Raw genomic sequence first — 57,671 nt, 5'->3', positions numbered from 1 at the left:
AGGCCAGTGAAATCTGCCTGTGTACACAGTGTTGGCGAGAGGATATCAGCGGAAAAAGTCCAATCGACGCCATTAACCGCAGCCTTTGAAAAAAGGTGCAGCATCCTCCCATCGCTGAAAGGGACGGACGTTGCGGGCAAACCGCAGTCCGCTCCCCAGCATGGGCTGCATAGACTTAACTTGAGAGTTAAGTCAGTGGGTTACGTCAAATGTAGACAGACTAATCCTGAGTCCTCTGCCACAGGCAGAGCTTTGTCGCTATTCATTGGCTAATTAGCCGCGCAAAGTTCTAACTCGGATAAAGTCCACCACACGTAACCCTCCGTTCCATTTCTTGAATTGAATACAGTGTAGCATAGCTCTGGAAATCAAGCAAACGTTAGACTTGCTGTCCCATGATTTTTGAATCCTTCGGAAGGAAGAGCGCGAATAGGCCAAGCAAAGGCAGGAATGCACAAACTTTGACCATCAAGCCAACGCTATGCGTATCCATCAGCCAGCCCATGACGACGGAGCCAAGTCCGGCGAGACCGAAGGAAAGGCCGAAGAACAATCCGGCAATTGTACCAACATGCCCTGGCAGCAGCTCTTGCGCATAGACGATGATGACCGAGAAGCCGGACATGAGAATCAGGCCGATGGCGATGCACAGGAAGATGGCGCCTGTAGGTCCAGCGTAAGGCAGCAGCAGAGAGAACGGTGCCGTGCCCAGGATGGAAAACCAGATAATTTTTTGTCTGCCGAAGCGGTCTGCCAGCGGCCCGCCCAGGAAGGTTCCGACCATTCCGGCGAATTGCAGGGCGAACAATACAATTTGAGCGCGGTCAAGCGGCAAGTTATAGCTTTCCATATAATAAAAAGCATAATAGCCTGTCATGCTGGCCAAATAAACGAATTTGGAAAACAGCATCAGAATGAGAATGCCCAGTACGAAACCGATGAACGGTTTACTGAAACGTTTGGCGGCAGGAGCGGAGGAGACCTTCGCTGCTTTTTTGGCAGCGGCAGCTATCCGGTATTGCTCCTTGTACCATTTGCTAATCCGGTATTGAATTAGAATACCCGCGATGGCTAGCAGCGTGAACCATAGGAAGCCTAACTGTCCTCTTGGACTAATAATAAAGGCAACCATCAGCGGAGCGAGTGCCTGGCCGGCATTGCCTCCTACCTGAAAGACGGATTGGGCGAAGCCTTTGCCCTTGCCTGCTGCCAGATGGGCAACACGCGACGATTCAGGATGAAGGACAGAGGAGCCTACACCGATTAATGCGGCTGCCAAAAGCAGGATGGCATAAGACGGAGCCAGCGCGAGTCCGATCATTCCGAGCAGCGTGAACACCATGCCTAGGGGAAGCAGGATCGGGAGCGGCTTGCGGTCCGTATAGAGACCGATGAGCGGCTGAAGAATGGAGGCGGTAATGTTCAACGTGAAGGCCACCCATCCGATTTGAACAAAGCTCAGTTGCAGCTGCTGCTGGAAAATGGGAAAAACAGCAGGTACAACGGATTGCATCGCATCATTGAGCAGATGCGCCGCGCTGACGCCGAGCAAAATCGTCATCGCGGTTTGATTGGCCTTTCCGGCCACTACAGCTTGCGACATGCATATCAACTTCCTATCTTGTAGATTTAAAACTTATCTTAGCCGATATTGGAAGGGTTATCGACGCGAAAATTGCTTTCTATTCGCGCAATATTTGCTATAATTACGCCAGGGTGAGTGCCATGCAAATGCAGATGCAAATTATTTTGCCGGAATTAGAGCTGCATAAAATAGAGAATGAATTTTACAATTCGCCGCATTCCCATGACAACAGGTATCAGATTACGGTGCCGGTCAAAGGGAGCTGCGATTTCAATTACGAGAACCGGGATATGGCGCTGGGCACGGGAGAAGGGCTTATTCTTAGTCCCGCAGACCGTCATTCCTTTCATATGGGGAGCGATTCCAGTATCATCATCGTCATCGCGAAGGATGACCGGATTGGACGTGCATTCGAGAGCACCCCGGCGAAGCTGAGACCGTTCGATCCCGCAGATATGCTGGGTTATTTCCACCGCTGGGCGTCGAATATACTGGCGCTGGAGCATATGGACCCGCTTGCCGTGCAGGAGACACAGTCGCTTGCTCTAGAGGATCTTCAGAGCATGCTGACGGCTGGCGGCCATCGCCGCGAGGAACCGGCTGCGCTAGCAGAACGGCTATCTGACCGGAACGCGCTGCAGGTGCTGGACTATATCCGCGCACATTATACGGAGCAGCTTGATATTGACCAGCTTGCTGCTATCGCGCTGCAAAGCCGGTATCATTTTATCCGCTCCTTCAAGCTGGCAGTAGGCGTAACTCCTTATCAATATGTGCTGCAGCTGCGGGTCGAAGAGGCGAAAAGGCAGCTGCGGATGAGCGAGCATACGGTGACGGATATTAGCTATAACGTCGGATTTTCAAGTCCAAGCCAATTTTACCGGGTATTTATGAAGTTTTCGGGTGTAACGCCTGAGAGTTACCGGGGAATGTAGCGGAGATTTGGGAATATCTCGGCGTATCGGGGAGCATCCGGGTGTATCTTTCCGAATCTTTCCTCCTCAGGCGCTATACTCCTGTTATCGTGCGAATTATCAAAAATCTCGCGCCGTTATGCGGTTTTCCATGTTTTTTCATCTCCGATATAATAGATAGGGAATGAAAAAGGATGGTGAATGGACATGACTTACATGACTTACAAAGACGTGTTGGGACGCAGAAGCGAGATCTTGAAGCGCAACATCGACCAGATGATTCTGAAGGACAACAGGCAAGGACTCAGTCTATACGAGAGCAATGTCTATCAATCGATGCTGAAGAAGCTTCACCATAACGAGAGCGCACTTCAAGAGGCTAGAAAACAGGACGAAACGTAGCCCGTTTCATTCAACTCAATTCATTTCTTGCAACCTATTGTGCTAAGCCCTGGTTGCATTCACGCGTATTCAAGCGCGTGAGTGCAGCCAGGGTTATTTTGTTTGGGACGGGATGGTAGAATGGAAGATGAATAGAGAGACAGGAGTGTTGGACCGGATGGATGAGAGGCAGCTTGGTTATTTTTTCGACGTGGATGACACGCTATACGATCATTTAACGCCATTCCGCAAGGCGGTCGAGGCAGTGGCGGGAGTGAATGAAGCTTTCCCTTACGAAGCGGCTTATCATCGGATGCGCTATTACAGTGATTTGTTGTCTTTGGAGCTTGGCGGAGCGGGCGCAATGGGGACGGGCAGCCCGATGGAAGAGATGCGGCGGAGCCGGTTCCAGCTGGCGCTTGCGGAGTTTGATATTGAGCTGAGCATGGAGCAGGCGGCAGCTATGCAAGCAGCCTACATCGGCTGCCAGTATGAGATTGAGATGTTCGCAGGCGCACGCGAGCTTATAGCGGAGCTGGTCCGTGCAGGTCATGTGGTAGGGCTTATTACGAACGGCACAGGAGAGCATCAGATGAATAAAATCCGGGCGATGGAGCTGGACGGGCTGATCCCGCCTGCCTATCAGTTTGTCTCGGGTGTGGTCGGATGGGACAAGCCGGACGGACGGATTTTCGCCCATGTCAACGAAGTGACGGGCACATTGCCCGCGAACAGCTACTATGTCGGCGATTCTTGGCGCAACGATGTGGTTGGGGCGGTGGAGGCAGGCTGGACGGTCGTATGGTTCAATCACCGCGGAACGGCGCCGGAGTCGGAGCATCAGCCGCATTATACGGTGAAGAGCTATGCGGAGATTGCGGAGCTGCTTTTGTAGTGTTTAAGGTGCCAAGTCAGTATAATGACTCGACAGTCTTCGCTGTGATACGTTCAAGTACTGTACGGCTAGTACGCTAACGTTTTACAGCAGCAAAACGAGCTCTAATGCGAGTGGATTAGGGTTCTTTCTGCTGCTATAAAGCGAACGAAGCTGCTTCGTTATTTAACGAAGCTAAGTTCGCTGTTTGACGGGGAATGTTCCATTTTTACTCTATAGCGAACTAATTTTCGTTATCCGAGAACCTAGGTTCACCACTAGCGAAGCTAGCTTCGCTGTAGTTCACTGCATCTATCCTGAACAGTCGCGCAGCGAACTTTACTTCGTAATTTAGCGAAGCTGCTTCGCTGAGATAGCCACGTCCACTTTAAACAGCTCAAGCAGATCTTATAGCGAATTTTGTTGCGCAGTTAGCGAAATTCGCTTCGCTGTAAACTTCAAGGCTTTTAGCTTAGTACGGTTCTCGCACATGCCGCAGCCAGCAGCGCTTGTGTGGCGTAGTATAACGATGAATAACAACAGTCTTTGCGCCAAAGCTCGGTAGCATGAGGTTCCGGCTGCAAAGTCAATTACAGTTGGATGGCTGCATCACTTTTAGAAATCGATTTCAAAAATAAATATATTCTAATTTAGAAAGGAATAACGCTATATTACCTTTGTATCACTCACTTTATTAACCCCATAAATAATAAAGCGTTTTCAAATAATTATTGAAATCGATTTCAAAAGGTGATATTATCCACTCAGACAATCCTTCAAGAGAAGACATCGGAGATAGGCCTGCCTGAGCGGAGGTGCGAGGCACGGAAATGAAGCTCGCAAAACTAGCGGTTAGAATCGATTTATGGAGAGGGGTACAAACAGTCATGAAAGCAGGAAAACTGCAAAAATTCACAGTCAACACGTTGGTACTGGGTTTGTTGTTTACCGGTTTTGGCGGCGCAGCCGCTCCGAGAGTTTCAGCGGCAGGGGAAACTCCTGTTGGTGTATGGATGACGACAGGTGATAAATCCAATTTGTTGACGCAACAGCCAGACGTTGCTTTCGGAGCCGACAGCGGCCGCGAAGTGGAAGCAATTACGGTAAATGTCGATGAGCAAACTACCTATCAAAGCATAGACGGTTTCGGGGGCTCCTTGACCGATTCCTCGGCATGGCTCATTCATGGGATGGAGGATGAAGCCAGAAGCGTCCTGATGAACAAGCTCTTCGGCCGGACCGATGAGGGCATTGGCATGAGCTATGTCCGGCTGCCGATGGGAGCCAGCGATTTTGCCAGAAGCATTTATACGTACAATGATATTCCGGCAGGAGAAACGGATTTGAATTTGGAGCGTTTTTCAATTGAACATGACAGCGCATACATTATTCCGGTTCTGAAGGAAGCGTTGGCGATCAACCCGCAGCTCAAAATTATGGCTTCGCCATGGAGCGCACCTGCTTGGATGAAGGACAACGGCTCCTTGATCATGGGCAAGCTGAAGCTAGAATATTACGGTGTGTATGCGGATTACTTTGTGAAGTTCATTCAAGCTTATGAGGCTGAGGGCATTCCGATTGATGCGATTACGCTTCAGAATGAGCCGCATCATGAGGCTGCCAACTATCCTGGCATGCGAATGGAGCCTGAGGATCAGGCGGAGCTCGTGAAGCATCTTGGCCCTGCATTTGAAGCGGCGGGCATCACGACCAAAATTTTGGTCTGGGACCACAACTGGGATGAACCGGATTACCCGATCGAGATCTTAAACGACCCGGAAGCGAAAAAGTACATTGCCGGATCTGCGTTCCACGGGTACGCGGGCAAGGTGGAGAATCAGGCGCAGGTACATGATCTTCATCCCGATAAAGACATCTATTTCACGGAAAGCTCGGGCGGTGAATTTGCGCCGGACTTCGGCTCCAACGTGGCGTGGGATGTGCAGAATTTAATTATTGGAGCTACCCGAAACTGGGCTAAAACGTCTCTGAAATGGAATATCGCGCTCAATAATGAGCACGGCCCAAGAGTAGGCGGCTGCGCGGATTGCCGCGGTATCGTCACGATTGACGAGGGAACAGGCTCCGTGAAATACAATGAAGAGTATTACGCATATGGACAGGCTAGCAAGTTCGTACTGCCAGGTGCAGTTCGGATCAAATCGAATACGTATGGCGCCGGAAGCATCGAGGATGTGGCGTATCGCAACCCGGACGGCTCCAAAGTGCTGCTGGTGCTCAACTCAGCCAAGCAGTCCAAAACCTTCAAGGCAAGATGGGGAACGCAGAGCTTTACCTATACGCTTCCCGCAGGCGCGGTAGCAACCTTCGTCTGGAATGGCGAGCAATCCGGTATTGGAGCGATAAGTCCGTATTCCAGAACGGAAGCCGAAGAGTTTAACCAATCGAGTCAGATTGTCACGGGCATTGCTGCGGATGATGGCGGCGGACAATATACGGCTCCGACAGGTGATGGCGGCTATATCGTTTTCGACCAAGTTGAGTTTGTTAATGGTACGGCAAGTTTGCGCGTAAGGGCAGCAGCTGAAGGTGACGGACGAATCGAATTCAGGCTCGATAGCCCGGCAGGCGCTTATGCAGGCGGAGTTGACCTTTCCGATACAGGAGGTCTTCAAGCGTGGAAGACAAAAACGGTGCAAGTAGACGGCATCGCAGGAACGCATAAGCTGTACGCCGTATTTACCGGCAATGTGCGTTTGAACTGGTTCCAGTTCTCTTCTGACTTTGCACAGGACGGCAACAATTACTTGAGCATCGGCGGAGGCTTTGAGGAAGCCGGACTGGCGGGATGGAACAGCTGGAGTCCGGAAGGGCAGCCATCGGCGCAAAAGGCTGACGGTGAAAAACCGCGTACCGGCAACTACAAGCTGACGCATTATGCCAATGAGGCTTATCAGCAAACGACCTACCGCACGGTGAAAGTGCCGAACGGCATGTATAAGGCTTCTGTATGGTATCAGAAAGGCGGCAGCACAAACGTCAGTCTGGAAGCTAAAAACTACGGCGGACCCGACCTCAGTGTATCGGCCGGAACAACGGGTTATGTAGGGGACTGGACGCAGATCATCATTCCGGCTATCCCTGTGACGAACGGGCAATTGGAGATCGGCATTCATTCCAATAACGCAGCTAATGAATGGGCGGCATTCGATGATGTAGAGCTGGTGCGCATTACGACTAAGGCACCTGCCTCAGCACAAGGCGATGGAGCGCCGGAGACGCCGCAGAACGTAGCCGCAACGCTGCAAGGCGGTCACAATATTAAGCTGGACTGGAGTGCTGTTGAAGGTGCTGCTGGATATAAAATTTTCCGCTCCGGCATGGATTCTGATTCGGTATCCGATTCGGTTTATGCGGACTATCGTCTCGTCAGCGTCGTTTCGAGCGCGACAGGTACTTATACGGACCAAGGCCTGCGAGGCAGCACTTCTTATTCCTACCGGATAACGGCTTATAATGCCACAGGCGAGTCTGCTGCCTCCGCTTCGGCGACCGCAACGACAGAGCAAGGCGCGGATACGATAGCTCCGGCGGCGCCAATTGGCTTGACCGCAGAGCCCGGCGTGGAACGGGTCATGCTGGTCTGGGAAGCGAATACGGACAGCGACTTCCTGAAATACAATGTTTACGTCAATGGCGTAAAACGGGCTTCGGTAGATCCCGCGACAGAATCCCGCTATACCGTTGCTGGTCTTAAAGCTGGGCAGCGCTATGAGTTTTCCGTAACGGCCGTTGACCAAGCCGGGAATGAATCGGCAAGAAGTGAAGCGGTGTCGGCAACCCCGACGGCGGCAGGCGTGCTTGTGCCGTTCCCGAATTTGGATTTTGAAGCGGGAACGCTTGAGCCATGGCAGGAATGGCATCCGGAAGATCAAGCTTTGGCTGCTTTCGTTGACAGCGATTCCCCGCGTGGTCAATATAAATTGACGCACTGGGGCGGATCGGCGTATAAACAATCTACGTACCGGACGCTTGAAGTGCCTAACGGCAATTATAAGGTACAGGTATGGGTACGGACCGGAGGCGGTCAGAACACGTTCCAGCTGGAAGTGAAAAACTACGGCGGCGACTTGCGGACGAGAGATTTGCGCAGCGCGAGCGGCGGCACCTGGACCTTATTCGCAATTGATCAAATTGCGGTAACCGAAGGCAAGATGGAGATTAGCGTATTCTCCGATGCGAAAGCGGGCAACTGGGCGGCTATCGATGATTTTGAAATTTACAGCTACCCGTCAAACGGAACGCCACCTACGGAGCCGGGTGGTTCTGATGGTTCCGGTTCAGGCGGCTCAGGCGGTGGCGGAACCGTCGTGACTGGTCCAACCGTGACAAGAGAAGGAAGCACGTCGGTGATTTCCGGCTTGCAGCCTAAGCAGGAAACAGGGGCGGACAATCAGCAAGCGGCTGTATTCCGTATCGATGCTTCGCTGCTTGAGAAGGCCGTGCAAGGAGACGGTGTGCAGGTCATAGAGATTAATGTCAGGGAAGCAGCAAAAGGCCAGCGCAACGTTCAAGTAACATTGCCTGCTTCTGCATTGCATGCACTGGCTGAGAAGAATGATAAGCTTAGAATCATCGTTGCGGGGGAATACGGCTCCTACGAGCTGCCTCTGCTGGCGGTAGACTCTGAGTTGAGCAATAGCGGTGCTGAAGCGCAGTTGCGGATTGCCATCCGCAGTCTGGATGGTGAAGAGAAGCTCGCGAAGGAAGCAGCGATTCAGAAGCAAGGCGGGCAATTGCTCGGCCAGCCGGTTGCTTTTACCGTATGGATCGGTGCAGGAAACACTTGGAAGGAAGTAAAGAGCTTTGGTTCCTACTTCCCGACACGCACGCTCCCGCTGGGGACAATCGGTCAGCCGGCATCGGCCACTGGAGTTATGATAGATGAAGCTGGCGGTTTGCATCCAGTGCTGACTGCATTCAATACGGGGAAAGACGGGCAGTTGCAGGCTGTAATCCGTACGAACCACAACAGTGTCTATGCAGTAGCATCAGTAAGTAAAAGCTTCGCTGATACGAAGGGACATTGGGCGGAGAAGCAAATTCAATCCTTGTCCTCCCGGTTCATATTGAACGGGGTGCTCGAGGACCGGTTTGCACCGGAACGTCAAGTCACTCGCGCCGAATGGGCGGCGATGCTGACTAGAGCGCTTGGTCTTGCGCCAAGCTCAAGTGAACAGCCGGCTGGTTTCAGCGACGTATCGGCTGAGCGCTGGTATGGGAATCCGATTGCTGCTGCTGCCGCAGCCGGTCTCATGCAAGGCTTGCCGGGCGGCAAGTTTGAGCCGGAAGCCAAGGTAACGAGACAAGAAATGGCGGCTTCACTGGCCCGTGCACTCTCCTATATGGGGCATGCTCCGGTAGCCGGCCAAGGCGCGCAGAAGCTTGAGTCGTTCAAAGACCGCGCGGATATGGCGGCATGGGCTTTACCGGCGATGACGCAGGCGCTTGATGCCGGCCTCATCACCGGTAAAGCGAACGGTTACTATTATCCGAACCAAGCTGCTACTCGTGCAGAGGCTGCTGCTGTTCTGTACCGATTGATTGAAGCGATTCAATCGAAGTAAAAGGCTAGCCCGGGCAGTCGCAGTCGACTTTCCGGGCTTTTCATGAAATCGATTTAATCATATAATGAAAGGAAAATATAGCTTTTATGATAAAGGTTGATCCAAGTCATGGACATGAAGATTGTAGATGTCGCCAAACGGGCCGGCGTTTCCCCGGCAACCGTATCGCGTGTATTAAATGACAGCTCTCTGGTAAAGGAACGAACGAAGGCCAAGGTGCTTGCCGCTATTAAGGAGATGGATTATCATCCGAATTCGGCCGCCAAACATCTGCGTTCTCAGAGGACGATGATGCTTGGCGTCATTGTACCGGATATCAACGTCTCCTACTTTGCGGAGATTATTAAAGGCATTGAGAATATGGCATACGCCCGGAAATACAAAGTCATCATTTGCGATTCCGACAACAAGGCCGAGAAGGAACAGGAGTATTTGGCACTGCTTCCGAATCGGGCAGTCGATGCGATGATTCTCGTAACGCCTCTGATAGACAATGCTATATTGTACGAATATGCGGACAAAGGGCATACGATCGGCATTATCGGCAAGACGGTTACTCATGAGCGGATTCCGAGCTGCAAGACGGACAACGTAAAGTTTTCCTATCAAGTGGTGGATCATCTTATTGAACAAGGGCATGAGCAGATTGCTTATATCGGCGGTTATCCTGATTCCGTCGAAACCTATGAGCGGCTGGAAGGCTATATGAAGGCGCTCAAAGAGCATCATATTCCGTTTCGTCCGGGTCTGATCGACAACGGGGATTTCGAGGAGGAGGGCGGTTATGCCGCGCTGCTTCGCCTTTTGGACGCAAAAACGCCGATTACAGCGGTCTATGTAGCGAATGACGAGATGGCTCTCGGCGTCTATAAAGCTTGCAGGGAGAAGGGGATTCGCATCCCGGAAGATCTGGCTGTCGTAGGCGTAGACAATAACCGGATTACGAAATATTTGCTTCCGCCGCTTAGCACGGTGGAGCAGCCGAAATACACGATGGGCGCCATTATGGCGGAAAAGTTAATCGATCGCTTGACCGATAATGAATTCGAGGATAAGCATCATTTTGTGATCGACTCGGAGGTCATTATCCGCGAGTCTTCCGTCCGGAAAGCGTAGGGAAGCTGGGAGATAGAAGTCTGGACAAAGCAGCGGTAGAAAGGGCAGCTTGGGCAAATCGAGAAACGAGCCTGCGGCACATGGGATTAGACTGACCCATGAGCTGCAGGCTCCTTTTTCAGCTGTTTCTTGAGAGAAGATGACCGCCTTCCGGCGAATGAAATGCAAAAGTGCAGTTTGATCGGCTGAAAAAGGCCGTTTGTAGGCCTCAAAATGCAAAAGTGCAGTTTGTTGGCCCCATTTTGCTCCAAATGGGCGGTTATCGCCCGTTCAAAATGCACTTTTGCATTTTGAACGGTATTTCAGGTGCTCAGCGGCCAAAACAAAATGCACTTTTACATTTTGAGATACATGTGGTCGGACAACATCAATGTACGGCCACACTGTGCTTTGTGAGCTGCGCGATATGAAAGAAAGTTCAAGAATAACGATCTGCATGCCCTAGGGAGCACCCGGCAACAGAGTTGGGAAATGGTGCCCAAGCCCATGCAGCAACAGAAACAAAAGTTAGTTTGTATACTTGGACGCACGAAGCAGAGGAGGAATTAACGCGTTCTTCCATGCACAAAGCGCACCATAAATTCACCTCATGTAATCGTTTTTATTGTAAAAGGTACTAAATCGCTACTTTTATCCTATAATTTATTGTAATCGATTTCACTTCTGTTCTATAATGATGTATCGACCTATGGAAAGTGTGATCGCGAATGAAAGAAAGCAAGATGACCGATGTTGCTCAATTGGCTAAAGTGTCGGTAGCGACGGTGTCCCGGGTGTTGAACGGGGGCAGCCTCGTCGGTGCTGAGACGCGAGAGAAGGTGCTGAGCGCCGTCCAGCAATTGAACTATACGCCCAATGCGATGGGCAAGCAGCTCCGCTCGCGGAAGACGATGACACTCGCTGTCGTCATCTCCGATATTCGCGTGTTCTATTATGCGGAAATTATTCAAGGCATCGAGAACATGGCCAATTCGCTAGGCTACAAAATATTAATCTGTGACGCTCAGAATCAGCTGGCTAAGGAGAAGGAATTTCTGTCGCTGCTTGTCAATCATACGGTGGATGGGCTCATTCTTATTACGCCAAAACTGTCCGACAAGGAGATTGTCGCAGTCGCCGATAAAGGCTATTCGATCGGACTTATCGGCAGGAACATCGATCATCCCAAGCTGCCTTGCTCTTACACCGACAACGCGAAGTTCGGCCGTCAGGTCATTGAGCATCTGGTGGAACGGGGGCATCGCAAAATTGCCTTCATTAGCGGATATGCCGACGCGACGGACAGCTTCGGAAGGCTCGAAGGCTACATGAAAGGGCTGCGTGATGCCCGGCTGCCGTTCGTCCCGGAATTAATCGAGAACGGAGACTTCAACGAGGATGAAGGGTATGCGGCTTTTATGCGTCTGCGGGCGAGGAACAAGGATTTCACAGCTGTGTTTGCCGCCAACGACGAAATGGCGCTGGGCGTCTACAAGGCTTGTGCAGAGCTTGAACTGACGATTCCGGATCAGATGGCCGTTGTAGGCGTAGACAACGTCAGATTAACGAATTACGTCAAGCCGCCGATTACTTCTGTGCAGCAGCCTCTGTATACGATGGGCGCTTTGCTGACGGAGAAGCTTATTGATCAAATGAACGACAACGTATGGGCCGATAAGCGGCAATTGAAAGTCGATTCCAGTCTGGTTATTAAAGGTTCATCTTAATAGGAGGGGAAGCAGGTGGACAAGGATAATCGGTATTACGGAAAAATACTAGTGTTCACGACGGTGTCCATTTTTTTAACGATAACGATTCTTTCCAGCATCCTTTATTTCAGCTTCGAGCGTATCGCCCTCGACCAGTCGTATGATCAGACGATGGACAGCTTAGAGCAGACGACGCAGGAAGCGTCGGTCATGGCTGTGACAGCTGCTACTTTCGCGAAGCAAATCTACAGCGATCAGCATATCGCCAATCTGCTCAATTTTCCCGACATCGGGGCGGTTGATATTGATACGGCCGTCAAGCAAATGACCAACTATCGCGAATCATCACCGTTTATCGATTCCATCTATGTATATAACGCGATCTCTCGGACTTTTTTCGTCAGCTCGGACATGAGTGTGCCGACGGTGTTCGCGGAAAGCGAGTTTTACGACAATGAGATGAAGGATATGGTGGGCCACCTCAATGATTACGAGACGCTGATGCCGATCCCGCGCCGGCTCTTGATCGATGGACTCGTCGGCAATATTGCGGAAAAGGAGCGGGATACCTATACGTTCCTCCTTTATGATACGCTGACGCAAAACACCCGTAAAAATGTCGTGGTCGTCAACATTAAGGAAACGCAGCTCCATAAGCATATAGACGGCTCGCTAGCGAATGATGCCAGCAATACATTTCTCATTGACAGGGAAGGCCGGCTGGTGTCGAATAGCTGGACGCATCCTATGCTGATGGATATGAAGGGCACCTCGTATATCGACCGCGTGGTCAACGACCGGGACGAATCAGGCTATTTCTCGGAGCAAGTGGACGGCGTGAAGTCGCTCGTTACGTATACAGCTCCCGATTACTTGGGCTGGCGTTATATCCGTATCATTCCGTACGCTACGATTACAGAAAGCATCGACAGTATGCGTTTGAAGACGATACTGACAGGGGGCTCGATTCTGCTGGCAGGTCTGGCGCTCTCCTATATTGCTTCTCGAAGGCTGTTTCATGGTTTGAACAAGAAGCTTCTGAGGCTTGGCAATCTGGAAGAGGAATGGCGCGACAGCTTTCAAAAGATGCGCACCGACTATTTGCGGGGGCTGCTGTCCGGTGATAGTCACAGCGATGCGGAGCAGGCTCGCAAAATTTTCGACCGCTACGGTATCGGTCTGAATCCATCCGGTCCACTGCGCGTGATATTGTTCACGATCGACGATTACCGTCATTTTACATCCGAATATTCGGCCCAAGACCGGAAGCTGCTCCGCTATGGCATTCTGAATATCGGGCAGGAGCTGCTGCATGCGGGCGGTTATGTAACCGCTGCCGTTGATCTGGGTGATGACCGGGTGGCCATACTGGCCCAGTGCAGCCGCGAGGAGGATGGGGATTGCTCATCCGTTCGTAAGGATGCAGGAGAAATTCAGACTGCGGTGTCTCTGTACTTAAAGCTGTCGGTAACGATCTCGGCCAGCATGACGGGCAATGGCGTAGAGTCGGTGCACCGGCTATGTCAGCAAGCAATCGAGGCTTCCTTCAACCGCCTGTTCAACGGCCCGGGCAGTTTTGTTGATGCAGAGTCGGTCGAGCGTATGAAGGAACGGCCTTATGAGTATCCGCTTCACAAAGAAAAGCAGCTCATTGATGAATTGATGCTGGGCCGAATAACGGAGGTTAAGCGGCTGTTCCATGAGATTATCGGAGAAACCGCCGAATATTCCTATATGTCGTTCCAACTAGCGATTACGCATGTATCCCATGCGCTGCAAAATGCGATTCGGGTGATCGGCCAGCATTCCTCCAAAGCGGGAGAGCCGGATGTGCCGCTGCTGAACCTCTATATGCATGAACGGATGGAGTCGCTGGCAGAGCTGAATGAGCGTTTTATGGCGCTGTTCGACCGGCTGGAGAAGCATATGGAGGAGAAGAAAAAGACGCGGCAGGACGATATGCCTGGCCGAATTAAACGAATGGTGGACGAACGGTATGCCGATCCGAATCTGTCGCTCGATATGATTGCAGAAGAGCTCGGGATGTCGGCTACTTATATCGGGCGGATTTTCAAGCAGCATACGTTCCAGACAATTCTGGGCTACATTCACGAGGTAAGGATGAACCGGGTGCGGGAGCTGCTCATTGCGACCGACGATTCCATCGGCGATATCGCCGAGCAGGCTGGTTTTGCCAACAATCCTTATTTCTATAAAGCGTTCAAAAAACATAACGGCGTGACGCCGGCCGAGTTCCGCAAAGCCGGAAGGCTTCAACAGGACGAGGAGCAGCGCGGCGAAGCCGGCAATAACGGCGAGGATGAGTTTTGGAAGCTGCGAAAAGAAGGCTGAGGGCGCTGTTCCCGGCCTTCTTTTTTTTCACTTATGAAGCTGGAAACCGTTGATACGACTGGGCTGTGACGGAAAAAGATAGCGTGTTCGAAAAAGGTTAGTCGCCGTTTGGAGCAAAAAGTGAGTCATGTCGCGGATGGTTAGTTGCCGGTTTTTCCCCTCTCCTCTACCATAGGTTTTGCAGCCGGCGTGATCGTCCGGAAGCAGCACATCAGCTACTGCACATAAAGAGGAGAGCAAGAGGGAGGCCGAAAAATGATCAAAGAAATAATGCGGAACAAAGTGATGTTCCTCATGATTGCTCCGACACTGCTGTTTTTTGTTTTATTCAGCTACATTCCGATGGTTGGCGTGTACTACGCGTTCACCAAATTCGATTTTGACGGCGGATTGTTCGGAAGCGAGTTTGTCGGGATGCAAAACTTTGCCTTTCTGTACAAGTCGGGCATACTGTGGAATTTAACGAAAAATACGGTGCTGTACAATATCGCTTTTATTATTGTGGGCAATGTGATGCAGATTGTTTGCGCAGTGTTTCTGGCGCAGCTGTCGAGCAAGTTTTTCAAAAAGACGGCACAATCCATTATGTTCTTACCGTATTTCCTGTCTTGGGTATTGGTCGGGGCGTTCGTCTTCAACCTGTTCTCGGATCTTGGCGTCGTCAATACGGTGCTGAAGCAAATCGGCTTGCAGCCGTATGACTTTTATATCGAGACCACGCCTTGGAAATATATTATCGTCTTCTTTCATATTTGGAAGGGTATCGGCTACGGCACTGTCATTTATCTGGCGGCGATCATGAGCATCAGCGACGAATATTACGAGGCGGCGAAAATCGACGGGGCGAATATTTTTCAGCAAATCCGCAGCATAACGCTGCCGCTGCTGATGCCAACGTTCATCCTGCTCATTCTGTTCAGCCTTGGCGGCATTTTAAAAGGACAATTCGATCTGTTCTATCAAATTATCGGCAACAACGGCATGCTGTACGAGGCAACGGATATTATCGACACGTACGTATTCCGGTCGCTAACGATTAACTTCGATATCGGCATGGGTACTGCGGCGGGCCTTTATCAATCCTTCTTCGGCTTCGTTCTTATTATGACCGTCAACTATATCATCCGAAAAACGCGCGAAGAGTACGCGTTGTTCTAAGGGGGGAATTCAATGAGCTCTAATCGCCAAACCATGCCGCAGCAGTCTTCTCCTTCTTATAAAGTAACGAGGATAAAAGCGGATAACGCAACCATCGCTTTCAACGTCATCGGCTATTCGATGCTGACTGTTCTGTCGCTGATCTGTCTCATTCCATTCTGGCTGATTGTGGCCGGTTCGTTCACGGACGAACTCGAAATTATCGCGGAAGGCTTCAAGCTGTTCCCGAACGCCTTATCGTTCGAGGCTTATAAATCGGTATTTTCCAATCCGGAGCAGATTTACCGGGCTTATGGCGTGACGATTGGCGTCACAGTTGCCGGTTCGCTGCTGGGACTGCTGCTGACCTCTATGGCCGGTTATGTACTATCCCGCAAGGACTTCGTCTACCGGAACCAGCTTTCATTCTTCATCTATTTCACGACACTGTTCAGCGGGGGCCTGATCCCTTGGTACATCATGATGACCAAGCATCTGGGGCTGAAAGACAGCTATTGGGCGCTCATTCTGCCGCCGCTCGTCAGCGCATGGAATATTATTCTGATGCGCAGCTTCATGAAATCAATTCCGGATTCCATCGTGGAATCGGCAAAGATCGATGGCGCTGGCGACTTCCGCATTTACTGGAAGCTGATCATGCCGCTCTCGACGCCGGGCCTCGCGACCATCGGGCTGTTCCTGGCACTGGGCTACTGGAACGACTGGTTCAACGCCAACGTGTTCATTACTTCCGGAGACAAATATCCGCTCCAGTTTCTGCTTTACAAGATACTGTCCAGCGCGGCCGTACTACAGACGAATAATGGCGCTTACCTGGCAGCCAATATCGTCCCGCCGACCGAGACGCTGAAGATGGCGGTGGCCGTCGTGGCGACGGGCCCGGTCATTCTATTCTATCCTTTCGTTCAGCGGTATTTTGTGAAAGGGCTTACGATTGGTGCGGTTAAGGGTTAATGAATAACGGTTAGAACCGGGCAACCGGCTAACATAGATGATGGCAATTATAAATAAGGAGGAGTCGAATTTGAAAAAGAGAGTGAAATGGGTATCGCTTGTTCTTCTTCTGTCGCTTGTTCTCTCGCTGCTTGCAGCATGCGGAAGCAATAACAACAATAGCGGTAAGCCTAGTACAAACGGTGAGAAAAACGGAGAACCGGCAGCAACGAACAGCGGCAAAGAGGCCGAAGGCGAGAAATTGAAAAAAGTGAAGCTGACTTGGTATCTGGTTGGCGACGCGCACAAAAACCAGGATAAAATCGTTGCGGAATGGAACAAAATGCTGGAGAAAGACCTGAACACGACGGTCGATCTGAAGTTTACGACGTGGAATGACTGGCAGACGAAATACAACCTGCTGCTGACGTCCGGCGAGAAGATCGATATGATCTTCGCATCGAACTGGGCCGAATTTTACAAGCTGTCCAAACAAGGCGCATTTCTTGATCTGAAAGACCTGCTGCCGAAATACGCGCCAACGACTTGGGGCAACGTGCCGGAGCAGGATTGGGAGTCGGTAAAGGTTGGCGGCGGTATCTATGCAGTGCCGAACACGAACGCGGAATATACGCCGATTGGCTACGTGTACCGCGAAGACTGGCGCAAAGAGCTGAACCTGCCGGAGTTCACGGACGTGAATTCGATTGAGGCGTATATGGATGCAGTGAAGACGCAGAAAAAAGTAACGCCGATCAATGGCGCCGCTTACGAGAACATCGCAACGCTGTTCCGTGCTTCGGTGGACTTCCAGCAGATTACGGGTGAGGTTATCGGTTCGATGTCCTATGCAACGCCTCGCGACATTCAAGTTCTGCCGTTCACGGACGAGTATGAGGCTTGGGTCAAGAAGATGAAAGTATGGGAAAGCAAAGGCTACTGGAACAAAAACTCGCTGTCTTCCAAACAGGAAGCAGGCGATTTCATCAAGACGGGCCAAGGCGCGCTTTATTGGCGTAACCCGTCCAGCGCAGGCGGTTTTATCAATGAAGTGAAAGCAAAAGGATTGAACATGGAAATCGGCTACTTCCCGTTCAGCCGCTTCCACAACTATGTCATTCCGACGATTCCAATCGCAAACGGCATGGCGATTCCGAAAGCTTCGACGAATCCAGAGCGTTCCTTGATGGTGCTGGACAAATTGCGTAACGATCCGGCCTACTTCAATCTGATGACCTACGGTATCGAAGGCACGCACTGGGCAAAAGGCGAGGACGACAAAACGATCGTCATCCCGGCTCCTGGCGTGGACTTGAACGAAACGCCACGCTACGACATCGCAAGCTGGGGCTGGCGTTATGAGCCGAACATGAAGAAGGAGAAAGGCGGCTGGGAAGGTCTGGACGTGCTGAAGGAAGAGTTCAAGCCAATCAGCAAACCGGATATTTTCGGACCAATCTCCCTGGACTACGAGCCGGTTAAAGCGGAGCTTGCAGCCGTAAACCAAGTGTTTGAGCAATACGGCAAGCCGCTGATGCTGGGTCTGACCAGCGATGTAGACGCTTCTTTGAAAACGTACCGCGATAAATTGAAAGCAGCGGGCGTCGATAAGGTTCTGGCGTACGTACAGGGCGAAGCCAATAAATATTTTGACGAAAAAGGCATTCAATAATATAGCGGGATAGCATGGCGCGGCTAAGCTGAATTTGGCTTAGCCGCGGTGCTGTCTTCGCTTTTATTGCATTTTTGCAGGCAGAGCAGATAAGAGATAGAGAGGGAAAAGGAGAGAGCAATATGAACAAGATGAATCAATCCGTTTTAAGTTCAGATGCAAGACGTAATTCTGAAGTAGAGGTATGGTACAGCACTTCGCTGGCGCCCGGCGGCAGCCAATGGTTCTCTGGGCCGCATGAGACGGAGCACCGGCTGAGCCAGCAGCCGGGGCTGTCCTGGACAGCGCCTGAGGCTGCTCAGTCGCCTGCGCTGTTAGTCTCACCAGAGCACCGTTATCAGGAAATGCTGGGCATCGGCACTTCCATTGAAGAGACGACTATTCACAATTTGGCGAAAATGTCTCCGGATAAGCGGGAACAGGTGCTGCGCCAGCTGGTTGATTCGGAGGCGGGAATCGGACTGAACCTGATTCGCATAGCGATTGGCACGTCGGATTTTACGGCAGAGCCGTTTTATACGTATAACGATTTGCCGGAAGGCGAGACGGACTTTGAACTGGAACGTTTCACAATTGAGAAGGACATTGAGCTGTCGATTATAGCGACGATTCAGCAGCTGATTGCAATTGCCCCGGATGTACGGATTTTTGCGTCGCCCTGGAGTCCTCCTGCATGGATGAAGACGAATGGCGATTTAAAGCGGGGCATGCTGAAGGAAGGGCAGGCCTATACCGATGCGCTGGCAAAGTATTACCGGAAGTCGATTCAAGCCTATGCGCAGCATGGTATTCCGGTATACGCAATGACGATGCAAAATGAGCCGCTGCTGGAGACCGATTATCCGAGCTGCTATATGCCGCCGGAGAGACAGAAGGAACTGGCTGTCGCACTCAAGCGCGAGTTTGCGGCACATGGGCTGACGACAAAATTATGGATCTTCGATCATAACTTTATCGATGCAATGGGATATGTGACGCCGATTTTGAATGATCCGGAAGGCTTTGCCGCGACAGACGGCATTGCTCTCCATGATTATGAAGGATCACCGGAGGCGATGAGTGAGCTTCATGCCGCATACCCGGATAAGCCAATCTACTTGACCGAACGCTCCGTGTGGGGTGCGGAGGGGGCGGACCGGATTGCACAATATTTCCGCAACTATGCTTGCAGCTATAATGCTTGGGTTACGATGCTGGACAGCCGAATCGGCACGCATCAATGGATGGGGACCCCCGGTCCAACTCTATTCATCCAGGATGCTGATCAAGCCGATAACAGCTGGGTGACACCGGAGTATTACCTACTCGGCCAGTTCTCGAAGTTTATCCGGCGGGGAGCAGTAAGAGTCGGCAGTACGTACGGTTCTGCGGAGACCGTTACGAATGTAGTCTTCCTGAATCCGGATGGGGAATTCGTTGCGATTGTCATTAATCAGAGTGAAACGGCGCAGCCTTTCCGGGTGTTATGTCAGGGCCGGCAGTTTGCGGACAGCCTGCCAGCCAAAACGGTAGCTACTTATTGCTGGAAATAACGAATGAAACGATAAAGACAACTTCCTGTTAAGCGCGAGATACGCGTTTTTGGGAAGTTGTCTTTTTCTATCCATACAGAAAAATAAGTAATAAAAGCAGGAAAAAGCGCGAAAAAAATAGAATTATAATGCACAGATCATTATATTACGACATATTAGAGGTATTTAATGGAAAATATGAATTTTCAGGTAAATTTACAGGGAATTATCGATTTGCTGTCCAATCATCTTTATTCGGATCCGGGTGTTTTTATCCGCGAGCTGCTGCAAAACGGTGTAGACGCGATAACCGCCAGAAGAAAGCTTGGTCATCAGTATGAGGAGAGAGTGACGGTGGAGCTGTTCCCGTCCTCGCATACGTTGTCCCTTCAAGACAATGGAGCAGGCCTTACGCTGCAGGAAATTGAACAATTTCTCGCGCGTATAGGCAGTACGACGAAGAAGGGCGATCTGGATGCAGCTGAGGCGTTTATCGGTCAGTTTGGCGTAGGACTGCTTGCTTGTTTCGTTGTTAGCGATGAGATCGTACTGATTACACGTTCTGCAGCGGATGGCGATTCCTTGGAATGGCGGGGCAAACCGGACGGTACTTATGCGATCAAAAAGCTGAACAATCAGGCTCCGATCGGGACGACGGTCTATTTGAAGGCTAAGCCGGAGTATGAGGATTATTTCGAATATGACCGGGTCAGTGATTTGTTGACCCGTTACGGGCAGTTTTTGCCGACGCCGATCTATTTGACGGAGGGAGGCAACGAAGAACGAATTAACGAATCGCTGCCGCCTTGGAAGCTTGATCGGGCGGGCGCGCTGGATTATATCGAGCATTCGGCCTACTACAAGCCTATGGATGCCATCCCGCTTCATTCCGCCATTGGCGGCGTGGAGGGTGTGGCGTATATTTTACCCTATGCCGTAAGCCTCCAGGATGAGAAGCGTCATCAGGTCTATTTGAAGAACATGCTGCTCTCCGATAAAATGGCTACAATTTTGCCGCCTTGGGCTTTTTTCGTCAACGGCATCATGAATACGGACAGCTTGCGGCCTACGGCTTCCCGCGAGGCGTTTCAGGAAAATGATTTGTTTTTCCTGGTTAGAGACGAGCTGGGGAACTGCATCAAGCAGCACTTGATTGGACTCTCAGAGCAGGACCCGGAGCTGTTGAAGCGAATTATCTTAATCCATTACGCTTCGCTGAAAGCAATGGCGGTTGAGGACGAGGAGCTCTATGAGCTCATTATTCGTTATCTCAATTTCGAAACGTCCTACGGGGATATGTCGATGTCGGATATTCTCTCCAGCTATCCGGAGATTTTAGTGACGACTACGCTGGACGAGTTTCGGCAGATTGCCCGCGTAGCAAGATCGCAGGGATTGATGGTCATCAATGGCGGTTATGTGCATGATTTCGAGCTGGTTCGTAAGCTTCCGAGCGTGTCGGAGGATGTGGACGTCTCCATTCTTGATATCTTGGCTATTGCAAACCGCTTTGAACGTCTAGCTGGCGAAGAACGGAAGGCGCTGGAGCCGTTTCGGGATTTAGCCGATGCATTGCTGGAGCGGTTTCAATGCCGCTGCTCGATCCGATGGTTTGAACCGGCCGATATTCCGGCGCTGTATACGACGAATGAAGAGGTTAACCTGTTCAAACTGGCAGATGACAGTGAACGGGAGGCTAATGCGTTGTTTGCCAGCATCGTGCAAGTCATCCGGCAGGAGCTGTACGACGAGCCTTTTGCCCGGCTTTGCTTCAATTACAATAATCCGATCGTCCGCAAAGCGGCTGCTTCCGGAGATATAGAACTGCAAAAGGTGTGTATCGAGTTGTTCTATACACAGGCGCTTCTTATGGGCAATCATTCAATGAACGCAGAGGAGCTGCGTCTTATGAATGAATCGTTGCTGCATTTTATGAATAGGGGCTTAGACGAGGCCGTCGGAGGGGCACGATGAAGCAGCGCTATTACGGACTGCGCAGAGAGTTTTGGTCGATGCCCGATGGCAAGCGGAAGCTCGTTGTACTAGAGGAAGCGATCCGGATTGCCGACCAGTATATGACTGAGAGTGACGCCTACGATGCGAGAATGGATTATTCATCGGCGACGCTCGAATGCGGCTGTCCGGAGCGTTTGTTCATTTCGTTCTCCTGGTGCCTCGCGAAATTCGAGAATAACCCGGGTGTGTACTCCAGCTTCAGCATTATGTGGCACTACAAATGGGTGCTGAACCAGATTTGGCGGCTGCCGCAGTTCAGCCTGGAGCAAATCGAGGCGGTATTCGCCGATTTTGAACGGAAGTGCAAGCAGTATGGCTATACGCTGCGGGCTTATTATCAGCAAAAGGTCAATTTTTTGCTGTCGCAAGGTCATTTGGAGGCGGCGGCAGCTTATCACAAGCTGTGGAAGGAAACGCCGCGTGATTCGCTATCCGATTGTCTGGCATGCGAGCAAAATCTGTTTGGCGAATACTACTTCCGCATCAACCATTTGAAGCGGGGGATGCAGACGATTAAGCCGATCCTCGATGGCCGAATGAGCTGCCGTTCCGTTCCTCAGACGACATACAGCAATATGATCGTTCCGCTGTTGAAGCTCGGCGAATTTGACCGGGCTATTGATATCGCGAAGAAGGCGTTTCGATCGATCGAAGGTCCTTCTTACTTGCCCGAATATGGCGTGTTTATGGAGTTTTTCACCGTAACGGACATGCCCAAGGCGGTCAAGCTGTATGAGCGAACGATTCAGCTTGGCTTGGAGAGCAAGATGCCGTGGGACCGGTTCCAGTATTTGCTCTCCGTGCGATTGTTCCTCCAGCAGTGGTCGAAGGTGAAACGCCGCAAAAAGCTGGCCGAATCCGAGCAGGTTACGCTCGCTTGGCTGGATGAGGAGATTGGCACGCTAGCGCAAGCCTTTAACGATAGAAACGGCAACGACTATATGCACCGTTTCATCGCCGAGAAGGAGCAGAACATCAGCCGCTTGGTGAAGAAAATCAGCGGCGGCTGATTGGATGAGGCTTTGCGGTGGCTGCTTGCGCTAGTGAGAGATAGCGAACCGCCTTCGCAATATAGCGAAGGCACATTCGCTAAAGAGGTGCAGCGAGATCGTCGACTCTGCTGCAGCGAACTAAATTTCGCTATCCGTGAACCTAGGTTCATGAGTAGCGAAGCTAGATTCGCTATCGTACCGGTCGAAGGCGGACTGACCCTCTCGAGCGAAGTTAGCTTCGCTAAATAGCGAGCCGGTTCGTTGGAGAACAGCCCAAGAAAGGAAATCCCCTAGCCAAAACAGGCTGGGGGATTTCCTTTTTTGCCTATCATTTATTTCAGCAGCTTTTTGACCCATTTCAGCCTGTCGTTATAGGGTGGGAATAGGATGGTGATGTCCAGCAGCGTACTTTTTTTCAGGATGCTTTTCTGATGGGAAAATTGGTCGAAGCCATGCTTGCCATGGTAAGCGCCAATACCCGCATTGCCGATACCTCCGAAGGGCAGATAGGGATTGATAATGTGGGAGATCGTATCGTTGACGCAGCCTCCCCCGAACGAAATGCGGCTCAGCACCTCCTGCTCGACGGCGCGGTTTTCCGTGAACACGTAAAGGGCAAGCGGCTTAGGCCGCGCATTGACGCCGGCAATCGCATCGTCCAGGTCCTGATATTCCATAATGGGCAAAATCGGACCGAAAATTTCTTCCGCCATAGCAGCGTCTTTCCAGCATGCTGTATCCAGGAGCGTAGGCTCAATATAGAGATCGTCCCGATCTACTGTGCCTCCATAGCGTATACCAGCCCGATCCTGCTCGAGTATAGCCGCCAGCTGATCAAATCTTCTCGTATTGACGATGCGGCCGTAATCACGGCTAGTGGCGGCATCCGTTCCGTAGAAGCTCGAAATCGTCTCTTTCAGCTTAGCAATCAACTGCTCCTTAATGTCGGCATGCGCCAAAATATAATCCGGGGCAATGCAGGTCTGGCCCGTATTCATAAATTTACCCCAAGCGATCCGCTTGGCCGCCAGATCCAGATTTGCGGAGGCGTCGACGATAACCGGACTTTTTCCGCCCAGCTCCAGAATGACGGGCACGAGGTTCTTTGCGGCAGCCGTCATGACGATTTTGCCGACAGCGGTGCTTCCGGTAAAAAAGATCAGATCAAAAGGCGCATGGATGAGGAGGGAGGTGACCTCCTTCTCGCCTTCCACGACGCGAATATAAGCGGGATCGAAAGTTTCTCCGATCAAACGGGCGATAACTGCGGAGACATTCGGCGTCAATTCCGACGGCTTCAGCAGCGCACAGTTGCCTGCGGCAATTGCGCCAATCAACGGCTCCATGCAAAGCTGGAAGGGATAATTAAAAGGGCTAATAATTAAGACCGTGCCGTAAGGCTCCGAGCGGATAGAGCTGGTTGAAGGCATCAGTACAAGCGGCGTTTTAACCCTGCGGGGACGCGCCCAGCGCTTCAGTTGTTTAGCAGTGTGCCGAATGCTGTCCAGCGCAAAACCAATTTCAGTCGCATAGGCTTCAAAATCACCTTTACGCAAGTCCTGGTAAAGCGCTTTCGTAAGCTGCGGCTCAAATTTCCGGATAGCATCACGAAGCTTATGCAGTTGTGCAATCCGAAATTTCACATCTTGTGTTGCCCCGGCGGCAAAATAACGCTTATGCTCCTCTAGCGCTTGCCCAACACTATCCGCGTCTATCGTTGCGGTGGCGGTCATTAGCAGCCCTCCTTGTCATTATTTTCTAATTTTATTTTGAGCGAAAAGGGACACTTTTACAAGTAGTATGCGTTATTTGCGGCAGCAATTGTATAGAGAAGGGATTACCTGCCCAAAAAGCAAACAGCACTCCGCTTGTTAGTTGTGTCTAACTAGTGGAGTGCTGTTCATTGGCGAGCCCGGAAACTCCCGCCTTCTTATTAGGGATGAAGGCTAACTTACAGCCACAATACACAAACTAGGGCGATTAGCGCAGGCAAGCCTTGGACGAGCAAAATCGATTTTTTAGCAGTCAATCCGCCAAACAGAGCGGCAACCAGCACGCAGGCCAGAAAAAAAATCTCGATATGTCTGCCGATATCCGCGTTCGGATACAGCAAACCCCAGATCAAACCGGCAGCAAGAAAACCGTTGTACAGGCCTTGATTGGCAGCCAGCGATTTGGACATTTCCGCTTGCTCGGCGGTAAGCCCAAACGTGCGGAGCGTACGCGGAGCCGTCCAGCGGAACATTTCGAGATATAGAATGTACAGATGCTCAATCGCAACAATGGCTACTAAAATAATTGGCAGCAATGAAATCCCTCTTTTCAAAATTGTAATGGATCGTTAATTTAACGGCGTTGCTATTTAATGGACCTTGCATTATGCTTAATCTTCTTAAGGGTCAATAAGGAGGCGATTCAGCCATGGAAATAACGGAACAGCAGATTGCCGAATGGATGGTAGAAGAAATCAGATCGAAGGGAAATCTCCATCAGAGCGAAGCTATCGACTACGTCAAAGCTCATTTCGGAGAATCGTTCGTCTTCGTCAACGAGAAGGGCAACCCCTCTCTGTCGAAGGAAGTGAAGAAGGCGTTCCGCAAGCTGCATAAAGGAAGAATAGCTTGGGATCGGGACGGCTTTTTCTGGGCATGGACATAATAAGGATGAAGGATCGGTACACGGCTAGCAGCCTTGGAACCGGTCCTTTTCACTTTTATAATAGCGAACGGGCAACCACTCTGGCAACCGAAGAATCAGCATCGATATGGAGCGGAAGCGCGATGACTTCAAACGGGCCGGCGTCCAGCAATTTTTCCGCATTGGCTAAATTTTCGATCAGGAAAATCTGCTCCCGGAACAAAATTTGATGCACCTCGAACGGATAGTGGTCGGGAGAAGGCGTGTCTAGACCAACCATCTTCACTTGTTTGCGCACCATAAGCTCGGCGAAGCTCTCCGTCAGAACCGGATAGTGGTCAAAATAACCGGGGCTCCCGTACTGCTTGCCATGTCCGGTAAGAACGATAACAATATCATCGGGCTGAATCATCGCTTCGTATTCCGGCTTCGCATCAACGACGCTTTGTCCGCGCGCATCCAGCAGACAACCCGGGCCTATAAATCGGTCGACCGGAAACTCGTTGATTCGTGTATCGGTGTCGAGCAAGTGCATCGGGCCGTCGATATGAGTGCCGGCATGCATGTTGATCGTCAACAGATGATTATTGTAGCCGTCCTTTTTGAATTGCTTGGCATGCTCCAGCTTCGTTTCGGTATCACCCGGATAGACGGGCATGGCGGTTCGAATAGGATGAGACAAATCGATTAGCATGTATGGATATCCACCTAGCTCTCCTGCAGCTCATGATTAAGCCACTTAATGAATAATTGTGATGCCGCTGGCAGCATGGATTCGTTTGAACTGATCCATCCCAGCTGAAAGGGTTGATTGCCCGGCATGTCTAGCTGCAAGAGGATGATCTCCGAGTCTTGCGACTGCGTATTAAAGGAGAAGTCCAAGCCAACTGTCACTGCCAGGTTATCGGCAACCGATTTTTGAATAGCAACGAGGTTGTTCGTATGGAAAATGATTTGAAACGGTCCATAGTCCTGTTCCATCTGCTCGATGAAAAACTTTAAATAATCGTCCTTGTACAGCACAATCGGAAGCTGCATTAATTGTTGAGGCGTAATCGATTTGCGCAGCGCAAGCGGCGATTGTTTGCTCACTCCGACGACCATCCGTCCTTCCAGCAGCTTGCCGAAGGAGAGGCTGCCATGCTTACTGAGCATGTCCTCGTATAAAATAATGAGGCCAATATCAGCCCGATGATGCAGCACATCATCCATGATTTCACGAGTGCTCTTCTCAGTCATGACCATCTCAATATGGGGATAATCCCGCTTGAAACGGATGATGGTATGAATAAGCAGCGACAGCGGACCCGGAATAGCAGCCATGCGCAGCTCGCCCCGTTGAATGCCGGTGAATAGCTGAGCCTCTTGCTTCAACTCTTGCAGTTTTTGCAGCACTTCGACCGCTTTATCTACGATGGCTTGCCCTTCCACAGTAGCTGTTGCTCCATTGCGGGATCGGGCAAACAGCGTGACGCCGAGCTCCGCTTCGAGATTGGAGAGAGACTGGCTGACGGCGGATAACGTGACATGGCAGTTTTTTGCGGCCTGGGTAAGCGAGCCCGTCTTCGCAACTTCGACGATGAACTCCAACTGCTCCAAATGAATAATTCTCACGTCCCTTAGTTCAGTTTCGCTTAAGTTACACCTAATTAAGTATAAATATACTTAATATTAAGGCGGGATTACAATAGGGATGTAAATATTTTTCTTCATTTCAGAGGAGGTTCTTATAGATGGAAACAAAACGGGTTGCAGTCATTACAGGCGGAGCAAGCGGCATTGGCAGAGAGGCTAGCTTGGTATTCGCAAGCAAAGGTGATCGTGTCATCGTTGCCGATTTTAACGAAGCGGGCGGACAAGAAACGGTTGAGCGGATTCGCGAGGCGGGCGGCGAAGCCACGTTCATACAGGTTGACGTCTCGGATCAGGCGGCTGTTGAGTCGCTAGTGGAGCGTACGGTTGAAGTCTACGGACGTATTGACGTTATGTTCAACAATGCAGGCATTGGCGGAGCGGGCCCTGTACTGGGTCAGAACATGGACTTGTATCATAAAACGATCGCCATTAACCAGCATGGCGTTGCCTACGGTATTATTGCAGCGGGTCGTAAAATGAAGGAGCTCGGCATCAACGGCGTCATCATTAATACGGCATCCGTATTTGGCTTCTTGGCATCGCCGGGAACGTTTGCTTACCACGCTACGAAAGGCGCAGTCATTATGATGAGCAAATCAGCGGCTCTGGAGCTTGCGCCGCATGGGATTCGTGTCGTAGCGGTTGCACCGGGCGCAGTGGATACACCAATCATCCAGGGCTACAAGAACAACGGCATGCTAGACAGCATGCGGGCGAAAGTGATGGGCGGAGAGCTGACAAAGCCGGAAGCGGTAGCCAAATCAGTCTATCTCGTATCTCTTCCGGAAGCGGAGGCTATTACAGGCAGCGTCGTAATGGTCGATCAAGGCTATGCTTCATTTAAATAATAGGGCAATAGCTATAGCAGGACATTTCGGGTGGAGACGTTTCTCCTCCCGGGATGTCCTCTTGTTTTTGACCGCCGATTTATTCCTGTGGTAAACTGAACGGACGGAAAACATTTAAAACAAAATGTTTTCCGTGGTTTTATAGAGGCAGAGAGGTGCATAGGGATGAAAGAGCGAATTATGGAAGCCGTTCAGCATGAGGTTTCGCAGCGCGGTTTGAAATTTTCCATACGAGAGGTTGCAGCTAGAGCTGGCATCAGCACAAAGACGTTGTATCAGAACTTTTCCTCCAAGGAACAAATTGTCGCCAGGCTGGTTGAGGCATCGATCGAGGATATGCGAGCGCTTGAAGCTTCGTTCATACAGGATCAAACGCTGACAACATGGGAAAAGCTGCAGCATACGCTAGTTATTTTGCCTACCGGTTATGCGTTCTACGATATGCGCTCTATGCAGGATTTGCGAAATCTGTACCCGGAGCAATGGGTGGCGCTGGATCGTTTTCTCAAGGAAGGCTGGGATCAAATTCGGCTGCTTATTGCGCAGGGCATGGAAGAAGGTATTTTGCGAAAATTCGATGTTGATTTGTTTATCGATATGTACGTGGGCACTTTTTATTACTTTATGGAAACGAAAGGCGGTCTGACGCTGGATCTTGCCTTGAAGCAGACCGTCGATATATTAATGCATGGGATTGGGAAGGAAGAAGGGGAGGACGCATGAAGGCATACTTATTTCTAGCGCTCGCGATTGCCAGTGAAATTGCGGCAACATCGATGCTGAAGGCGTCAAACGGCTTTACGAAGCTTTATCCGAGTATTGGAACCGCAATCGGATTTGCGATCGCCTTTTATTCGCTGTCGCTGTCACTGCAGCAAATTCCGCTTGGCGTTGCTTATGCGATCTGGTCGGGTGTCGGTACGGCTATTACGGCGGTCATTGGCATCGTGATCTGGAAAGAGACGGCGAGCTTGTCGACGGCGATTGGTATTGTATTGATTATTGCAGGCGTAGTTGTATTGAACATGAAGGGCGCAGCCCATTAATTTGGATGAGAGCAAGCGAAGTCAGAATGGCTGCGACTGCTCTTTTTTCATGCCGCCCGCACGATTTTGGCATAGGGGGAATAGTTTGGAGGGGGAGCCATATGATATTGTAAGCGCTATCAATCGGAGGTGTTATCATGGGAACTCGTTTGTGGATGGAGCATGTCATCAAGCAGCGTTTTCCGCATGTTCGGTATATACGTATTCATAGTACGGGCAGCCATAAAGCGGTTATTTACGCTTGGGATGAGCATTTATGTTTGTCGGAAAAAGATACAGCTGATCTGTTTCGGTTTGCTTCGGATCATCTCCCGCAGGACGTCTGCTTTACGGTGAAGCCTTATGCGTCTGCGGTAGAGGATGGTGTCGCTCCGATTGAAGTGCCCGATCGGTTAAGAAGGGCGGCTATGAACGGCAGTCTGGATCAGGCTGGTGTGTTTGCCGAGTTGAATAGTTTGTTTACAGGTGTGGTAGTCGCCTATAAGCGTTACGATCTTCGTACAGGTACTGTTCATTTGGACGCTTACAGCTATGCTTCTATTGAGGAGCAGGCCAGAAGTGTCATTCAATCGCATGTCAATGAATTGATGCCGGTCGGCTCCACGGCAAGGGTCGTTTTTTATGGAACGTAATTTGCGGTTGTTCGTGACCATCAGTCATGCGAGACGCTGCCGCCTTCATCGTCAACGACCAGCGGACCGGCTGGCGAAGCCGGAAGCCTCGCTCGAAGAGAGTTCTTTATCTGCTTCCGACTTGCCGAAGGGCAGCATTCGGCTGCCGCAGGAATCGGGGGAGCAACGGGAAAGCGAATAGAGCTTATATTAGGTCTGGAAGCAAGGTCAAACGTGCAGCAGCAGCCCGTCTTTGCGGTTGTTGCTGCCGTTAGGGGGATAGCTTCATATAGCGGGAATGACTTATTGTCTTGACTTGTATACAAGAATACAAGTACAGTAGAGATAGAAAAATTCGAATAGGGGGCGTAAGGCGATGTCAACGAATAAGCCATCCCTTCCAACCATGCCGTCCTTGCCGCAGCAGGAGCAGCGCAAGTCGCTCGGCGATCAGATCTTTGAATCGATTCGTGAGCAGATCGTGACGATGAAGCTGGTGCCGGGCAGCATGATTTACGAGAATGAGCTTGCCGAAGCGCTTGGCGTCAGCCGAACGCCGGTGCGGGAGGCAATCCGCCTGCTCGTCAGTGAGCAGCTGCTGGATGTATTGCCGCAGCGGGGGACACGTATTGCGCTCATATCGGAGCGCAAAGTGAGCGAGGCGCGATTCATTCGCGAGCAATTAGAGCTAGGGGCGTTTCGACTAGCTGCTGTTAAATGGCGCGATATTGAAGCGGTCAGGGGAGCGGATGCCGCACTGGCCAAGCTGCTGGAAGAGCAGAGAGAGGCTGCAGCAGCAGGAGACGCCGCTTTGTTTTTCCAGCTCGACGAGACGTTTCATCGCATCGTGCTGGAGAGGGCGGGCAATGCCACGCTGCTGCAGATGGTATACCAAATGCGCGCGCATTTGAACCGCGCCCGTTACTTGGCGATTGAGCAGTTCGGGGATATGGGCCGGGTATTGGAGGAGCATGCGCTGCTGCTTGATGCGCTGCGCCAGGGCGATCCCGAATTGGCGGCATCGCGGCTGCAGCCGCATATCGGCAAGATCGACAACGAGCTGCCGGAGCTGCGCGACAGGTACCCGCATTATTTTAAAACCTAGCTACTAACTAACGCAGAGGAGGATATACAAGATGAAAATGGTGTTTCGCTGGTACGGGGAAGGCAATGATTCGGTGACGCTGAAGCAGATTAAGCAAATACCGGGCGTTGAGGGGCTTGTATGGTCGCTGCATGACGTTCCTGCCGGAGAAGAATGGCCGATGGACAAAATTTTGGACTATAAGCGTTTGGCTGACGAGCACGGCTTTCATCTAAAGGTCGTTGAGAGCGTTAACGTACACGAAGATATTAAGCTGGGACTGCCCTCACGCGATAAGTATATCGAGAACTACAAGCGGACGATCGAGAAGCTGGCTAAGGTGGGCGTGAAAGTGATTTGCTACAATTTCATGCCGATATTCGACTGGATTCGGACCGATCTGTTCAAAGAAATGGAGGACGGCTCGACGGCGCTATTTTTCGATAAAGCTAAGATTGAAAGCATGGCGGCCGAGGATCTCGTACGCAATATTAATGAGAATTCCGCCTTCACGATGCCGGGCTGGGAGCCCGAGCGTTTGCAGCGTATCGCACCTTTGTTTGAGGCGTATAAAAATGTCAGCGAGGAAGACTTGTTCAACCATTTGCAATACTTCTTGGAGCAAATCATACCGGTAGCCGAAGCTCATGATATCAAGATGGCTATTCACCCGGATGATCCTCCCTACTCGGTATTTGGACTTCCTCGGATCGTCACGAACCGCGACAATATTCAGCGCTTGCTGGGTCTTGTGGACAGCCCTTACAACGGCATTACGCTATGCAGCGGCTCGCTGGGTGCCAATCCAGGCAATGACGTGGCTGCAATGGTCCGCGAGTTTGCCGGCCGGATTCCGTTCGCCCATATTCGCAATGTGAAGGTGTACGAGAACGGTGATTTCATCGAAACCTCGCATCGTTCCAGCGATGGAACGGTCGATATTGCCGATGTTGTACGGGCTTATCATGAGAATGGCTATACGGGCTTCGCACGTCCGGATCATGGGCGTCATATTTGGGACGAGCAATGCCGGCCGGGCTATGGGCTGTATGACCGAGCGCTTGGCATTATGTATTTGTGGGGCGTATGGGATGCGCTTGAACGTGTAAAAGAAGGACGAGGTTAAGGATTGCATTCCTATTCAAGACAGGAGCTGCCAGCCGTTTATGACCGATTCGGGCGCAGATACGGCTGGCGCATCTATCAAAATGCTTACTTGCCGCCAGCGGCTTCCAGCGCGGCGATCATCGTCTTATAGCCGCGTTTCTTCGCGTGCTGTAACGGCGTCGTCCCGTCGTTATCGGCGAGATTAACGTTGGCGCCATTGTCGAGCAGCAGCTGTACAATTTCGGTGTGACGCTGGCCTCCATCGCCAAGAATGACCGCCTCCAGCAGCGCTGTCCAGCCTAAGTTGTTGACATGGTTAATCGCAACGCCGGAGTCTGCCAGCAGCGTCCGAACGATCTCCACATGTCCGCGATCCGCCGCCGGAATGAGCGCCGTACCGCCGAACCGGTTCGTAATCGTAGTATCTGCTCCAGCTTCGATCAGAATCGCCAATATTTCCGCAAGACCTTCTGCTCCTGCATATAGAAAAGGATTGTCCAAGCGATTGTCCTGCAGATTGATATCCGCTCCGGCTTCGATTAAGGCTCGGACTGTCTCTGGTTTGTTGCCGTGCACAGCCGCCATGATTGGCGTCCGTCCCCTGGAATCTTGTCCGTTGAGATCTGCGCCTCGATCCAATTCACGAAGCACCTCGGCGGTCCGGCCTGCTTCGGCCGCTCTAAACAGGTTGTTCATCTGAGCATCCTCCGTTTCTCCTGTAACAGCTATGCTGGTTCCGTCGTTCGGCTTATGCGAGGAAAGCTCGCTTTGGCAGCCATTCAGCAACATCATGCTCATTAAAAACAGCCCCATTCGTCCACGCATCCGTCCGTTCTCCTTTCCCGTGCCTGTACTACCGCCATAATAACATGAACCTTTCATCGTCGGAAAATATGGATTTCATCGGTTATCCATACGATATACATATCGCTTCGTTATCGTAACTATATATGAATGAAGAGGTTCAACGGAGCGGGGAGGCTGATACATGTATGAATTTTGGCGCAGCCAATGCATTTAATGTTTTTTTGTTCGGTGATCATACGCAGGTAAATGCCGCCGCTCAAGGGAGGGTAGCGGCAGGAGGGAACGTTAACTATCGGGACTATTCGGTTGGCACCGCCTTGCCAGTCTCAACGACGGATGCACAATTGATAATAGATGGAAATGTCCAGATTATTCGGGGAACGAATAACGGCAATACGATTGCTGCACCGGCCTCGGTTGTGACTCAATATACAATGAACAACCGGAATGGAGTAGCCGGTCAGCCGCTTGTGGACGAAAGGATTGATTTTGCCGAAGTGCAGGCTTTTCTGGAATGCTCTTCTGCAGGGTGGGCAGGGCTGCCCGTCAATGGCACGGCAATGACTCAATTCGGTGGTCTGGTTCTTACGGGGAAGGACCCTGTGCTGAACGTATTTACTTTTGACGCTGGCGATATCGATGGAAGCGGGCTGTCGCTTGCGGGAGCGAACAACGTTACGATTAACATGCCAAGCGGCTCGTTTGCGCTGATCAATTTACTCGGCAATGATATCGGTTTTGGCAGCTATGGTATCTCGTTGCCGGACGCTGGCGATCCCGTTGCGCCTGGCAGCCGTATCCTTTGGAATGTGCCGGAGGCTACCGCTTTTTTTCACCACAGCTTAATTATCGTCGGTTCCGTGCTGGCGCCATTTGCAGTTGTGACGGCGATGGGCTCGGGCCAGTTGAACGGTCAACTGATCGCCTTGTCTTATGACGGCAATACGAACAGTCTGATGGAAGCTTCGTATCCTTATCTGGGGTGCTTGCCCGATATTTGTGGTCTGCCCTCTATATCGGTAACAAAAACCGCGCAAGGTGCCGCTCAGTTTGCAGGGGTGCCAGGTACTCCGTTCGTTTATCAGGTTGTGATTCGCAATACCGGGGTTGTTCCCCTAACGAATATAACCATTACCGACAGCTTGCTGGGCGTAATGCAGCTTGTGGCAACACTGGCTCCAGGCCAGCTATATGTCAGTAAATTCAATGCTGTCGTAAGAGAGGGAAGGGCGGGAGAGCATTATGATAACATCGTCACGGTAAAAAGCGACCAAACGGCGGAGCAAGCGGCTTCGTCACGGATTGTGATTGAAGCGTTGCCCATCGACGTATCCTTTGTCGAAACCGTCAACAAGAAGACAGCGCTTCCTGGGGAGGAAGTCATATTTAGTTATTTTCTAGTCAATAACGGAAATGCTCCTTTAACCGATGCGACAGTCACTGATAATTCATTGCGTATATCCAAAACGCTAGGGACTGTTTTCTCGGGAGAGCTGTTAACACAGACATACGTTATACCTAAGAATACGCCGCCGGGCACGGTCATTACGAGTACGGGAAGGCTGATGGCGGCCAACCTTCTTTTCCCCGGCTATCTCCAAGCTACCGCAGCAGTGCTCGTGACGGAAACCCCTATAGTCAGCTTGAGTAAGCGGAGCAGCATGAATGAGGCATTCCCTGGGGATGTCATCACGTATGCGATTCGGATTTCCAATGATTCTGTTATTACGACGGCAAACAATTTGCAGATTATCGACGGCCTGCTTGGGTTGAATAAATCGATTGACACGCTGCCCCCAGACTCTGTCGTCACTTATACGCAGTTGCTTAAGGTTCCTGCTGAGGCGCCGGCAGGGAGTACGATCGACAACACCGCAACCTTGCGATCGGCATTTGGCGTGGAGCAAGCGTCCAATACAGTTCGGGTAGGGAGCAGCCCCGGACTGCTCATTGCCAAAGACGTGGATAAGGAGTTTGCCAGTCCAGGCGATACGATTCAATACACCATAACTTTGATTAATACGGGCAATACGGTACTGACCGATATTACGCTAACGGACTCACTGGTTGGACTTAACCGGACGGTTCCGCCGATTCAAATTGGTGAAAAAGCGGTTATTACGGCAAGCTATGTCATTCCAAAAGGAACGCTACCTGATACGATTGTCAGCAATACCGTCGTTGCGCAGAGTCCTACTCTTGGCACGATAACGGATGATGCGTCAGTCATTGTTACGACAGTGTCTGTACCAGAGCCAATTCCTGCTCCAGAGCCGCAGCCGGAACCAGAGCCGGTCCCATCGCCGCAGCCGGTTCCTGCGCAACAAGCCATGTTAAGTGTAACCGGATTTGCCAATCGCTCGTTAGTGGCTCCCAATGAATCCGTCGTTTTTACCGCTATCCTAACCAATAAATCCGGCGTAACCGTCAGGAATATTCAATTGCAATCTCCGCTATTTCAATATAATGGACTGCTGCAGCAGCTGCTGCCGGGTCAGAGCTATCGCTTGGAGGGCGTATTTAACGTGCTGCCGGGGACGGCGCCAGGAACGGTCATTAATGGGTCGCTGTTGGTGAACAGTACACAGACGGAAGCGATGAAAGTATCCGCCGATGTTGTGGTGCTGGCAGCGCCGAATGCAAGCTTGGAGTTGTCTGTGTCGCCTATCGAAGTGATTCCAGGAGAAGCCGTAAATTATGTCGTGATGGTACGCAATACGGGGAATATCGATTTGACCAACGTCTTTATCCGGGACTCGCTGCTGCTTCGCTCCGTATGGCTCAATCGTTTTGTAGAGGGATCTGTTCTGCGGGGAAATGTGCGGGTTGTGGTACGGGCGGCGCCTGGCAGCGTTGTGACCGACCGTGTCCGTATGACCGCTGATCAGCTCAGCTTGGAAAGCGATGTTGCAGCTTATACTGTGTTTGGTCTGGTTGTGAAATTAAGCGCCAATCGCTCAGCCGCCATGATAGGAGATACCATTGTGTTTTCTGTGACGGTCTCGAATCCTTCCTTGACGGAAGCGGCAGGTATAACGGTCTTTGAACTGCTGCCCCCGTTGACCTCCGCATTGCCGGGGAGTTTGACAAGGAACGGTGTGCCGCTCCCCGCCAATGATTTTTCCGCCGGCCTACCGCTCGGAGAGCTGACTCCAGGAAATTCGATAGTCATTACGTACGGAGTTATTTTGAAGGCGGAACCAAGCAACGGACTGCTGCCAACCCAGGTTTCTGCGACCTTTTTCTTTCCGTCGACCTCCAGGCAATTAAGGGGCGTCTCCGATTCGAACCAGCTGGTTCTCACAATTGAGGAAGAGGAGGAGTAGATGACGGCTCCATGTCTTCCAGATGCCAACTATAGGAAAGGGAAAATCGTCCGAAGCATCCGTTTCTTCTTAGTGCGCCTGCCAGTTGCTGCACTAGGAAGATCAGGAAGGAACTCGGATGGGGGTCTGGAGACAGCTGCATTTTGAAGTGCGGCATAAAGGGTCTCGACGCTTGCCGAGAGCTGGGCGAGGGTCTGGCGTATTTCCTCCATTTCTTGGCGGTGATGCAGCAGTTGGAAGGTGACGACCTCATCCGCTTTATGGGAGAGGGATGATTCGAGCTGTCCGAGACGGATGAGCAGCGGCTCTGGTTCTTCAGTTATGGATGACGAAGATGGTGCTGCTGCGGAATTCGCTGGTTGTAAGGAGGGAGATAACAAGAGCGGCTCTTGGCTGGGAGGCAGCTTAATATCGGGCAGGCCTGTGCCTTCCTCCAATTCGGACTTAATGCGTTTTAGCTTATCCAGCGCCTCATCATCAAAAATATAATGACCAAACATATCTTTCGGAAATGCGGACGGGAACAGAGAGACCCAACGTCTGACGGTCGTTTCGCTGACAGCAAGCTGCTGGGCAGCTTCTTTTGTTTTCAGAAACGTCATGAATGATCACCTCACGGTTCGGAATATATCAGGTATTCGCTCTGTTTGCTTGAGTCCCTTCCGGTCTGACAAAGGTAGTGTTCAATCGCTAAAAGAAGTGGATTTCTGCTAAGAGCGGCAGGATGAATGATTGAGCAGGCTCCCATAAGAAGGGGCAGAGGCTCATAGGGATACACGGTTATGCGCCCACACCGATAGGCGGTTGCGTACGTACAATAACCTAATGAACCTTAGAGCATGAGGAGGGAATGCTTTGATTGTCATTTCAGGCGTGAACACAGAGCAGGCGATTCAACAAATGCCCTTATCGGAGCTGGAGAAGGAGATTGTTCGCGACAAGCAGCAGAGCCCTGTCGTTTATCGTTTTGATTCGCCGGCGGCTTTGCGATTCGAATTGGCGATGCGGCAAAGCATCGTTAATGCGGCCAAAGCGCTTCATGACAGTGATGCATCATTTGCGATTTTTGAGAAATCACGCTGCAACAGCCAATATTGGACGCGGACCAGCAGCGGCGGCTTCCAATTGAATAACGGAGTTCGGCCGTCTGACGCTATTCGCGATATTTTCCGCAATGGCAAGCAGTACGCATTTGAATGCGCCACCGCCATCGTGATTACCTGGTACAAAGCGATTCTTGACGTCATTGGCGATGACGCGTTCAATATGTATTTCACCAATCTCTATTTGCGTGACTGGAATCACGACAGTGATCTATGGCTCATTTCGACCCATGACAGCAAAGAATCGTTTCCTGGCGATGTCCTTTATTTCAAAAATCCCGATCATGATGCAGATACGCCGGAATGGCAAGGGGAGAACGTCGTTAAGCTGAATGGCGATCTGTTCTTCGGGCATGGCGTCGGCATCGAGACAGAGGCGGATATGATCGCAGCCCTGAATAAAGCCCGGGAACCGGGGAGCACAACATCGGCGTATTTGTCGGATCTCGTCGTGTTCCCGAACTTTGAGTATTTGCGCAGGCTTTCCGCGCGGCTGCATGCAGAGCTGAACAGGAGATCGAGGGAGCTAGGTGCCCGGCAAGAGGTGCCGATCATCGCGGTCATCGGCTCGCAGAATGTCGCGCGTTAGAATGTGTGCGGGTACGAGCTGGCCTTACAGGTTGAGAAGCAGCCCGGAATGAACTGAAATAGAGGAATGTAGAAGACTGCTTTTCTAACAGCTCAGTTACGCTGAAATTGCAGTTTTTGCGTCATAACGAAGCAATTTCGCTAAATAGAGAAGGTAACTTCGCTGCGGGGATTAGGGTAAGGCGGGCAGCATAGGATAGCGAATCAAACTTCGCAACTCGTGAACCAAGGTTCGTGAAAAGCGAAATTTGGTTCGCTATTTGTCTTTCGGCCAAGCTGGACATGCCCGCAGCGAAAATCACTTCGCTGAATAGCGAAGCAGCTTCGTAAACTCCACCGCTGAACAATGAACTAGCAACTGATTACCGAACAATGGACATCATTGACCTCTATAAACAAACGAACAGCTTCGAAGAGCAGTGATTCTGGTCAGCATGAACTGGCAGAAAAGAAAGCGGCGAGCATCCCGCTCACCGCTTTTATCTAGGAAATAACGCCTTTGGTTTGGTTATTAAACGGTATCTTATTCGATCTCTTGCTCATTATATATCGGGCAATTAGCAGGTTTGGTATCCAGGCAAGCCAAGCGATGACGACAAAGGATACGTTCGTATCGCTAATCCCGAGAATGACAGCAGCTAACGTCGTATAAATACGAAGCGAGATGGCTGCGCAGGAAAGCGCATAGTTGTAAGTCATCCAGCGGCCGTGCTTGGCGGCATCGCGGTTGACGATGATGCTCTCGAGGCTCCGGTACAACGTGAATAGCCAGAGAATGGACAGGACGCTGAAACCAATCCGGGCGCTCCAACCGCCGTTTGAATAAAAGGCAAGGTACAAGCCGGTTAGGCCGCCGATTGCTATCGCCGCCGAGTAGATATAGCCGATTGCGCGATGCAGCCAAGGCGCCTTAAGGCGAAGCCGCTTCACGAATTGCAGCCAGCCGATCGCTAAGGCAATTCCGGCGGACACGGCGTGCGCCCACAAGATGCCATACCAAATGGCTGGCATCGCCCCTTTTTCGGTTACAAACAACTGCTCTCGCAGGCCTTCTGGCGAACCATAAAATAATAGTGCATAAGCTCCAATCGCCAAGGCGAAAAAAGCGAGTGCACCAAAAGCACACAATCGAAATAGTTTGCCGCTCATATTCATGGAGGTATCTCCTTCAGTTATTTGGAATAGATTTACTTTACCGTTCCCATTGTAGCACCGGAATAGAGGGCCTTGAACGGACCTGCGGCGGATGGAGCCACCCGACTTAGGTTGGGGGTGTTTAGCGGATTGTCCATCCTATGATGATTAAATGCACATTTGATTTGTGAAGAGCCGCGGCAAAGCTTCGCTCATTGGTCAAATCCAAAAAAATGGCGGTACCAAGGATCCATTCCCGAGCACCGCCATTTCGTTATGTTCACCTGTTTGTTCGATTACCAGTTGGAGCCGCCGGAGGAATTTCCGCCGCCATTGTTTTTATTATTATTGCTGCTGAAAGAAGATCCGCCTGAGGAGCTCTTATTGCTGCTCCCGCCGAACGAAGATCCGCCCGAGGAGTTCTTGCTGCTACTGCTGCTGCTCCAGTTGGAGCCTCCGCTGCTGTTGCTGCTACTATTGCTGCTGCTTTTGCTACTATTACTACTACTGCTGTTGCTGCTAAACCAAGAAGAACTGGATTTTGGTTTAGGCGGCTTAGGGCGAGGACGTTCTTCACGTTCCTCATTTGTTGTTTGGTGGTATACAACGGTTCGAGTCGCTTGAATCCGCTGTTGCTGCTGCATTAATGCATTTGCTTGCAGCTGACTTTGGATTCGGTTGGCGCTGCCAAGGGAGAGAACGAACTCCTCCAATTGTTTGAGCCAGCCTAGCGCTTCCTCATACATACCGGTCTGAATACAGCGTTCCGCCGAATTTTTCAATTCATTATAAGACTGCTTAATCTTCCGTTTGTACAGCATCCCTTTGGCTAATACCAATTGCTGCTTAAAGGAGGTGTCCAGCATATTAAGCTTTTGCACGGCTGTATATTTATTTTGTTCGATCCGCTGAATCATCGTACAGATGGAAGCAACCGTTTCGTGGAAGCTGTCGCCATATTGTTCGAGCAGCAGCAAGTTGCATAGGCTGCTGGTTGCCGCATTTTGGAAGGTCTCGGATTGCGAGTCAATGGCGCTTTCTGCATCATGCATGAACTCCGGCGTCAGATAAATACGGTTCGTTTTACAATGCTCAATCGCTTGATGGTAAAGGGATAGATCGGTGTCGAATTGGTTGCGCAGCCCGTAGTTGGTTGCGTCCCACTGCTCGATCGTCGCCAGCATAGTGGCTGCAGCAGCTTCGAACGTCTCGAAATCTTCAGCTAAGTCATCGAAAATACTTTTGGCGGACTCGAAGTTTTGCTCGCGATCTCCGGTCTGGGTTTTCGCAATGTCCAAATCTTTGCTTGCCGCTGTGAGATCTCTTAGCCAGTTGTCGTATTCCTCTTGCATATCTGTCCACAGCGATTTTACATAACGATGGGACAATTGAAGAAGCTCATCGCTTAATTTATCCCGTGTAACGATCAGCTGTTTAAGCTTGTGATCTAAAGCGTCGGCCTTGTCCATGTTGCTTCGTCTCAACTCGCCTAGCTTGGTAATGCTGGATACGGCTTCGCGAAGGAGCTTGTGGCACTGCTCCCACAAGGAGCGGGCCGATGAGACTTGACCTTGCTTTAATTCATCCAGCATCTGCTCGGACAGCGTTTTGCTCCGATCAACCAGAGACAGTGTGTCGGCTTCGAATGCATGCAAATTGTGAATTTGAATGATTTCCTTGACGCTTTCACGGCAATTCCGTTCCTGCTCAGGGAATCCGAGCAATAAGCCATGCAGCTCTACCAGCTCATCGTATTCCGATTGCAGGGCATTGCAGGTACGCTCTGCCTTCAAGGCCCATTCCGTCCCCGAGAGAACGTCGAAAGCGGATTGCTCCGTGGCTTTGGCAAGTACGGTTTTGGCTTCCTCAAGCGATTGACGGAGCGGCATCAGCTGGCTGCCCAGCTTCTGAGCCATATCATTGATACCGATTTCGATCCGGTTCAAGTTGCCGGCAATTCGGCTGGCGAACGGTCCGAGCTTCTTCTCGGCATCAGCCAGTTCATTGGCCTTGCGTGTAACGACTGCAATCTTTTTCTCGTTCTCTACCATATGTTCTGTGTAGAGGAGCAGGTAATAATAAAGAGTTTTTGTTTTCAAAACCATAACGGCATCGGCGTCCATCTCTTTGCCGAGCTGTTCCGTTTCCAGCAAAAGCGCCGTTAATTGCTTTTCCTGATCTTTAACGACGGCTCCGGTCCGTCCTTGACTCATTTCGGAGAGAGGCGTAAGCGCATCAAGCGCTTGTGCCAGCTCAACCGACTGCATGGCAATTTGCTCGCGAACCTCGGCCAGCTTTTTCTTGAGCTTTAAGCCGCTGAACAAACGCTTAAGAACTATAATGGCTGCTATTACGAACACTACGAAAAGGACGAATATTAAGAGGCCCATGAAAAATGCACCAAAGTTAATCGGCTCACCAGCAGGTTCTGTTTTCTCGGTTTTTTCGGTCTTTTCCGGTTTTTTGGTGGCGTCTGTTTTTACCGGGTTCTGAGCTCCGGCAGCAGCCGGTTTCTCAGTAGGCTTAGCCGCAGGTGCCGGCATCAGCTTATTCATTGAAGTCATTAAATTCCGTACAGCACCTAGAAAGTCGCCTTCCTTGGCGGAGGGAATGAAATGCTTATCGACAAACTCTACTAACTTCTTCTCGGTTTTATCGCCGTCGCCGTCATAATCGGCAGGCAGCTTATCGAGTTTCTTCTGAAGCTCACTGTTGTTAAAGTTAACCTCTATGCGCCGCTCTTTGTCCGCAATAACGATTAATACGTCGTTTTTGGTCAATTCCCAGCTTTTATAGATAGAGGTGGCGTATTTAGCAGAATCTGTGCCATTGAGCGTCGGGATTGTAAGAATGTAATAGTGCAAGCTGCCGCTAACGGCTTCGGCCCGCAACGCCTTTTTGTCCTTTTCCTGAAAATAGGAAGCGCGGTCCTGCACATGGCCTAAGTTTTTAGGCAGCTCAGCTGCAAAGATCGTGCTTGTCCAAAGCAGCATAAAAAGAACGAGGAACACGGGTATTCGCATTAGCTTCAATGAAAGTCCTCCTTGACGCACTGAAATCGTTCTATTCCAGCATTTTCTAGTAGTCTCTCTAGTATACCGGAATTGGTCCGCAAGCACTATACACAAAAAAACACCCTTCGACAGCGGCTGTCGAAGAGTCTCTAGTCATTGACGCTTGAAGGAAGGAATGCTTTAATGTTGAGATAATATGTAAAAAGAGGGTGCGATTTTTGATTCATAATGATAATAATGGAATGCCGCCGCCATGGAATGGGGCACAATCAAGTAACGGAGCGCCGCTAAGTCCGCCGCCTTATTTTTTTAACCAGACGCCGGAGCCTCCTATGCAAACATTGTCCTCCACGTATTCAAGCTCGATTTTTTTTCGCCGATGGGGCGCTACCGTTATTGATTATATTTTAATGATCTTATTATTGCTTTCATTTTACGGAATAATGGGTGCTTCCATCAGAAATGATGATTCGGCTGCTATTCTGCTAATTGTTGCGGCCTACCCCTTCCTGGTGTTTGCCTATTATATTTTGCTAGAGGGATACACAGGTTATACGCTTGGGAAAATGCTGGTTAGAATTAGGGTTGTCAATGGGGAAGGGGGCACTCCCGGCTTTGTTAAAGGTTTGATTCGCTCCTCCATACGCATCATTGATACAAACCCGTTCCTGGCAGGGGGGCTGCCGGCGGGTATTGCGGTGCTTGCTACCAAGAACAAGCAAAGGCTTGGCGATATGGCTGCTAAAACCTATGTCGTTAAAGTTAGAGATTTAGAACCGGAGAGAAGAGGAAATAACGTTGTACTGGCGCCGGTATTTACGGTCATTGTTCTGATTGGCCTTATTGGCGGGGGATTAGGCATTGCGAGTTTAATCGATGCAAGCAACGAAAGCGACAGGATGCCAGCAAGCCATTTTCAATCGGAGTCCAACGGCATAATTGAATCAGATGAGCCCTCTAACCAAGATGCCGAAGATATCCAGTGGACCAGCCGGGATCAAAGCTTTACCCTTATAACCCCCTCTTATTGGGAAGACAGGGAGATCCCTGATCATGATAATGGGCTTAATCTATCGTTAGTCGATTTCGAGAGTAATTCGCTTATGGTCGTTTCCCAGGACATTGAACTGGGTGTGATTGATTCCGAGCTGCTGGGCAGCTATGCACAATCCTTTATGGAAAACCTGGGAGAGTATGAGAACACGACAGTCGTTGAAGAGCCTACGGCTCTCACTGTTAACAGCTATAACGCACAAAAATTCATTATCCAAACAAAAATTGAGAGTTTTGAGTATGTCTATTTGGTCGTCATCATTCAGACGAAAACGGCAGTTCACCAGATTATCGCCTTGTCTGATGTAGAGAAATTTGATGCTGTTAAGTTCGAGTTCGAGCGTATTATAGAAAGCTTCGCAGAAACGGTCTACTCTTCATAGCGGGCAAAAAGCTCAATCAGGCAACGGTCAATAACCGTTGCCTGATTTTTTTACGGCGTTATTTCGGGATTTGCCCGTTTGCCTTGGCGATTACAGCATCAATCTGCTGCTCGTAGCTATAGATGCTCTGCTTTTGCGTAATGATTTGCTGCTGCCAGGACAGCATGCGAGTAAAGGAGGCGGATGAGGCTGCCGCATCTCCTTTGCGAACGGCTTGATTTAGCAGGGTCCCTTCTGTTGAAAAAGACTTTTTCAAGCTGCTGATCGTTCCTTTCGCTGCCTTAATTTTGACTTTGAGTGTATCGGTACTGGATAAGGTGGCGTTAATCGTCTTCTTGGTCGCAATTGTTTCCGCTTTGGCCTTTTTCAGCGCTGCCTCCTTTTGTTTAATATCTTCCTTTGCTATAGTGACTGCGGTTTTGGCCGCATCCACTTGGGGCTGCAGGACGGATATCATCACCTTATTTTTCGCCGATTTCGCCATAGCGAGCTGTTTCTTCAACGTTTCATGTATATTGAAGACCGGCTCGTATTTTTTCTTTGCCTGGACAATCGCTTCAGTAAGCTTAGCATGCTTGGCGACGTCGATTTCTTTCACTTTGGCGCGGGCAGCAAGCATATTCTCTTCATTGCGATAGTGGAGATCATTAATTTTTTTATCCCATTCGATGTCGGATTTCTGGGATGTCTGCAAATCGCTATACTGTTTGGCGAGCTTTGATGCTGTTGCAGCAGGCGCTGCTGCAATCATTTTGTCGTAGGCGGTTTTGGCAGTAACAGTGAACTCGAATGGGGCGGCATGAGCGGCGGGCATGGGCAACGAGATGGCGGCGGCTAAAGAGAGTGCCAGAATAATGACGATAAGCTTGGTTTTACTCAATAACAAGATCATAACCTCCTTGGTTTACGGCTGAAAACGCAAAAAAGCACCTGCAAAAGGAAGGCGCTATGCGCCTTTCTCTTACGGGTGCTTCCCATTGTTAGCCGATTAAATTGGTTGAATCGCTATCAATATACAAGAATATCCAAATAATAGTCAAGCATTATCTGAATGAAAGACACAAATTAGTGTAGAAAATTTTACTAATCATTTATAAAAAGAGAGCCGCTTGACATGGAGTGAACTCCATCGGATAAGCTGCAGAAGAGTTAATTGAACCGAGTGGTTGCCACTTAGTTAGAAAGGAGCGAGAGATGGAGCCTGAATACAGCATCGCAGACATTGCCAGGGACCTATCAGCGGGCTATTGATCCTGCCTTGGCGGAGCGATTATGGCAGCTGAGTCAGGAAATGACTGGCGTAACGCTTTAAGACTGAACTGAATTTAGTTCGTTGACGTCGTAAATTGATATTGCAATAAGCAAGTGAAAAAGCAGGTCAGGAGGAGAAATCCGCTGGCCTGTTTTGTGCTGTATGCTCAGGATGCATATTGATGAAGTGGGGCAAAATGAAAGCCGTGAAAGAGATTGCTTCACGAAGGAGGTGTGTGGCTATGTCAGGCAGAAACAATAAGCCCGATAACGACGGGCCGGCAAGCAGTCCGGATCGGTTAGATCAGTTCGGCGATAAGCTGGCACAAAACAACGAAGAGGAGTTCCAGTCGGCTGCTGAAGAAGCATGCGAAACGGAAGCTTCTCCTAATTTGCAGTCCAAGTCCTAAGCTGTAAGATCAGGGAAACTAAGCCCTCAAGTTGACATCCAATTTATCCGTTAGGGGAGTCGGATGCTTCTGCTTGGAGGGCTTTTTTATGCTGGAGCGGCTTGTTCTCTTCAACGCTGAGATTGCCGCTGTTCACGGAATAGCTTGGGTGCTTCGCCGGACAGTTTCTTGAACAGCCTGGAGAAATAAAACACGTCGTTATAGCCTAGTGACGCCGCAATTTCCTTCACAGGCTGATCGGTGTTAAGCAGCCGATTTTTCGCTTCGGCGATTTTGAGCCGGTGTACATATTCATGCAGCGCGAAGCCGGTATACTCGCTGACTGTGCGGCGAAGCGTCGACAGCGACCAATGGTGGCGCTCGGCGAAAGCTTTGGCATCGAAGGGTTCGTAGAGTGACTGCGATAAATCTTCTAGAAGCTGAGCAAGACGCGCGTTTTTTACGTTGGCGGGTGAAGGCTGCTGCCGTTGTATCCATTCGAAAACGGTTGCCTCCAGCAGCAGCGCTGCCCGGTCGGCATTAGCCGGCTGTCCGCTTTCCATCAAGGCGAAAATCCGGTCGATCCGATTTTGCTGGGAGGCGTCAACTCCAGGATGAGCGACCGTGCGAACGGGGATCGGCCAGTCCCGAATCCATTCCTCCATGCGGCTCCCCTTGACCGTAAAATAAAACTCATCCCAATACCCGCCCTCATCAGGGCCATAGTTATAGACGACACCGGGCTGGAAGAAGAATAGACTTCCTGCTTTCACCCGCTGCGGCGAACCGCCTTTTATTTGGAAACTGCCGGAGCCTCCGGCTATATAAACGATGGCCCAATGATCGAAGACCGCATCATGGCGAAACAAGGTTCTACCGGGCAAATGGCCTACATTGCGAATGACGAGCGAACGAACAGACAGCTTGGCTGGATCCAGGGTCAGATCGATTACCCTTATCGGTTCAGTGCTGATCATATAATCCATGAACTTAACCATGTTGTTCATTCCTTTCCCTTATATAATCATGTTAAGTTTGAATGGCTTAGGATGCAATAATTAGTTATATGAAGCATGGAGGCGAAGAAAACGATGACTACATTAAAGGTTGGCGTTATAGGCGCAGGTTCCATTTCCAGCTCGCATTTACAGGCATATTCCATTCATCCCCAAGTACAATTAACAGCGATTGCTGATCTTAACGAAGGGCGCGCGCAAGAGAAGGCGGAACGCTTCGGCATTCCTCGCATTTATACGGATTACAAACAGCTGCTTGCCGATCCAGAGATAGATGCTGTAAGCATTTGCACATGGAATAACACGCATGCGGAAATTGCAGTAGCGGCTTTGGAGGCAGGCAAGCATGTGCTATGCGAGAAGCCATTGTCGCAAACGGTAGAGCAGGCTCAGCAGGTAGAGGCTGCCGTCAAACGTACGGGCAAGCTGTTGCTTGTAGGATTCGTCCGCCGTTACAGCGATCAGGTGAAGCTGTTGAATAAATATAGAGAAGCTGGCGCATTAGGCGATATTTATTATGCGAAAGCGTCGATTATACGCAGGCTTGGCAATCCGGGCGGCTGGTTCTCCGATAAGGAGCGTTCAGGCGGCGGCCCGCTCATCGATATTGGCGTACATATGATTGACGTATGCTGGTATTTAATGGGCAAACCAAAGGTGAAGTCGGTTAGCGGCAATACGTATCGGCAGCTCGGCAACCGTTCCCACGTGGAGGGACTTTCCTTCTACCAGGCGGCCGACTATGATGCGGATAAAAACGATGTCGAGGATTTGGCTAATGCGCTCATCCGCTTCGAGAACGGAGCAAGCCTGTATGTCGACGTCAGCTTTACACTGCATGCTTCTAAGGATGAATCGTCGGCCAAAATTTTCGGAACAAAAGGCGGCGCGGAGCTCGAGCCAGAGCTTGTTATCGTGAGCGAGCAGTTCAATACGATTGTGAATATAGAGCCGCAAATTGATCATCGTACCTTCCAATTTCAGTCGGCTTTTAATAACGAGATTGCTCATTTTATTGCCTGCTGCAAGGGTGAAGCAGTGCCTGTCAGTCCGGTAGAAGATGGTCTGGAGATCATGCGGATTTTGAATGCGGTTTATCAATCGGCTGCGGAAGGCCGCGAGATCGTACTAAGCGCTGGGGAGGAAGGATAACGATGACTGAGGTGAAAATAAGCAATCCAGTTGGCGTAATCGTAGAGAGCTTTGGCGCAGGTCTGCGTGGCGGTCTGCAGAAAGCGAAAGAAGTTGGCGCAGACGGTGTTCAGATTTATGCCGTGAGCGGCGAGATGGATCCGGAACAACTGACGGCGGCAGCGCGCAAAGAGCTGAAGGACTACATCGGGTCGCTTGGTTTAACGATATCCGCTCTCTGCGGCGATCTTGGCGGCCATGGCTTTCAAGACCGGAAGGCCAATGTGGCGAAAATCGAAAAGTCCAAACGCATTCTCGATCTGGCGCTTGATCTCGGCACCTCGATTGTAACGACGCATATCGGTATCGTGCCAGAGGACAGCAGCTCGGAGATTTATGCGGCGATGCAGGAGGCTTGTGAAGAGCTAAGCAATTATGCGAGCGATAAAGGCGCACATTTTGCGATAGAGACAGGACCGGAACCGGCGGCGAGGCTGAAGCAATTCCTCGACTCGCTGTCTACGAACGGGGTATCGGTTAACTTCGATCCGGCGAATATGGTTATGGTAACGGGTGATGATCCGGTGCAGGGCGTCTATTTGCTGAAGGACTATATCGTGCATACGCATGCCAAGGATGGCATTAAGCTGGCTGATGTTGATCCGCGTGCAGTCTACGGCTACTTGGGTTATGGCGAGATGGATCACGATACGATATCGGAAATGGTGACGCGTGGCGAGTTTTTCCGTGAGGTTCCGCTCGGCGAGGGCGGCGTAGATTTTTCGGCTTATTTGACGGCGCTGAAAGAAATCGGCTACACCGGTTATTTGACAATCGAGCGGGAAGTGGGAACGCAGCCGGAAACGGATATTCGCAAAGCGATTCAGTTTCTTCATTCATTTAAATAGGCAGCAGGCAGAGGGAGGTTCGGCATGGGAGCAAAAATCGCGCTAAGCGCATGGAGCTGTCATTCCTACTATAATGAGGGATGGACGAATGCGCAGTTTATTGAATTTGTGGCAACGACAGATGCACAGGGTGTGGAGCTGTTGAGCTTCTATTGGAATCCAGAGCGGGACCCGGAGGAAGTGAAGGATGCTTTGGCCCGTACCGGACTTAAGCTGGCTTGCTTTGGTGCTTCTAACAACTTTGCCGAAGCTGATCCGGAGAAACGGCAGGCTCAATTAGCGGATATCAAGCTGAGTATTGATAACGCGGTCTTGCTGGGAGCCGGTGTCGTACGTGTATTTGCAGGCGATTTGCGGGAAGGGCTTGCTTTTGACGAGGTGCGGTCCTGGATTATTGAAGGCTTGCAGGAAGCTTCGGCGTATGCGGAAGAGCAGGGCATTATGCTTTGTCTGGAAAATCACGGCTTGCTCGCCGGAAAGGCCGAACAGGTCGCTGCGATTATAAAGGATGTGAATTCGCCGAATTTGCGCTCTACGTTTGATGCGGGCAATTTTCTGCTTGTTGACGAGGACCCAAGTAAAGCGATTCAAGAGCTCAAATCATTGGTAGGACACGTGCATGTGAAGGATTTTGTACAGGTGGAACAAGACTATAAAGGTTCTTTCTACCGCTCTTTAAGCGGGCAGCCTTTTGCCGGGCGCGTTGCAGGCGAGGGTGTTGTCGATTTACCGTTTATTATCGGGCAGTTGAAAGAAATCGGTTATGATGGCTGGTACACCGTAGAGTATGAAGGTGATGAGGAGCAGCAATCGGCCTCAAAGCGCGCGTTGGCAACATTAGAGCAGCTATTGTAAATTGTTCCTTGAGGGCAATGGTTGTATGCAAGGCTAAATAATGAAGCATACTACAATTGTTCGGTGGAATGACTGGGAGCCAAGTACAGCGTAGACCATTAGGGCAGTTCCAAAAAAGTTGCAAAATGTTAATAATTACGGCGAGTACGCACCTCTAATGTCCGGTATGATAATGAAAAAGGCAAAGGAGGGTCATGCATGGGCGTACCTGCTGGTGTATGGATTTTTGCTATTATTATCGTGGCCGTGCTCACTTGGATGACGTTGTGGGTAACGAAAAAAGCCTACTCGAAAAAATGGGACGATTCCGACGTATAGTCGGAGTTGGGAGCATTAATCAATAGATGGAAAGATGGAAAAGCCGTTATCGCGAATCGATTGAATCGATTTGGGTGGCGGCTTTTTTGCGTGGATGTATGTTGGTCTACAGGCGGGATAAATGCGGATGAAGCTAGTTCGTTGTATGAGTGCGGTGAGCGCATAGTGTGGATCGGATTAGTTAGAAGGGGCATGGATGATTAAGTTGGTTAAGTAACATGGCTTTGAGGGTGCGAATCATGAGGGCGAGATAAATCATTTGCTGCTGGTGCGAGAAAATTAGCGATGGATAGTGAGAGATGGGAGTAACTGCAGCCGTGTAGGAAAAGTATATAACAAGAGGCTGTGCCAACAAACGGGCACAGCCTCTTTCGAACACGCTGCTAAGGAAGCAGCAACTTTGCCGGATCGACGGCGGGGACGAGTCCTTCCTCGGCGGCGCGTGTCAGCAGGGAGGTGACAGCTGCATAGCCGCTGCCGCTCAGGCTGCCGGTGAAGTCATTCACGTACAAGTCGATATGCGCCTGTGCGACTTGCGGGTCCATCTCCTGTGCATGCTGCATGACATAGGCTTGCGATAGCTGCGGATGCTTCCACGCATGCTCGACCGAAGCTTGCGTCCAGCGGGTGATGGCCGCAAGGTCAAGCGAGCGGCGCGCGATAATCGCGCCGAGCGGGATCGGGAGTCCGGTATCCGACTCCCACCAGCTGCCGAGGTCGGCGAGCATCGTCAAGCCATAGCTCGGATAAGTGAAGCGGGCCTCGTGGATGACGAGACCGGCATCCACGAGGCCGTCGCGGACGGCGGGCATGATCTCGTGGAACGGCATGACGACGATTTCGCCGACTCCGCCCGGAACAAGCTGGGCTGCCCACAGTCTGAACAGCAAGTAAGCGGTGGAACGGTCGCTTGGTACAGCGACGCGGCGTCCCTTCAATGAAGCTGGATTAGAGGAGCCGCCGTTCGTCAGCACCAATGGACCGCAGCCGCGGCCAAGCGCGCCGCCGCAAGGAATCAATGCATAGTCGTCGAGCACCCATGGCAAGGCGGCATATGAAATTTTCAACACATCAAGCTTATTGCTCCCGTCGGATGCAAGCCGGTTCGTAATATCGATATCTGCATACGTAACCTCCAGCTTTGGCGCATCCGGAACAAGTCCGTGCACCCAGGCATGGAAGACGAAAGTGTCGTTGGGACAAGGGGAAAAAGCGATTTTCAAGCTGTCGCTAGCAACTGTCATGATTTAATTACCTCCATTAATACGGCGCTTGCCGCTTCCAGCGATTGCAGCGCCTCTTTGATGCGCCATGCGTCCCGGTCGCGTGGACCAATAGCATTGGAGATCGCGCGGATTTCCAGTACCGGAAGACCATGGCTTTGTGCGGCTGCAGCAATGCCGAAGCCTTCCATCGCTTCAGCTGCTGCCCTTGGAACACGAGAAGCCAGCTCTTCCGCTGTAGCTGCTGTTCCGGTAACGGTGGAAAGTGTAAGGACGGGAGCTTGCACGGCGGCAAGTCCGGCTAAGTGCAGCGCCTCGGTTAAACGCTCCCCAAGCGCGGTGTCCGCAGCAATATGCGCGCTGCCGAAGCCAAGCTCGTCTACCCGCCGGAAGCCCTCCGGCGTCTCGGCGCCGAGGTCGGCGGCAATGAGCTCGTCCGCCACGACGATCGAGCCGATGGCAGCGCGGCCGACGAACCCTCCGGCGATGCCTGCGCAGATGACGAGGCGGTACGCACCTTCGCCAGCCAGCGCCAATATCGTTGCCGTGCTGACTGCCGCTGCAGCAGGCCCGACTCCGGCTGCGCGCACTTCGAAGCGGTTATCGCCGCGGAGTCCGCGAAGAACGGCATCGCGCTCTGCGTCAACTGCCGTCATGATTAATATTTTAGGCTGAGTGATATTACGATCTGTATGTGAGGCGTTCAGAGACATGGTTGTCTATAGCTCCTTGCACTACTATTTTTTACGTACTTCAAAAAACTCGCAAGTCCGTCGGTCGTGGTAGGCAATCTCGCTTACACTGGATTGTACGACGGCGGTCTCTTCATCGAACCGGATAATGATGCCGTTACTGGTCACGATATAATCATCTTGGAATACGCGGACGCGAATTTCGCGCTGCACGGCCTCCTCGAAGTCCTGGTCGGTATTTAATCTGCGATTTAATGCCACGAGAGACCTCCTTCATTAATAAAGAATGCAATGCTATCTTTTTATTGTGTCGTATTACGACACATTTTTCAATGCTGCTCCCTTTTCCTTAACCTTCCGGCTGAAGCTTATTCGTCTCCAAGACTTATCCGTGACCGTAAGACAGGCTTGGTTTATAGACGGGCAGCAGGTACAATAGGACATAAATGAGTAAACGAGCTATGGAGGGATAAGGCCATGTCGGTACATACGAAACAGATGTTTGTTTTTATAGGTTCTTATGCGGAGGCTTCCGCGAATGGTGTATACATGTACGCATTTAATGAAGAGAATGGAACGCTGTCGCTGAAAGATGAAGCCGCTGGGCTTCGCAATCCGACGTTCTTGAATGTCGATGCAGCCAACCGGAGACTCTACGCAATTGCCGAGGGCCTAACGGCTGACGGAGGAAAAGGCGGCGATGCCGTGGCGTATGAGATTGAGATCGACGGCAATGGCGGAGGCGCACTGCGCCAATTAAACCGCAAGCTGGCGATTACGGCGCCTTCCTGCCATATCCAGCGGGATGTGGACAGCGAATATGTGCTGCTTGCCAGCTACCATGGCGGCAGAGTCAGCCTCGTCTCGCTGGAAGAGAACGGAGAGATCGGCGAGCTGCTCGACATTCAGCAGCATGAAGGCGAAGCGCCGCATCCGCACAGCCTGTTCTTTAGTCCTGACGGCCGGTACGTATTCGTTCCAGACCTCGGTATCGACCGTATTCGTGTTTATACGATTAATAAGGAAGCTGGCAAGCTGGAGTTCCATGGCGAGACTGCGGTGGAAGCAGGCGCAGGTCCGCGTCATTTCGTATTCCATCCGAACGGTCAATTCGGTTATGTCATTAACGAGCTGGATTCGACGATCGTCGCTTTCCGCTATGATGCAGAGGGCGGACGACTGGAAACAGTGGAGACGGTATCGACGCTGCCGGCTGATTACGAGGGTCCGAACGGCTGTGCCGAAATTACGATGTCGGCTGACGGCAAATTTTTATACGGCTCCAACCGCGGCCATGACAGCATCGTTGTCTTCGCGGCAGACGGGGAAACGGGCAGACTGACGCTGGTTGGCCATGTGTCCACAGAAGGCAAGCATCCGCGCCACTTTGCGATTTTGCCGGGCGGTCGCTATTTGCTGGCTGCAAATAAAGATACCGATAATGTGGCAGTGTTCCGCATGGAGCCATCCGGCTTGCCAGTCTATACAGGCTATTCCATCGAGCTGCCGGGACCAGTGTGCGTACAGGCAGCATACTTCTAAGTTTGGCTGCTAGTCTGGGATAATCAGAACCAAAATCACGAATCGTTCTGCAGGAGGAGGCATTCTTCCTTCCGCAGGGCGATTTTTTTATGCCCTCCTTTTGACAAAATGAACATAAAGGATGGTGGATGATGATAGGTAAGAAAGCAGGATCGGATAGCCGCATCAGTCCCTATTTGCAAAGTGCGGAAGGTCTTTTGGCAGCGTATGCCTATATGCTGGAGGACATGTACAGAAGGATATGGGAGAAATGGCTTGCGCTATTTCATGTGGATGCAGCGGGTTTTCGAGCGGTCCCCATATGTCGTAAAATGCTTGAAATATCGATCAAAACAGACGAATTACAGACGCTTTCGGAGAGCGCATCAGTTTCACGCCTTAAAACCGGGACCGGCCTATAAAAAGGGTAGAGGACGTTGTCTCTATCCTTTTTTCGTTCCATACCGGGGATTCGTCCTACCCTCGGACTATCCCCCTTTACAAACGGCATTCATGTAAACGCTTATAAAAATGGAATATTCAGGGGTTTCACCTACTGTATATCCATAATGAGAGAAAGATTAAATAATATTAACCTCTAAAGCGGTCTTTCAAACGTCTGAAAAAAGCTTTTTTACGGAAAAACTGGGAACTTCCGGCCATAAAAAGGCAACAATGCCTAGTCCGCCGATCAGAAATCCCGTATTCAAAACCGGACACCGACAACATCCCATATGAAAAAAGTCAGGGACAAATCCCAAAGACTGGGTACCGCCATGGCGAAAGTCCCTTTAACCCCCTCCAACAACTTCACGAGCCGGACCGCTCACTCCTATATCCAACCACTGTCAGAGCAGGCAGCTACGCGGAAAACAGCGAGATCCCGATTTTAAAATACACTAATCCAATAGGAGTATAGAAGACCCCTCTCGATTGGTTAATTAAAACATTGAATTCCATATAAATACATGAATTTATGCTGAAAATCGAAATCATTTTACTAAATGTTTACGATTAGTCCCTGTATTTTTAGGAAAATAAGCATGTTATTCGAGTTTGAAAATGATAGCAGCAACCTATTAGAAAATATTACCTTAATCCCTCCTTGTAAATAATCGGAGTGTGACATAATCAAAGCGAATAAAACGAATTGTTGGAGAAGGATGGAGGTTCGTGTCGTTTTGAGCAGCCAATTAGACTTGAAGCAACTATTATCGCTCATTCGGAAAAAGCTTTGGATCGTCGTCCTCGTAGCCGTCATCGGTACGGTGTCGGCGGGAGCCTATAGCGTATGGATCAAAAAACCGGTCTATCAAGCCTACACGAAGCTGATCGTCAATTCGACAGTTGGGCAAGCAGGCGCGTTCAAACTGGATTTGAACATGATTAACACCAATCTAAGCCTGATCAACACGTACAAGGAGATTATCCGCACGCCTTCCATAATGGATATTGTGCTGGAAAAGCATCCAGAGCTCGATCTGACGTCGGAGCAGCTGATGCGGAACATCCGGTTCAGCTCCGTTAACGGTACGCAGGTTGTGACAGTGTCCTATCTGGACACGGACTACAAGCGGGCTGCGAACATCGTCAACAGCGTATCGTATGTGTTCCAGCAGCAAATTCCGCTGATCATGCAGGTTGACAACGTTTATATTTTGCACACGGCCGACCCGGGCAAGCAGCCGACACCGGTGAAACCGGAGACGAAGCTGAATATTGCAATCGGAGCAGTCGTATCTCTTATGCTGGGCATTATGCTCGTGCTGCTCATCGAATATTTTGATGACAACCTGCGGAATGAAGCTTCTGTGGAGAGACATCTCGGATTGCCGACGCTTTCTGTCATACCGAATATTAGGCAAAGCGATCTGAAGCCGAAGCAGCCGGCCGCGGCAGTACCGGCCGAGACCGCTTCGAACCCCAAGGCGATTTCCGAATCTAAAGGAGGATGAGTTAGACGCATGTCACGTAATCAAGAGCTTCGCCCCATCGTTACAGACGCCAATCCGATGTCGCCGATCTCCGAGGCTTACCGGACGCTTCGCACGAATCTGCAATACGCCGAAGCCGACCGGCAGCTTCAACTGCTTATGGTGACATCGGCGAGCCCCAAGGAAGGAAAATCTACGACAATCATGAACCTTGCGGTGGCGTATGCGCATTCCGGCCGTAAAGTCGTGCTCGTCGACGCTGACCTCAGAAAGCCGACCGCGCATTATACGCTGCAGCTTAGCAACCGGAGCGGCTTGTCGCAGGTGCTTTCCGGGCAAGATCTGCTCGGCAATGCGACCCAGCAGAGCCGGATTGCAGGACTCGATGTGCTGACGGCTGGCCCGGTGCCGCCGAATCCGTCCGAGCTGCTTGGCTCGGCAAGGATGGACAGTGTCTTGGACAAGCTCAAGGAGCAATACGATATTGTGCTGATCGATACGCCGCCCGTACTCGCAGTGAGCGATGCTCAAATCGTATCGACGCGCTGCGACGGCGTATTGCTCGTTATTAATGCACGTACCGGCAAGAGACAGCATGCCCTTAAAGCCCGCAACGCACTGCAGTTCGTACAAGCAAGAATTGTAGGCGTCGCCTTGAATCAAACGACGCAAAACGAAGCGGGTCCCTATTACGAATACGTAGAACGGTAGAACGAGAAGGAGGAAATTCGATCATGCGGGTTGCTTATCGGACGAAAGTCATTATCGGCTGGGATTTGGCGGCTATATTACTAAGTTTGGCTGCCGCATATATCATGGAGCCTGCGGCTTCCGAGGCATTGGGCGGAGCGGCAGGCTGGCTCCTCTACGGAGCGGCTTCGGCAGCAATCGGTTTTTGGAGCGTGACCCGGCACCGGCTGCACCGCCGGATCTGGCAGTACACTGGCATCGCCGAACTAAAGTGCATTTTGCAAACGGCATTGCTTGCCGCCCTGATCCCGTTTGTTGCGGCATGGGTGCTTCAAGGACAAGCGCAAACGCTGCTGATGCTGCATCATTTTATCGGCATTGCGGCACTGATGGCGGGACCGCGTATCGCTTGGCGGGCTTTTTGCGACAAATACAGCGTGAAAAAGCAGCCGATTACACGCAGAGCGCTCATTATCGGAGCAGGAAGCTGCGGCACGCTCATCGCGAAGGAAATGCAGCAGAATGACGGCGTCAACGTGACGCCGGTCGGTTTTATCGATGACGATCCTTACAAGCACCGGATGCAAGTATTGGGTCTGCCGGTATTCGGCGGACGCGGCGATATCGGCTGTATCGTGGAGAACCACCGGATCGATGAGATCGTTATTGCAATGCCTTCCGTATCGAAGACGCAAATTTCAGCGCTGGTCAATATTTGCAAGACGACGAAAGTGAAGCTGCGGATCGTACCGGATCTGCAAGATATGATCGACGGCCGCGGCGCTTCCGGCCGTGTACGGGATGTCAGCGTAGAAGATTTGCTTGGCCGCGATCCGATTCGTACCGATCTGGAGCATATCGCAGGTTATGTAGAACAGAAAGTCGTGCTTGTCACGGGTGCAGGAGGTTCGATCGGCTCCGAGCTTTGCCGGCAGATCGCACCGTTCGCCCCAAGCAAGCTGCTGCTTCTTGGCCACGGAGAGAACAGTATTTACAACATTGAGATGGAGATGCGCAGCGTTTTCCCCGATCTTCCAATCGAGACCGTAATCGCCGATGTGCAGGATCGTACCCGAATCGACGCCGTGTTCGCCAAATATCGTCCACAGGTCGTTTTCCACGCCGCGGCGCATAAGCATGTTCCGTTGATGGAGCGCAACCCGGCTGAAGCGATCAAGAACAACGTGTTCGGGACGAAAAATGTGTCGGAATGCGCCGACGCTTACGGAGCTGAGCGGTTCGTACTCATCTCAACCGATAAGGCGGTTAACCCGACGAGCGTTATGGGTACGACGAAGCGGATCGCCGAGATGTTTATTCAAAGCTTGGATAAGCATAGCGCAACGAAATTCGTCGCGGTACGCTTCGGCAACGTTCTCGGCAGCCGGGGCAGCGTAATCCCTCGGTTTAAGGATCAGATCTTGAAAGGCGGACCGGTAACGGTCACGCATCCTGAGATGGTTCGTTACTTTATGACGATTCCTGAAGCCGTTCAGCTCGTCATTCAAGCCGGTTCTTTCGCCAAGGGCGGAGAGGTATTCATCCTCGATATGGGCAAGCCGGTCAAAATTTACGACTTGGCTGTCGATCTGATTCGTCTCTCGGGCTACGAGCCAAACCTCGATATCGACATTGCCTTCACCGGCATGCGTGAGGGAGAGAAGCTGTACGAAGAGCTGTTGACGAATGAAGAGGGGCTTTCCTCGACGATGCATAATCGGATTTTTATCGGCCGTCCGGCGCAGCTTAACCGGACTGAGCTTGATTTCGAAATAAGGAAAATGGAAAAGGTGCTGGGTCAGCATCCGGACGAAATCCGCGCCGTACTGCAGCATTTGGTACCGTCCTACCGCAATGTGGGAACGACGGCAGTTGGCTGATAAAGGAGGGAATTGACGATGATTACGGGCGATACGGCGGGGCAAGCGGCAAAATCGGCGCAGCCGGCGTTCGCCAAACGGCTTAGCAGAGGCGGAAGCGCAAGCTTCCTGATTAACTCGGCCGGCATGGCATTGGCGATGCTGATGCAGGTTGCGCTGGCGAGGCTGCTCGGCGTCGACGGATACGGTATTTATGCGTTCGTGACGACTGTCGTCACATTCATGGTTTTTCCCGCCAAGCTTGGCTTTGATACGACGATCGTGAAGCTGGTCGCCGCTTACCGGGTCAAGGAAGAGTGGGGGCTGATCAAGGGACTGCTTCAGCGCAGCAATCAGATCGGGCTTGTGCTGTCTATTGTGCTGGCAATTGGCGGATTAATCTTCGTCGCTTTGAAGGGAGACGCGGCCGGTGATACGGCCAAAGCCATTACTTATGCCGCGGGCTTTGCATCGATTCCGCTGCTGACGCTCGCCACACTTCGGCAAAGCGCGCTGCAAGGGGTCAAAGATGTCGTATATGCGCAAATGCCGGAAAAAATATTGCGTCCGGTGCTGACGATTGCCTTTGTATTCGCAGCAGCAGCGCTTGGTGTTACGGCGGATGCCGGTCTTGCGATGATCTGCTTTGTCCTGGCTGTCATTGTCTCTTATATCGTTGGGGCTGTTGTTCTGAAGAAACGGATCGGCTCCCAGATGGAGGGAGTTGC

The 57,671-nt window shown here is 51.0% G+C and carries 47 protein-coding genes (1 of these 47 only partly in view); 33 read left to right on the top strand and 14 right to left on the bottom strand.

All coding sequences use genetic code 11. From position 1 onward, the window contains the following. Window positions 1-379: 379 nt before the first annotated feature. The gene (locus IEX98_RS10815) at window positions 380-1,603 is read right to left on the bottom strand and encodes an MFS transporter (protein WP_188889080.1); all 1,224 of its coding nucleotides are present in this window, start codon (window positions 1,601-1,603) and stop codon (window positions 380-382) included. Between the two features lie 122 nt (window positions 1,604-1,725). Between IEX98_RS10815 and IEX98_RS10810 the strand changes: the two genes are divergently transcribed. The 13 genes from IEX98_RS10810 to IEX98_RS10750 all read left to right on the top strand — a co-directional run bounded on the left by IEX98_RS10810 (window position 1,726) and on the right by IEX98_RS10750 (window position 22,798). Continuing rightward, window positions 1,726-2,520, top strand: coding sequence for an AraC family transcriptional regulator (locus IEX98_RS10810; protein WP_188889078.1), 795 nt, complete (start codon window positions 1,726-1,728; stop codon window positions 2,518-2,520). A 186-nt stretch (window positions 2,521-2,706) separates the two neighbouring features. Further along, window positions 2,707-2,901, top strand: a complete 195-nt coding sequence (locus IEX98_RS10805; RefSeq protein ID WP_229692090.1) for a hypothetical protein — start codon at window positions 2,707-2,709, stop codon at window positions 2,899-2,901. A 127-nt stretch (window positions 2,902-3,028) separates the two neighbouring features. Continuing rightward, window positions 3,029-3,775, top strand: coding sequence for an HAD family hydrolase (locus IEX98_RS10800; RefSeq protein ID WP_229692089.1), 747 nt, complete (start codon window positions 3,029-3,031; stop codon window positions 3,773-3,775). A gap of 866 nt (window positions 3,776-4,641) precedes the next feature. Continuing rightward, window positions 4,642-9,342 carry an S-layer homology domain-containing protein gene (locus tag IEX98_RS10795; protein ID WP_188889076.1) on the top strand — a complete coding sequence of 1,567 codons (4,701 nt, stop codon included), beginning with the start codon at window positions 4,642-4,644 and terminating at the stop codon, window positions 9,340-9,342. A gap of 108 nt (window positions 9,343-9,450) precedes the next feature. Continuing rightward, entirely contained in the window at window positions 9,451-10,458 is a 1,008-nt protein-coding gene (locus IEX98_RS10790; protein ID WP_188889074.1) for a LacI family DNA-binding transcriptional regulator, read from the top strand. A gap of 707 nt (window positions 10,459-11,165) precedes the next feature. Continuing rightward, window positions 11,166-12,164, top strand: coding sequence for a LacI family DNA-binding transcriptional regulator (locus IEX98_RS10785; RefSeq protein ID WP_188889072.1), 999 nt, complete (start codon window positions 11,166-11,168; stop codon window positions 12,162-12,164). A 15-nt stretch (window positions 12,165-12,179) separates the two neighbouring features. Next, complete coding sequence (locus tag IEX98_RS10780) at window positions 12,180-14,498, top strand: helix-turn-helix domain-containing protein (protein WP_188889071.1); 2,319 nt, start codon at window positions 12,180-12,182, stop codon at window positions 14,496-14,498. Between the two features lie 255 nt (window positions 14,499-14,753). Further along, a complete protein-coding gene (locus tag IEX98_RS10775; RefSeq protein ID WP_188889070.1) occupies window positions 14,754-15,656 on the top strand; it encodes an ABC transporter permease in 903 nt (300 codons plus the stop codon). A gap of 12 nt (window positions 15,657-15,668) precedes the next feature. Beyond that, window positions 15,669-16,610: a carbohydrate ABC transporter permease gene (locus IEX98_RS10770; protein ID WP_374705333.1), complete on the top strand. Its 942-nt coding sequence runs from the start codon at window positions 15,669-15,671 to the stop codon at window positions 16,608-16,610. A 70-nt stretch (window positions 16,611-16,680) separates the two neighbouring features. Continuing rightward, a complete protein-coding gene (locus tag IEX98_RS10765; RefSeq protein WP_188889068.1) occupies window positions 16,681-18,261 on the top strand; it encodes an extracellular solute-binding protein in 1,581 nt (526 codons plus the stop codon). Window positions 18,262-18,383: 122 nt separating this feature from the next. Beyond that, entirely contained in the window at window positions 18,384-19,793 is a 1,410-nt protein-coding gene (locus IEX98_RS10760; protein ID WP_229692088.1) for a glycoside hydrolase family 30 protein, read from the top strand. A 168-nt stretch (window positions 19,794-19,961) separates the two neighbouring features. Beyond that, entirely contained in the window at window positions 19,962-21,746 is a 1,785-nt protein-coding gene (locus tag IEX98_RS10755) for an HSP90 family protein (RefSeq protein WP_229692087.1), read from the top strand. Then, window positions 21,743-22,798 (top strand): hypothetical protein, encoded by a 1,056-nt coding sequence (locus IEX98_RS10750; protein WP_188889066.1) that lies wholly within the window; start codon window positions 21,743-21,745, stop codon window positions 22,796-22,798. The genes IEX98_RS10755 and IEX98_RS10750 overlap by 4 nt, the downstream gene beginning before the upstream one ends. A 314-nt stretch (window positions 22,799-23,112) precedes the next feature. On the opposite strand, the gene IEX98_RS10745 is transcribed toward IEX98_RS10750, so the two are convergent. Both IEX98_RS10745 and IEX98_RS10740 read right to left on the bottom strand, forming a co-directional pair. Then, the gene (locus IEX98_RS10745; RefSeq protein WP_188889064.1) at window positions 23,113-24,513 is read right to left on the bottom strand and encodes an aldehyde dehydrogenase; all 1,401 of its coding nucleotides are present in this window, start codon (window positions 24,511-24,513) and stop codon (window positions 23,113-23,115) included. 218 nt (window positions 24,514-24,731) lie between these two features. Continuing rightward, complete coding sequence (locus IEX98_RS10740) at window positions 24,732-25,094, bottom strand: DUF1304 domain-containing protein (RefSeq protein WP_188889352.1); 363 nt, start codon at window positions 25,092-25,094, stop codon at window positions 24,732-24,734. A gap of 107 nt (window positions 25,095-25,201) precedes the next feature. On the opposite strand from IEX98_RS10740, the gene IEX98_RS10735 reads away from it, so the two are divergent. After that, entirely contained in the window at window positions 25,202-25,438 is a 237-nt protein-coding gene (locus IEX98_RS10735; RefSeq protein WP_188889063.1) for a DUF6953 family protein, read from the top strand. Between the two features lie 55 nt (window positions 25,439-25,493). Here the strand turns inward: IEX98_RS10735 and IEX98_RS10730 are convergent, their stop codons facing one another. Both IEX98_RS10730 and IEX98_RS10725 read right to left on the bottom strand, forming a co-directional pair. Continuing rightward, entirely contained in the window at window positions 25,494-26,111 is a 618-nt protein-coding gene (locus IEX98_RS10730; protein WP_188889061.1) for a cyclase family protein, read from the bottom strand. A 14-nt stretch (window positions 26,112-26,125) separates the two neighbouring features. Further along, a complete protein-coding gene (locus IEX98_RS10725; protein WP_188889059.1) occupies window positions 26,126-27,016 on the bottom strand; it encodes a LysR family transcriptional regulator in 891 nt (296 codons plus the stop codon). Between the two features lie 134 nt (window positions 27,017-27,150). On the opposite strand from IEX98_RS10725, the gene IEX98_RS10720 reads away from it, so the two are divergent. The 7 genes from IEX98_RS10720 to uxuA all read left to right on the top strand — a co-directional run bounded on the left by IEX98_RS10720 (window position 27,151) and on the right by uxuA (window position 31,767). After that, window positions 27,151-27,900, top strand: coding sequence for an SDR family NAD(P)-dependent oxidoreductase (locus tag IEX98_RS10720; RefSeq protein ID WP_188889058.1), 750 nt, complete (start codon window positions 27,151-27,153; stop codon window positions 27,898-27,900). Window positions 27,901-28,065: 165 nt separating this feature from the next. After that, the gene (locus IEX98_RS10715; protein ID WP_188889057.1) at window positions 28,066-28,623 is read left to right on the top strand and encodes a TetR/AcrR family transcriptional regulator; all 558 of its coding nucleotides are present in this window, start codon (window positions 28,066-28,068) and stop codon (window positions 28,621-28,623) included. Continuing rightward, window positions 28,620-28,946 (top strand): DMT family transporter, encoded by a 327-nt coding sequence (locus tag IEX98_RS10710; protein ID WP_188889056.1) that lies wholly within the window; start codon window positions 28,620-28,622, stop codon window positions 28,944-28,946. The genes IEX98_RS10715 and IEX98_RS10710 overlap by 4 nt, the downstream gene beginning before the upstream one ends. A gap of 137 nt (window positions 28,947-29,083) precedes the next feature. Beyond that, window positions 29,084-29,578 (top strand): hypothetical protein, encoded by a 495-nt coding sequence (locus tag IEX98_RS10705; RefSeq protein ID WP_188889055.1) that lies wholly within the window; start codon window positions 29,084-29,086, stop codon window positions 29,576-29,578. Continuing rightward, window positions 29,568-29,759 carry a hypothetical protein gene (locus tag IEX98_RS10700; protein WP_188889054.1) on the top strand — a complete coding sequence of 64 codons (192 nt, stop codon included), beginning with the start codon at window positions 29,568-29,570 and terminating at the stop codon, window positions 29,757-29,759. The genes IEX98_RS10705 and IEX98_RS10700 overlap by 11 nt, the downstream gene beginning before the upstream one ends. Before the next feature lie 174 nt (window positions 29,760-29,933). Next, on the top strand, window positions 29,934-30,662 hold the full coding sequence (locus tag IEX98_RS10695) for a GntR family transcriptional regulator (RefSeq protein WP_188889052.1): 729 nt from the start codon (window positions 29,934-29,936) through the stop codon (window positions 30,660-30,662). A 31-nt stretch (window positions 30,663-30,693) separates the two neighbouring features. Continuing rightward, the gene (gene uxuA, locus IEX98_RS10690) at window positions 30,694-31,767 is read left to right on the top strand and encodes a mannonate dehydratase (RefSeq protein WP_188889050.1); all 1,074 of its coding nucleotides are present in this window, start codon (window positions 30,694-30,696) and stop codon (window positions 31,765-31,767) included. 86 nt (window positions 31,768-31,853) lie between these two features. Here uxuA and IEX98_RS10685 read toward each other — a convergent pair whose 3' ends face one another. Next, complete coding sequence (locus IEX98_RS10685) at window positions 31,854-32,573, bottom strand: ankyrin repeat domain-containing protein (RefSeq protein WP_229692086.1); 720 nt, start codon at window positions 32,571-32,573, stop codon at window positions 31,854-31,856. Between the two features lie 167 nt (window positions 32,574-32,740). On the opposite strand from IEX98_RS10685, the gene IEX98_RS10680 reads away from it, so the two are divergent. Next, complete coding sequence (locus IEX98_RS10680; RefSeq protein WP_188889047.1) at window positions 32,741-35,881, top strand: choice-of-anchor A family protein; 3,141 nt, start codon at window positions 32,741-32,743, stop codon at window positions 35,879-35,881. 29 nt (window positions 35,882-35,910) lie between these two features. On the opposite strand, the gene IEX98_RS10675 is transcribed toward IEX98_RS10680, so the two are convergent. Beyond that, entirely contained in the window at window positions 35,911-36,483 is a 573-nt protein-coding gene (locus tag IEX98_RS10675) for a MerR family transcriptional regulator (protein ID WP_188889045.1), read from the bottom strand. 253 nt (window positions 36,484-36,736) lie between these two features. Between IEX98_RS10675 and IEX98_RS10670 the strand changes: the two genes are divergently transcribed. Continuing rightward, window positions 36,737-37,573, top strand: a complete 837-nt coding sequence (locus IEX98_RS10670) for a protein-glutamine gamma-glutamyltransferase (protein ID WP_188889042.1) — start codon at window positions 36,737-36,739, stop codon at window positions 37,571-37,573. A 482-nt stretch (window positions 37,574-38,055) separates the two neighbouring features. On the opposite strand, the gene IEX98_RS10665 is transcribed toward IEX98_RS10670, so the two are convergent. Then, on the bottom strand, window positions 38,056-38,727 hold the full coding sequence (locus tag IEX98_RS10665) for a DUF2306 domain-containing protein (RefSeq protein WP_188889040.1): 672 nt from the start codon (window positions 38,725-38,727) through the stop codon (window positions 38,056-38,058). A 275-nt stretch (window positions 38,728-39,002) separates the two neighbouring features. Beyond that, window positions 39,003-41,729, bottom strand: coding sequence for a TPM domain-containing protein (locus tag IEX98_RS10660; protein ID WP_229692105.1), 2,727 nt, complete (start codon window positions 41,727-41,729; stop codon window positions 39,003-39,005). 209 nt (window positions 41,730-41,938) lie between these two features. On the opposite strand from IEX98_RS10660, the gene IEX98_RS10655 reads away from it, so the two are divergent. Further along, on the top strand, window positions 41,939-43,156 hold the full coding sequence (locus tag IEX98_RS10655) for an RDD family protein (protein ID WP_188889037.1): 1,218 nt from the start codon (window positions 41,939-41,941) through the stop codon (window positions 43,154-43,156). Window positions 43,157-43,214: 58 nt separating this feature from the next. On the opposite strand, the gene IEX98_RS10650 is transcribed toward IEX98_RS10655, so the two are convergent. Further along, entirely contained in the window at window positions 43,215-44,042 is an 828-nt protein-coding gene (locus IEX98_RS10650; RefSeq protein WP_188889035.1) for a hypothetical protein, read from the bottom strand. 607 nt (window positions 44,043-44,649) lie between these two features. On the opposite strand from IEX98_RS10650, the gene IEX98_RS10645 reads away from it, so the two are divergent. After that, on the top strand, window positions 44,650-44,817 hold the full coding sequence (locus IEX98_RS10645) for a hypothetical protein (protein WP_188889033.1): 168 nt from the start codon (window positions 44,650-44,652) through the stop codon (window positions 44,815-44,817). 110 nt (window positions 44,818-44,927) lie between these two features. Here the strand turns inward: IEX98_RS10645 and IEX98_RS10640 are convergent, their stop codons facing one another. Continuing rightward, window positions 44,928-45,794: a helix-turn-helix domain-containing protein gene (locus IEX98_RS10640; protein ID WP_188889031.1), complete on the bottom strand. Its 867-nt coding sequence runs from the start codon at window positions 45,792-45,794 to the stop codon at window positions 44,928-44,930. Between the two features lie 93 nt (window positions 45,795-45,887). On the opposite strand from IEX98_RS10640, the gene IEX98_RS10635 reads away from it, so the two are divergent. The 3 genes from IEX98_RS10635 to IEX98_RS10625 are packed head-to-tail and all read left to right on the top strand — an operon-like array spanning window position 45,888 to window position 48,706. Then, window positions 45,888-46,964, top strand: coding sequence for a Gfo/Idh/MocA family protein (locus tag IEX98_RS10635; protein ID WP_188889029.1), 1,077 nt, complete (start codon window positions 45,888-45,890; stop codon window positions 46,962-46,964). A gap of 2 nt (window positions 46,965-46,966) precedes the next feature. After that, on the top strand, window positions 46,967-47,851 hold the full coding sequence (locus IEX98_RS10630) for a sugar phosphate isomerase/epimerase family protein (protein ID WP_188889027.1): 885 nt from the start codon (window positions 46,967-46,969) through the stop codon (window positions 47,849-47,851). Window positions 47,852-47,875: 24 nt separating this feature from the next. Beyond that, window positions 47,876-48,706, top strand: a complete 831-nt coding sequence (locus IEX98_RS10625; RefSeq protein ID WP_188889025.1) for a sugar phosphate isomerase/epimerase family protein — start codon at window positions 47,876-47,878, stop codon at window positions 48,704-48,706. 701 nt (window positions 48,707-49,407) lie between these two features. Here the strand turns inward: IEX98_RS10625 and IEX98_RS10620 are convergent. From IEX98_RS10620 to IEX98_RS10610, 3 genes are read right to left on the bottom strand one after another with little or no spacing between them, the layout of a single operon-like run. Then, the gene (locus tag IEX98_RS10620) at window positions 49,408-50,247 is read right to left on the bottom strand and encodes a 1,4-dihydroxy-6-naphthoate synthase (RefSeq protein WP_188889349.1); all 840 of its coding nucleotides are present in this window, start codon (window positions 50,245-50,247) and stop codon (window positions 49,408-49,410) included. A gap of 17 nt (window positions 50,248-50,264) precedes the next feature. Continuing rightward, window positions 50,265-50,960 carry a futalosine hydrolase gene (locus IEX98_RS10615; protein ID WP_188889023.1) on the bottom strand — a complete coding sequence of 232 codons (696 nt, stop codon included), beginning with the start codon at window positions 50,958-50,960 and terminating at the stop codon, window positions 50,265-50,267. A gap of 24 nt (window positions 50,961-50,984) precedes the next feature. Beyond that, a complete protein-coding gene (locus tag IEX98_RS10610; RefSeq protein WP_188889021.1) occupies window positions 50,985-51,200 on the bottom strand; it encodes a hypothetical protein in 216 nt (71 codons plus the stop codon). A 216-nt stretch (window positions 51,201-51,416) separates the two neighbouring features. Here IEX98_RS10610 and IEX98_RS10605 point away from each other — a divergent pair, with 216 nt between their 5' ends. From IEX98_RS10605 to IEX98_RS10585, 5 genes are all read left to right on the top strand, one after another. Beyond that, window positions 51,417-52,481, top strand: a complete 1,065-nt coding sequence (locus tag IEX98_RS10605) for a lactonase family protein (protein ID WP_188889019.1) — start codon at window positions 51,417-51,419, stop codon at window positions 52,479-52,481. A gap of 1,160 nt (window positions 52,482-53,641) precedes the next feature. Further along, entirely contained in the window at window positions 53,642-54,415 is a 774-nt protein-coding gene (locus IEX98_RS10600; RefSeq protein ID WP_188889018.1) for a YveK family protein, read from the top strand. Window positions 54,416-54,424: 9 nt separating this feature from the next. Continuing rightward, window positions 54,425-55,105: a CpsD/CapB family tyrosine-protein kinase gene (locus tag IEX98_RS10595; RefSeq protein WP_188889017.1), complete on the top strand. Its 681-nt coding sequence runs from the start codon at window positions 54,425-54,427 to the stop codon at window positions 55,103-55,105. 23 nt (window positions 55,106-55,128) lie between these two features. After that, window positions 55,129-56,964 (top strand): polysaccharide biosynthesis protein, encoded by a 1,836-nt coding sequence (locus tag IEX98_RS10590; RefSeq protein ID WP_188889016.1) that lies wholly within the window; start codon window positions 55,129-55,131, stop codon window positions 56,962-56,964. 18 nt (window positions 56,965-56,982) lie between these two features. Then, a protein-coding gene (locus IEX98_RS10585; protein ID WP_188889015.1) for a flippase crosses the window boundary here: on the top strand, window positions 56,983-57,671 show its 5' portion. It continues 709 nt past the right edge of the window; the window shows 689 of its 1,398 coding nt (coding positions 1-689); the start codon lies at window positions 56,983-56,985; its stop codon lies beyond the right edge, outside the window.

Origin of the sequence: Paenibacillus radicis (ex Gao et al. 2016), assembly GCF_014641555.1 — a bacterium.
Lineage (GTDB): Bacteria > Bacillota > Bacilli > Paenibacillales > Paenibacillaceae > Pristimantibacillus > Pristimantibacillus radicis.
Note: the sequence above shows the minus strand (reverse complement) of the source record. Positions and strands in the feature narration are given on the sequence as shown.

What these genes read in the sequence shown, in the direction of transcription:
- IEX98_RS10700 (WP_188889054.1), top strand. Translation starts at nt 29,568, where the DNA reads ATGGAACGTAATTTGCGGTTGTTCGTGACCATCAGTCATGCGAGACGC.
- IEX98_RS10680 (WP_188889047.1), top strand. Translation starts at nt 32,741, where the DNA reads ATGAATTTTGGCGCAGCCAATGCATTTAATGTTTTTTTGTTCGGTGAT.
- IEX98_RS10775 (WP_188889070.1), top strand. Translation starts at nt 14,754, where the DNA reads ATGATCAAAGAAATAATGCGGAACAAAGTGATGTTCCTCATGATTGCT.
- IEX98_RS10630 (WP_188889027.1), top strand. Translation starts at nt 46,967, where the DNA reads ATGACTGAGGTGAAAATAAGCAATCCAGTTGGCGTAATCGTAGAGAGC.
- IEX98_RS10750 (WP_188889066.1), top strand. Translation starts at nt 21,743, where the DNA reads ATGAAGCAGCGCTATTACGGACTGCGCAGAGAGTTTTGGTCGATGCCC.
- IEX98_RS10795 (WP_188889076.1), top strand. Translation starts at nt 4,642, where the DNA reads ATGAAAGCAGGAAAACTGCAAAAATTCACAGTCAACACGTTGGTACTG.
- IEX98_RS10705 (WP_188889055.1), top strand. Translation starts at nt 29,084, where the DNA reads ATGGGAACTCGTTTGTGGATGGAGCATGTCATCAAGCAGCGTTTTCCG.
- IEX98_RS10665 (WP_188889040.1), bottom strand. Translation starts at nt 38,727, where the DNA reads ATGAATATGAGCGGCAAACTATTTCGATTGTGTGCTTTTGGTGCACTC.
- IEX98_RS10720 (WP_188889058.1), top strand. Translation starts at nt 27,151, where the DNA reads ATGGAAACAAAACGGGTTGCAGTCATTACAGGCGGAGCAAGCGGCATT.
- IEX98_RS10685 (WP_229692086.1), bottom strand. Translation starts at nt 32,573, where the DNA reads ATGCGTGGACGAATGGGGCTGTTTTTAATGAGCATGATGTTGCTGAAT.
- IEX98_RS10605 (WP_188889019.1), top strand. Translation starts at nt 51,417, where the DNA reads ATGTCGGTACATACGAAACAGATGTTTGTTTTTATAGGTTCTTATGCG.
- IEX98_RS10615 (WP_188889023.1), bottom strand. Translation starts at nt 50,960, where the DNA reads ATGTCTCTGAACGCCTCACATACAGATCGTAATATCACTCAGCCTAAA.
- IEX98_RS10790 (WP_188889074.1), top strand. Translation starts at nt 9,451, where the DNA reads ATGGACATGAAGATTGTAGATGTCGCCAAACGGGCCGGCGTTTCCCCG.
- IEX98_RS10660 (WP_229692105.1), bottom strand. Translation starts at nt 41,729, where the DNA reads ATGCGAATACCCGTGTTCCTCGTTCTTTTTATGCTGCTTTGGACAAGC.
- IEX98_RS10640 (WP_188889031.1), bottom strand. Translation starts at nt 45,794, where the DNA reads ATGGTTAAGTTCATGGATTATATGATCAGCACTGAACCGATAAGGGTA.
- IEX98_RS10590 (WP_188889016.1), top strand. Translation starts at nt 55,129, where the DNA reads ATGCGGGTTGCTTATCGGACGAAAGTCATTATCGGCTGGGATTTGGCG.
- IEX98_RS10770 (WP_374705333.1), top strand. Translation starts at nt 15,669, where the DNA reads ATGAGCTCTAATCGCCAAACCATGCCGCAGCAGTCTTCTCCTTCTTAT.
- IEX98_RS10755 (WP_229692087.1), top strand. Translation starts at nt 19,962, where the DNA reads ATGGAAAATATGAATTTTCAGGTAAATTTACAGGGAATTATCGATTTG.
- IEX98_RS10595 (WP_188889017.1), top strand. Translation starts at nt 54,425, where the DNA reads ATGTCACGTAATCAAGAGCTTCGCCCCATCGTTACAGACGCCAATCCG.
- IEX98_RS10675 (WP_188889045.1), bottom strand. Translation starts at nt 36,483, where the DNA reads ATGACGTTTCTGAAAACAAAAGAAGCTGCCCAGCAGCTTGCTGTCAGC.
- IEX98_RS10745 (WP_188889064.1), bottom strand. Translation starts at nt 24,513, where the DNA reads ATGACCGCCACCGCAACGATAGACGCGGATAGTGTTGGGCAAGCGCTA.
- IEX98_RS10805 (WP_229692090.1), top strand. Translation starts at nt 2,707, where the DNA reads ATGACTTACATGACTTACAAAGACGTGTTGGGACGCAGAAGCGAGATC.
- IEX98_RS10800 (WP_229692089.1), top strand. Translation starts at nt 3,029, where the DNA reads ATGAATAGAGAGACAGGAGTGTTGGACCGGATGGATGAGAGGCAGCTT.
- IEX98_RS10625 (WP_188889025.1), top strand. Translation starts at nt 47,876, where the DNA reads ATGGGAGCAAAAATCGCGCTAAGCGCATGGAGCTGTCATTCCTACTAT.
- IEX98_RS10730 (WP_188889061.1), bottom strand. Translation starts at nt 26,111, where the DNA reads ATGCTAATCGATTTGTCTCATCCTATTCGAACCGCCATGCCCGTCTAT.
- IEX98_RS10785 (WP_188889072.1), top strand. Translation starts at nt 11,166, where the DNA reads ATGAAAGAAAGCAAGATGACCGATGTTGCTCAATTGGCTAAAGTGTCG.
- IEX98_RS10715 (WP_188889057.1), top strand. Translation starts at nt 28,066, where the DNA reads ATGAAAGAGCGAATTATGGAAGCCGTTCAGCATGAGGTTTCGCAGCGC.
- IEX98_RS10735 (WP_188889063.1), top strand. Translation starts at nt 25,202, where the DNA reads ATGGAAATAACGGAACAGCAGATTGCCGAATGGATGGTAGAAGAAATC.
- IEX98_RS10695 (WP_188889052.1), top strand. Translation starts at nt 29,934, where the DNA reads ATGTCAACGAATAAGCCATCCCTTCCAACCATGCCGTCCTTGCCGCAG.
- IEX98_RS10815 (WP_188889080.1), bottom strand. Translation starts at nt 1,603, where the DNA reads ATGTCGCAAGCTGTAGTGGCCGGAAAGGCCAATCAAACCGCGATGACG.
- IEX98_RS10710 (WP_188889056.1), top strand. Translation starts at nt 28,620, where the DNA reads ATGAAGGCATACTTATTTCTAGCGCTCGCGATTGCCAGTGAAATTGCG.
- IEX98_RS10810 (WP_188889078.1), top strand. Translation starts at nt 1,726, where the DNA reads ATGCAAATGCAGATGCAAATTATTTTGCCGGAATTAGAGCTGCATAAA.
- uxuA (WP_188889050.1), top strand. Translation starts at nt 30,694, where the DNA reads ATGAAAATGGTGTTTCGCTGGTACGGGGAAGGCAATGATTCGGTGACG.
- IEX98_RS10760 (WP_229692088.1), top strand. Translation starts at nt 18,384, where the DNA reads ATGAACAAGATGAATCAATCCGTTTTAAGTTCAGATGCAAGACGTAAT.
- IEX98_RS10645 (WP_188889033.1), top strand. Translation starts at nt 44,650, where the DNA reads ATGTCAGGCAGAAACAATAAGCCCGATAACGACGGGCCGGCAAGCAGT.
- IEX98_RS10635 (WP_188889029.1), top strand. Translation starts at nt 45,888, where the DNA reads ATGACTACATTAAAGGTTGGCGTTATAGGCGCAGGTTCCATTTCCAGC.